General features: G+C 34.8%; 62 protein-coding genes (2 of these 62 cut by a window edge). 46 read left to right on the top strand and 16 right to left on the bottom strand.

Annotated features, from left to right (window positions below):
* The 10 genes from BMY21_RS10410 to BMY21_RS10365 all read right to left on the bottom strand — a co-directional run.
* Window positions 1-1,325: the 5' portion of an alpha/beta hydrolase family protein gene (locus BMY21_RS10410; protein ID WP_074643847.1), read on the bottom strand. 316 nt of this gene lie to the left of the window's left edge; the window shows 1,325 of its 1,641 coding nt (coding positions 1-1,325); the start codon lies at window positions 1,323-1,325; its stop codon lies off the left edge, out of view.
* Window positions 1,326-1,340: 15 nt separating this feature from the next.
* The gene (locus BMY21_RS10405; protein ID WP_074643845.1) at window positions 1,341-2,522 is read right to left on the bottom strand and encodes an FprA family A-type flavoprotein; all 1,182 of its coding nucleotides are present in this window, start codon (window positions 2,520-2,522) and stop codon (window positions 1,341-1,343) included.
* Between the two features lie 63 nt (window positions 2,523-2,585).
* Window positions 2,586-4,991, bottom strand: a complete 2,406-nt coding sequence (locus tag BMY21_RS10400) for an MMPL family transporter (protein ID WP_074643842.1) — start codon at window positions 4,989-4,991, stop codon at window positions 2,586-2,588.
* On the bottom strand, window positions 4,963-5,589 hold the full coding sequence (locus BMY21_RS10395; RefSeq protein ID WP_074643840.1) for a LolA family protein: 627 nt from the start codon (window positions 5,587-5,589) through the stop codon (window positions 4,963-4,965). Before BMY21_RS10395 ends, BMY21_RS10400 begins: the two co-directional genes overlap by 29 nt.
* 6 nt (window positions 5,590-5,595) lie before the next feature.
* Window positions 5,596-6,567 (bottom strand): lysophospholipid acyltransferase family protein, encoded by a 972-nt coding sequence (locus BMY21_RS10390; RefSeq protein ID WP_074643838.1) that lies wholly within the window; start codon window positions 6,565-6,567, stop codon window positions 5,596-5,598.
* Window positions 6,564-7,325: a glycosyltransferase family 2 protein gene (locus tag BMY21_RS10385; RefSeq protein ID WP_074643835.1), complete on the bottom strand. Its 762-nt coding sequence runs from the start codon at window positions 7,323-7,325 to the stop codon at window positions 6,564-6,566. The genes BMY21_RS10390 and BMY21_RS10385 overlap by 4 nt, the downstream gene beginning before the upstream one ends.
* Window positions 7,325-7,702 (bottom strand): ApeI family dehydratase, encoded by a 378-nt coding sequence (locus BMY21_RS10380; RefSeq protein WP_074643832.1) that lies wholly within the window; start codon window positions 7,700-7,702, stop codon window positions 7,325-7,327. The genes BMY21_RS10385 and BMY21_RS10380 overlap by 1 nt, the downstream gene beginning before the upstream one ends.
* A gap of 14 nt (window positions 7,703-7,716) precedes the next feature.
* Window positions 7,717-9,729 (bottom strand): AMP-binding protein, encoded by a 2,013-nt coding sequence (locus BMY21_RS10375; protein WP_074643829.1) that lies wholly within the window; start codon window positions 9,727-9,729, stop codon window positions 7,717-7,719.
* A gap of 15 nt (window positions 9,730-9,744) precedes the next feature.
* Window positions 9,745-9,996: an acyl carrier protein gene (locus BMY21_RS10370; RefSeq protein WP_074643826.1), complete on the bottom strand. Its 252-nt coding sequence runs from the start codon at window positions 9,994-9,996 to the stop codon at window positions 9,745-9,747.
* A gap of 15 nt (window positions 9,997-10,011) precedes the next feature.
* A complete protein-coding gene (locus BMY21_RS10365; protein ID WP_074643824.1) occupies window positions 10,012-10,269 on the bottom strand; it encodes a phosphopantetheine-binding protein in 258 nt (85 codons plus the stop codon).
* Between the two features lie 119 nt (window positions 10,270-10,388).
* On the opposite strand from BMY21_RS10365, the gene BMY21_RS10360 reads away from it, so the two are divergent.
* The 6 genes from BMY21_RS10360 (at window position 10,389) to rocF (ending at window position 16,528) form a co-directional block, all read left to right on the top strand.
* Complete coding sequence (locus tag BMY21_RS10360; protein WP_177177747.1) at window positions 10,389-11,051, top strand: beta-ketoacyl synthase chain length factor; 663 nt, start codon at window positions 10,389-10,391, stop codon at window positions 11,049-11,051.
* A 21-nt stretch (window positions 11,052-11,072) separates the two neighbouring features.
* On the top strand, window positions 11,073-11,921 hold the full coding sequence (locus BMY21_RS10355) for a lysophospholipid acyltransferase family protein (protein WP_074643819.1): 849 nt from the start codon (window positions 11,073-11,075) through the stop codon (window positions 11,919-11,921).
* A gap of 95 nt (window positions 11,922-12,016) precedes the next feature.
* The gene (locus BMY21_RS10350; protein ID WP_177177746.1) at window positions 12,017-12,517 is read left to right on the top strand and encodes an RNA polymerase sigma factor; all 501 of its coding nucleotides are present in this window, start codon (window positions 12,017-12,019) and stop codon (window positions 12,515-12,517) included.
* Window positions 12,501-13,286 carry a hypothetical protein gene (locus BMY21_RS10345; protein ID WP_074643816.1) on the top strand — a complete coding sequence of 262 codons (786 nt, stop codon included), beginning with the start codon at window positions 12,501-12,503 and terminating at the stop codon, window positions 13,284-13,286. The genes BMY21_RS10350 and BMY21_RS10345 overlap by 17 nt, the downstream gene beginning before the upstream one ends.
* Before the next feature lie 35 nt (window positions 13,287-13,321).
* On the top strand, window positions 13,322-15,550 hold the full coding sequence (locus BMY21_RS10340; RefSeq protein WP_074643813.1) for a caspase family protein: 2,229 nt from the start codon (window positions 13,322-13,324) through the stop codon (window positions 15,548-15,550).
* A 72-nt stretch (window positions 15,551-15,622) separates the two neighbouring features.
* Window positions 15,623-16,528, top strand: a complete 906-nt coding sequence (gene rocF, locus BMY21_RS10335; RefSeq protein WP_074643810.1) for an arginase — start codon at window positions 15,623-15,625, stop codon at window positions 16,526-16,528.
* A 21-nt stretch (window positions 16,529-16,549) separates the two neighbouring features.
* On the opposite strand, the gene BMY21_RS10330 is transcribed toward rocF, so the two are convergent.
* Entirely contained in the window at window positions 16,550-17,407 is an 858-nt protein-coding gene (locus BMY21_RS10330) for a YitT family protein (protein WP_074643808.1), read from the bottom strand.
* A gap of 104 nt (window positions 17,408-17,511) precedes the next feature.
* On the opposite strand from BMY21_RS10330, the gene htpG reads away from it, so the two are divergent.
* From htpG to BMY21_RS15850, 5 genes are all read left to right on the top strand, one after another.
* Entirely contained in the window at window positions 17,512-19,491 is a 1,980-nt protein-coding gene (gene htpG, locus BMY21_RS10325) for a molecular chaperone HtpG (protein ID WP_074643806.1), read from the top strand.
* A gap of 160 nt (window positions 19,492-19,651) precedes the next feature.
* Window positions 19,652-19,900: a hypothetical protein gene (locus BMY21_RS10320; RefSeq protein ID WP_074643803.1), complete on the top strand. Its 249-nt coding sequence runs from the start codon at window positions 19,652-19,654 to the stop codon at window positions 19,898-19,900.
* Window positions 19,897-20,217, top strand: coding sequence for a type II toxin-antitoxin system RelE/ParE family toxin (locus BMY21_RS10315; protein WP_074643801.1), 321 nt, complete (start codon window positions 19,897-19,899; stop codon window positions 20,215-20,217). The genes BMY21_RS10320 and BMY21_RS10315 overlap by 4 nt, the downstream gene beginning before the upstream one ends.
* Before the next feature lie 27 nt (window positions 20,218-20,244).
* Window positions 20,245-21,963 carry a hypothetical protein gene (locus BMY21_RS10310; RefSeq protein WP_074643798.1) on the top strand — a complete coding sequence of 573 codons (1,719 nt, stop codon included), beginning with the start codon at window positions 20,245-20,247 and terminating at the stop codon, window positions 21,961-21,963.
* A gap of 206 nt (window positions 21,964-22,169) precedes the next feature.
* Window positions 22,170-22,337: a hypothetical protein gene (locus tag BMY21_RS15850; RefSeq protein WP_177177745.1), complete on the top strand. Its 168-nt coding sequence runs from the start codon at window positions 22,170-22,172 to the stop codon at window positions 22,335-22,337.
* 99 nt (window positions 22,338-22,436) lie between these two features.
* Here BMY21_RS15850 and BMY21_RS10305 read toward each other — a convergent pair whose 3' ends face one another.
* Window positions 22,437-24,368 carry an AMP-dependent synthetase/ligase gene (locus tag BMY21_RS10305; protein WP_074643796.1) on the bottom strand — a complete coding sequence of 644 codons (1,932 nt, stop codon included), beginning with the start codon at window positions 24,366-24,368 and terminating at the stop codon, window positions 22,437-22,439.
* A gap of 86 nt (window positions 24,369-24,454) precedes the next feature.
* Window positions 24,455-26,563, bottom strand: a complete 2,109-nt coding sequence (locus tag BMY21_RS10300) for a methyl-accepting chemotaxis protein (RefSeq protein WP_074643794.1) — start codon at window positions 26,561-26,563, stop codon at window positions 24,455-24,457.
* 142 nt (window positions 26,564-26,705) lie between these two features.
* Here BMY21_RS10300 and BMY21_RS10295 point away from each other — a divergent pair, with 142 nt between their 5' ends.
* Window positions 26,706-27,470 (top strand): tRNA1(Val) (adenine(37)-N6)-methyltransferase, encoded by a 765-nt coding sequence (locus tag BMY21_RS10295; protein WP_074643791.1) that lies wholly within the window; start codon window positions 26,706-26,708, stop codon window positions 27,468-27,470.
* On the opposite strand, the gene BMY21_RS10290 is transcribed toward BMY21_RS10295, so the two are convergent.
* On the bottom strand, window positions 27,467-28,129 hold the full coding sequence (locus BMY21_RS10290; RefSeq protein WP_074643789.1) for a TetR/AcrR family transcriptional regulator: 663 nt from the start codon (window positions 28,127-28,129) through the stop codon (window positions 27,467-27,469). The two genes, BMY21_RS10295 and BMY21_RS10290, sit on opposite strands and share 4 nt — an antisense overlap.
* A 127-nt stretch (window positions 28,130-28,256) precedes the next feature.
* On the opposite strand from BMY21_RS10290, the gene BMY21_RS10285 reads away from it, so the two are divergent.
* The gene (locus BMY21_RS10285) at window positions 28,257-28,484 is read left to right on the top strand and encodes a hypothetical protein (RefSeq protein WP_074643786.1); all 228 of its coding nucleotides are present in this window, start codon (window positions 28,257-28,259) and stop codon (window positions 28,482-28,484) included.
* A 73-nt stretch (window positions 28,485-28,557) separates the two neighbouring features.
* Window positions 28,558-29,391 (top strand): DUF975 family protein, encoded by an 834-nt coding sequence (locus BMY21_RS10280; RefSeq protein WP_074643783.1) that lies wholly within the window; start codon window positions 28,558-28,560, stop codon window positions 29,389-29,391.
* Here BMY21_RS10280 and BMY21_RS10275 read toward each other — a convergent pair.
* Window positions 29,370-30,848: an AMMECR1 domain-containing protein gene (locus tag BMY21_RS10275; RefSeq protein WP_074643780.1), complete on the bottom strand. Its 1,479-nt coding sequence runs from the start codon at window positions 30,846-30,848 to the stop codon at window positions 29,370-29,372. The two genes, BMY21_RS10280 and BMY21_RS10275, sit on opposite strands and share 22 nt — an antisense overlap.
* A 52-nt stretch (window positions 30,849-30,900) precedes the next feature.
* On the opposite strand from BMY21_RS10275, the gene BMY21_RS10270 reads away from it, so the two are divergent.
* Both BMY21_RS10270 and amrB read left to right on the top strand, forming a co-directional pair.
* Entirely contained in the window at window positions 30,901-33,603 is a 2,703-nt protein-coding gene (locus tag BMY21_RS10270) for a DUF3160 domain-containing protein (protein ID WP_074643778.1), read from the top strand.
* The gene (gene amrB, locus BMY21_RS10265; RefSeq protein ID WP_074643776.1) at window positions 33,564-34,469 is read left to right on the top strand and encodes an AmmeMemoRadiSam system protein B; all 906 of its coding nucleotides are present in this window, start codon (window positions 33,564-33,566) and stop codon (window positions 34,467-34,469) included. Before BMY21_RS10270 ends, amrB begins: the two co-directional genes overlap by 40 nt.
* On the opposite strand, the gene aspS is transcribed toward amrB, so the two are convergent.
* Entirely contained in the window at window positions 34,466-36,304 is a 1,839-nt protein-coding gene (gene aspS, locus BMY21_RS10260) for an aspartate--tRNA ligase (protein WP_074643774.1), read from the bottom strand. The genes amrB and aspS overlap by 4 nt on opposite strands.
* A 232-nt stretch (window positions 36,305-36,536) precedes the next feature.
* On the opposite strand from aspS, the gene BMY21_RS10255 reads away from it, so the two are divergent.
* From BMY21_RS10255 to BMY21_RS10100, 30 genes are all read left to right on the top strand, one after another.
* A complete protein-coding gene (locus tag BMY21_RS10255) occupies window positions 36,537-37,472 on the top strand; it encodes a hypothetical protein (protein ID WP_074643771.1) in 936 nt (311 codons plus the stop codon).
* 461 nt (window positions 37,473-37,933) lie between these two features.
* Window positions 37,934-38,113, top strand: a complete 180-nt coding sequence (locus BMY21_RS10245; protein ID WP_074643766.1) for a nitroreductase family protein — start codon at window positions 37,934-37,936, stop codon at window positions 38,111-38,113.
* Window positions 38,110-38,328 (top strand): nitroreductase family protein, encoded by a 219-nt coding sequence (locus tag BMY21_RS10240; protein WP_083379828.1) that lies wholly within the window; start codon window positions 38,110-38,112, stop codon window positions 38,326-38,328. Before BMY21_RS10245 ends, BMY21_RS10240 begins: the two co-directional genes overlap by 4 nt.
* 155 nt (window positions 38,329-38,483) lie before the next feature.
* On the top strand, window positions 38,484-38,729 hold the full coding sequence (locus BMY21_RS10235) for a type II toxin-antitoxin system prevent-host-death family antitoxin (protein WP_074643763.1): 246 nt from the start codon (window positions 38,484-38,486) through the stop codon (window positions 38,727-38,729).
* Window positions 38,729-39,052: a type II toxin-antitoxin system RelE/ParE family toxin gene (locus tag BMY21_RS10230; RefSeq protein WP_074643761.1), complete on the top strand. Its 324-nt coding sequence runs from the start codon at window positions 38,729-38,731 to the stop codon at window positions 39,050-39,052. The genes BMY21_RS10235 and BMY21_RS10230 overlap by 1 nt, the downstream gene beginning before the upstream one ends.
* 68 nt (window positions 39,053-39,120) lie before the next feature.
* The gene (locus BMY21_RS10225; RefSeq protein WP_074643758.1) at window positions 39,121-39,942 is read left to right on the top strand and encodes an SH3 domain-containing protein; all 822 of its coding nucleotides are present in this window, start codon (window positions 39,121-39,123) and stop codon (window positions 39,940-39,942) included.
* Between the two features lie 107 nt (window positions 39,943-40,049).
* A complete protein-coding gene (locus tag BMY21_RS10220) occupies window positions 40,050-41,132 on the top strand; it encodes a YARHG domain-containing protein (RefSeq protein ID WP_074643756.1) in 1,083 nt (360 codons plus the stop codon).
* Window positions 41,133-41,303: 171 nt separating this feature from the next.
* The gene (locus BMY21_RS10215; RefSeq protein ID WP_074643754.1) at window positions 41,304-41,984 is read left to right on the top strand and encodes a hypothetical protein; all 681 of its coding nucleotides are present in this window, start codon (window positions 41,304-41,306) and stop codon (window positions 41,982-41,984) included.
* A 296-nt stretch (window positions 41,985-42,280) separates the two neighbouring features.
* Window positions 42,281-42,922, top strand: coding sequence for a hypothetical protein (locus BMY21_RS10210; RefSeq protein ID WP_074643752.1), 642 nt, complete (start codon window positions 42,281-42,283; stop codon window positions 42,920-42,922).
* Between the two features lie 139 nt (window positions 42,923-43,061).
* Window positions 43,062-43,643 carry a DMP19 family protein gene (locus BMY21_RS10205; RefSeq protein WP_177177743.1) on the top strand — a complete coding sequence of 194 codons (582 nt, stop codon included), beginning with the start codon at window positions 43,062-43,064 and terminating at the stop codon, window positions 43,641-43,643.
* A gap of 104 nt (window positions 43,644-43,747) precedes the next feature.
* Window positions 43,748-44,758, top strand: a complete 1,011-nt coding sequence (locus BMY21_RS10200; RefSeq protein ID WP_074643743.1) for a YARHG domain-containing protein — start codon at window positions 43,748-43,750, stop codon at window positions 44,756-44,758.
* A gap of 97 nt (window positions 44,759-44,855) precedes the next feature.
* Complete coding sequence (locus BMY21_RS10195) at window positions 44,856-45,542, top strand: DUF5071 domain-containing protein (protein ID WP_074643741.1); 687 nt, start codon at window positions 44,856-44,858, stop codon at window positions 45,540-45,542.
* A 310-nt stretch (window positions 45,543-45,852) separates the two neighbouring features.
* Window positions 45,853-46,893, top strand: a complete 1,041-nt coding sequence (locus BMY21_RS10190) for a hypothetical protein (RefSeq protein ID WP_074643738.1) — start codon at window positions 45,853-45,855, stop codon at window positions 46,891-46,893.
* Between the two features lie 105 nt (window positions 46,894-46,998).
* Window positions 46,999-47,688, top strand: a complete 690-nt coding sequence (locus BMY21_RS10185; RefSeq protein WP_074643736.1) for a tetratricopeptide repeat protein — start codon at window positions 46,999-47,001, stop codon at window positions 47,686-47,688.
* Between the two features lie 149 nt (window positions 47,689-47,837).
* Window positions 47,838-48,257 carry a GNAT family N-acetyltransferase gene (locus tag BMY21_RS10180; RefSeq protein WP_074643733.1) on the top strand — a complete coding sequence of 140 codons (420 nt, stop codon included), beginning with the start codon at window positions 47,838-47,840 and terminating at the stop codon, window positions 48,255-48,257.
* 103 nt (window positions 48,258-48,360) lie between these two features.
* Window positions 48,361-48,624, top strand: a complete 264-nt coding sequence (locus BMY21_RS10175; RefSeq protein ID WP_143064212.1) for a type II toxin-antitoxin system HicA family toxin — start codon at window positions 48,361-48,363, stop codon at window positions 48,622-48,624.
* Complete coding sequence (locus tag BMY21_RS10170; RefSeq protein WP_074643728.1) at window positions 48,611-48,952, top strand: type II toxin-antitoxin system HicB family antitoxin; 342 nt, start codon at window positions 48,611-48,613, stop codon at window positions 48,950-48,952. The genes BMY21_RS10175 and BMY21_RS10170 overlap by 14 nt, the downstream gene beginning before the upstream one ends.
* Before the next feature lie 108 nt (window positions 48,953-49,060).
* A complete protein-coding gene (locus tag BMY21_RS10165) occupies window positions 49,061-49,522 on the top strand; it encodes a hypothetical protein (RefSeq protein ID WP_143064211.1) in 462 nt (153 codons plus the stop codon).
* Window positions 49,523-49,823: 301 nt separating this feature from the next.
* Window positions 49,824-50,600 (top strand): hypothetical protein, encoded by a 777-nt coding sequence (locus tag BMY21_RS10160; protein WP_143064210.1) that lies wholly within the window; start codon window positions 49,824-49,826, stop codon window positions 50,598-50,600.
* Window positions 50,601-51,019: 419 nt separating this feature from the next.
* Window positions 51,020-51,307 (top strand): BrnT family toxin, encoded by a 288-nt coding sequence (locus tag BMY21_RS10150; RefSeq protein WP_074643719.1) that lies wholly within the window; start codon window positions 51,020-51,022, stop codon window positions 51,305-51,307.
* A 1-nt stretch (window position 51,308) separates the two neighbouring features.
* On the top strand, window positions 51,309-51,521 hold the full coding sequence (locus tag BMY21_RS10145; RefSeq protein ID WP_256210380.1) for a BrnA antitoxin family protein: 213 nt from the start codon (window positions 51,309-51,311) through the stop codon (window positions 51,519-51,521).
* Between the two features lie 119 nt (window positions 51,522-51,640).
* Window positions 51,641-52,132, top strand: a complete 492-nt coding sequence (locus tag BMY21_RS10140; protein ID WP_074643713.1) for an NUDIX hydrolase — start codon at window positions 51,641-51,643, stop codon at window positions 52,130-52,132.
* A 77-nt stretch (window positions 52,133-52,209) separates the two neighbouring features.
* The gene (locus BMY21_RS10135; RefSeq protein WP_074643711.1) at window positions 52,210-52,494 is read left to right on the top strand and encodes a type II toxin-antitoxin system Phd/YefM family antitoxin; all 285 of its coding nucleotides are present in this window, start codon (window positions 52,210-52,212) and stop codon (window positions 52,492-52,494) included.
* Entirely contained in the window at window positions 52,484-52,834 is a 351-nt protein-coding gene (locus BMY21_RS10130) for a type II toxin-antitoxin system RelE/ParE family toxin (RefSeq protein ID WP_074643708.1), read from the top strand. Before BMY21_RS10135 ends, BMY21_RS10130 begins: the two co-directional genes overlap by 11 nt.
* 97 nt (window positions 52,835-52,931) lie before the next feature.
* Entirely contained in the window at window positions 52,932-53,552 is a 621-nt protein-coding gene (locus BMY21_RS10125; RefSeq protein ID WP_074643705.1) for a hypothetical protein, read from the top strand.
* A gap of 302 nt (window positions 53,553-53,854) precedes the next feature.
* Window positions 53,855-54,877 carry a hypothetical protein gene (locus BMY21_RS10120; RefSeq protein ID WP_074643703.1) on the top strand — a complete coding sequence of 341 codons (1,023 nt, stop codon included), beginning with the start codon at window positions 53,855-53,857 and terminating at the stop codon, window positions 54,875-54,877.
* Window positions 54,878-54,996: 119 nt separating this feature from the next.
* Window positions 54,997-55,950, top strand: coding sequence for an NADase-type glycan-binding domain-containing protein (locus BMY21_RS10115; protein WP_074643700.1), 954 nt, complete (start codon window positions 54,997-54,999; stop codon window positions 55,948-55,950).
* Between the two features lie 186 nt (window positions 55,951-56,136).
* On the top strand, window positions 56,137-56,685 hold the full coding sequence (locus BMY21_RS10110; RefSeq protein ID WP_074643698.1) for a hypothetical protein: 549 nt from the start codon (window positions 56,137-56,139) through the stop codon (window positions 56,683-56,685).
* Between the two features lie 360 nt (window positions 56,686-57,045).
* A complete protein-coding gene (locus tag BMY21_RS10105; protein ID WP_074643695.1) occupies window positions 57,046-57,390 on the top strand; it encodes a hypothetical protein in 345 nt (114 codons plus the stop codon).
* A gap of 101 nt (window positions 57,391-57,491) precedes the next feature.
* Window positions 57,492-57,671: the 5' portion of a type II toxin-antitoxin system Phd/YefM family antitoxin gene (locus BMY21_RS10100; protein ID WP_074643693.1), read on the top strand. Its footprint extends 81 nt past the window's final position; only the first 180 of its 261 coding nucleotides appear in the window; its start codon is at window positions 57,492-57,494; its stop codon lies beyond the right edge, outside the window.

Here is a 57,671-nt window from a genome sequence, read left to right as displayed (position 1 = left end):
AACGGAAGTTCTGGAAGAGGAGTTACTTCACCACCGGCATAAAAAACCGGAACTGGAACTGTTGTATTTATTCCTTTTTCAACTTTGTTTCCGTAAACGTTACAGCCAACATCAAAAGTTGCATCCATTGGAGCTGCTGCAGCAAGTACTTCCGGATATTCCTGAATCATATCCCAGGTTTTGCAGCCACCCATTGAGAAGCCTGTTGCATAAATACGAGTTGTATCAATGCTGTATTTTTTCTTTAAGATTTCCAGCAGTTCAATCATTTCTGTCGCTGTACTGTTGAGATGATTTTCAATTGTAACCAGAAGGAAATTATGACGATGAGCAATCTTTGCCCAGCCTGCCATTGTAGAAAAGAAGAAACAGCTGTCCCCACCACCATGGAAGCCAAGCACAAGAGGAACGGGCTTTGCATCAGGGCTATCAAAAAGTCCCTTGTTGTAAAAAGCAAAGTATCCGATTTTATGATTTTTTGTTCCCTTGTCATCTCCACAGTTATCTGATGAAGTTTTTACTTCTGCAATTCCAGGTTCAATTACAAGTCCATCTTTTTCAAGATCCGGGTCAATCTGAAGCGGTCCATTCATTCGGCGGAACTGTTTAGCAAAACTGTAATAATCGGAAATAAATTCTTCTGGTGAAGGCTCACAAGCACGTTTGATAAAATGTTTACAGCGTGATTCGAACAGAGCATTTGCATCATCGCTGTTTCCATAAGAAATGACCGGAATATCATCTGCTCCAACTTCAGGAGCTACTGTAAGTCCATTTAAAATACAGGTTGCAGGAGCGAGGTCTGAGCGGCCCCAAAGTCCATCACCTTCAAAATGATGAAGACAGTTTTCTGCAATGTAATCGGCACCTTCTCCATAACCAATCAGAACTGCACGGAAAATTGCACCGCGAATATAATAACCGTCTATTGAATGACGGAAGAAATTATTAGCAATTACAACTCCATCTTTATGATACTGATGAATGCGTGAGTTCGAAATGATTTCAGAAAGAATATCTGGCTCAGCATTTTTCCAGTTGCAGATTTTTCCATCTGCAACTGGTGCAATAAATACGACACTTGAATCAAAAGCAGCGGCTAGCTTTTCAAGGCCTTTAGCACGCGCGAACGAAATTGCTTCGTTCTGCTGGAGAGGCTTATCCGCGAACACAAGAAGATATGGTGCTATAAAACCGTAATTCAAAATATCGCCCGGCAGTTCAGTTTTAGGAACATAAACCTGTGCTTCAAATTTTTCGTATGTGTTTTTCCAGAAGACTCCGTTTTCTGTTTTTGTTACTTCCGGCATTGTTTCCATTTTCATTTTTTTACACCACTTTTATTTCAACATTTCATCTGCAAGCTTTTCGAGCTCGGCTTCATTTTCTTCTGTCATTGTGATTTTGATTGTTACTTTATTTTCTGCAAAAGTAATATCCTTACTTCCTTCAAACATTGCAACAATTCCCTTTGCAGCAGAAGGTACCCATGAACCGTTTTCTATCAGTCCGATTTTTCTATTCTGATAATTACGCTCTGTAAGATGTTCAATAAATTCCCGCATCTTTGGGAATACGCCGCCACAATAAGTTGTTGTAGCAAGAATCATTTTTCCATAGCGGAAGGCATCTTCTACGCATTCATAAATATCTTCACGGGCAAGGTCATTCAAGGCAACCTTAGGACAGCCCTTTGCCTTAAGAATTTCTGCAATCTTCTCTGCAGCTTTTTTTGTACTTCCATAAACTGAGGTATAATTTACCACAATACCTTCGCTTTCTACACCATAGCTCGACCAGGTATTATAAGTATCAAGATAATATTTGATGTTGTCACTTAGAACAGGGCCATGAAGTGAACAGATTGTTTTAATCTCTAATCCTTCTGCCTTCTTCAAAACTGCCTGAACCTGTGGACCGAACTTTCCGACAATTCCAAAATAATAGCGGCGTGCTTCACAAGCCCAGCCTTCAGGATCATCGTAATCATTTGCACCAAACTTTCCAAAAGCATCTGCAGCAAACAAAACCTTTTCTTTTACATCATAAGTCATGATTACTTCAGGCCAGTGAACATTTGGAGCTGCAATAAACTTCAAAGTATGATCTCCAGCAGCTGCACCAAGTTCAAGTTCTGTACCCTCGCCTGCAACTATCTGACGATCTGCGAAATCGGTTCCAAACATGCTTTTCATCATGTTAAAAGACATCTTAGAACCAACTATTTTTGCTTCAGGATATTTATCTGTAAAGGCTTTTATATTTGCCGAATGGTCCATTTCCATGTGCTGAACAACAAGATAATCAGGCTTGCGTCCACCAGCGGCTTCAAGCACTCCGGCAATATTCGAGAGCCACTCTTCACCAAAGTGGGCATCAACCGAATCCATTACGGCAATCTTGTCATCTAAAATTACATAGGAATTGTAGGCCATTCCATTTGGAACTTCGAACTGGCCTTCAAACAAATCTATTTCATGGTCATCAACACCGACATATTTAATTGAATCACAAATTTTCATTTTTTGCCTCTTTTCTGTTTTTTATAAAGTATATCATAACAAACAGAAAAGGGCATTCAATTTTTATTCCTGTCGGCCGTAAAAGAACGAACTGATATAGGCTGTGGCAAGCCCTATAAAAATAGAAAGTCCGATTAGATGAACAGGCTTAAAAGAACTCAGGGCAAGAGCACCAAAAGATATGATAGTTGTGACAAAAGAAACCATTGTAGCAAAAGGTTCGAGAATAGAATTAGATTTCTTTTCGTTTTCCATCATATAAATGATATAGTCCAGTCCAAGTCCAAATACAAGAATTAAACCTGTTACTGAGAAAAATTCCATGTTGATATTAAATGCTGCAAAACAGGCTACCACCACAAGAATAATCAGGAATGGAACGGAAATAATCTTAAAGGCCTGTTTCCAGGAATAGAAGAAACGCAGCATTATAAACATAAGTATGTATGCTGCAATAAAGAACTTAAGAATCATTACCGTAAGGCTGTCCAGGTCAGCACTGATATCCTGTGACTTACTAATAAAATAAACATTATCATCTGCATCAGCCAGAGAACGATATGCAGCGTAATCAGTTACTTTAGTCGGTAATAGTACTGTAAAATATTTTCCATCGACATTTCCAAGCCAGGCAGAAGAAATTGCCGATTCAACAAATGCAGGAACATTTCCGTTTTCAAAAGATACATAACTATTCTTTGTTAATTCATAATCCGCTGCCAGAGACATATAAGCATCAAAGTTCTCAACCTCATCAAAGCCAAGTGCCTGAAGCTGTTCCGGTGCGGACTTCATGAGCTTCTTATAAGCCTCACGGGATTTTTTTTGTGTCTCTTTTGATGGAATAAAACTCGAGGTGCTTATATATCCAACGCTTCCATCTGTAAGTGTTTCAAATTCCTTTCGCAGCTTTTCTTCATTTTTCAGGGCTTCATCTTCTGTTTCTCCGCTGACAATATACCAGCCGCCTGGAGTATACTGAATTACCTGAGAGGCTGTTATCTCATTCTGTAAAAGACGGCCCTTCATATCATAAAGAGAAAGCAGATTGTTTTTGATTTTTACGTTTTTATGGAAAACTGCTATCGAAAGAATTGATAAAACAAAGAGTGAAATTATTACTGTTCGCCCTACCCATTTGCGCTCAAGGTTTGAAGCTAGTTTTGCAAAGCCGTTTGTAAAACGTACATTGCCTCGCTGTTCCGGAAGTTTGATATAAGGATATACTGCAACTGTTGTAAGGAACGAACTTATAAGACCAGCAAGACAGAAGAATGACATCTGCTTCAAAATCATAAATGGTGCAAACAGTAATATAGCAAAACAGATTCCTGTAGAAATTATTGCCATGAGTAAGCCGGAAAAAATATGATTTCGAATTTCTATACTGGATTTTAATTCCTTATTTGCTGACCAGTGTGTAAAGAAATGAAGGCTATAATCTATACACGAACCAATCAATGATGTTCCAAATACAAGGGTAATAACGTGCATTCTATGGAAAACTGCAAGTGTCGCAAGTACTGCAATTCCAAGGGAAACCAAAATTGAACCAACAGAAAAAATCAGTGGTCGCACAGAACGGAAAATAAAAATCAAAAGGATTATTACTACAAGCATTGAAACTGTAGCAATAATTGCAATCTCCCGACTTGCTGAATTAGAACTTTCATGACTGTGAAAAGGAGTTCCCGAATATACAAAACTTGTTCCACTTTCAGCAGTTCCTGCTTTTTCACAAACTCTATAGATTTCCGTAATCGCATTATCCTTAGAGGCAAGCTTAGAACCCCTGCGGCTCAGCACACCCCTAATCATAACATACCACCTGCCATCGAAGCTCGAAGCAAGCACACCATCCTTTACACTCATGGCAGTTCCGGAATTTTGAAGAGCATTCAGATAATTCTGTAAATTGTATTCAGTCAGTAAAAATGGATCAGAATCAAGATTATCCAGAGGCAGCATTGTAAAACCACCATAAGCCTTAGATAAAGCTTCGATGGCAAAATCCTGAGCTCCCTCATCACTTGCAAGAATTGAATCAGCTGTTTTCTCATCAATCAGAAAACTACGGAACTGATATAAAAAATCCGTAATCTCGCCCATTGCACTTACATCGTTATAAAGAGAAATACTTTCAAAATTTTTGCTGTCCTTTAGCTGTGAATAAACATTTTCTGCAACCTTCTTTGCTTCTAAAAAATCTTCATTTGCAACAAGCACAAAAACATTCTGTGAAGTTACAGACATCATTTTATCATCTGCTTTTTTTACAGAAGCCATAGAAATGTTTTTTGGAACAAGATTAAAGAGGTCTGAATCTATACCAATTCGACCACGAAATACGATAAGTGATACAAGAAAAAAAACAACGATGAGAGCGTGATAAAAAATCCAGCCACCCAAAAGTTTTTTTTGTGAAATATTCTGAAAATAATTATTCAATAACAAAGATCTGTTTTTCATCTTCAGAAAGCTCCTTTGGATATTTCTGATTTGTAAACTCATAACTGATTGTATTACCAGAAGCTTCTGACATCACAAGCGAATCCAGAACTGCAAATTCTGCATAAGTTCCAGACAATACAAGTGTTTTCATAACAGAAGCAATGCTAGAATCTTTTGGTTCAAGATTGATTGTCCATTTACTGCTTTGATCTATTTCAAAATCACAATTAAAATTCTTTTTAAGCTCAGTTACATTTCCAGATAAAACTGAAGTTAGAGTTCCAGAAATATTTTTGAAAATCTGATTATCTTTTCCACTTAAAACAGTTTTCTTTCCATTTGCTGCTGTTTGAACAACGGCTGTGTTTGTAAGTATCAGAGAAGAAAAAACTGGTTTTTCTGTACTCCATAAAATTCCATCAGGGCTGATAATAAATTTACCGGTAGACTTTAACTTACGACCGTTCGTTTGTATTGTTTTAATCTGTATAAAATCTCCGGTTGTATTCGGATGAGAAGCAAGGCTTTCACAAACTGAATCAAGAGAATGAACATTCTGAGCGAAAAGAACTGTGGTAATAAAAATCAAACTTAATAAACAAAGGGTTTTCTTCATAACACATTAACTCCAGAAGTTAAAAAAATTATACCACTGATAAGGATACAAAACACAGAACTTTTCCAGTTTTTCTACAAACTCACCACAGCATTTTTCAATAAAAGCTCCACGTTCTGAACGACTGCAATAAGCAAAATCAACTTTTGATTTTTCAATATAGATATTATATTTAGGATTAAAAATTGAAAGCTTTTCACGCATTCCAAACATAAAATACACAGGATGTTTTACAAGTGCTGGAATTAAGAAAACTCCGTATGGGAATTTTGCCTCACGTCCAAGGAAGCTTTTTGTAATTACCTTATCCCGATTATGAATACTTGTTCTGTCACCTGCAGCAACAATCAGAGCTCCTTTTTCAACCTGTTCCTGAATCAGAATCATAGACTCCGGCCCAAAAGTTGAGGCATCAATTACATTTGTAGAATACTCAGGATTTATTTCTTTAAGGGTCTGCGTAAAGTTCTCACTCATATGCATGTCCATGATGATGACAACCGGAACTTTTCTTCCACAGAGCTTTGTTACATAATCCTGCATACTTCTCATAAGCTCCATATTCCCGGAATGTGAAGCCATAAGAATTGCGCTTTCACCCTTTTTCAAATGCTCAACGAGATCTTTTATATCATCATCCTGCATAGAAATACGGTCAAAACTCACTTTACCAAGCCAGCCTTCCATTTTCTCTATAAGACAAAATGCAAAACTCAAAATCTGCCTGAACGCGCTGATTCTGTGAGGAACTTTTCCATTTGTAAATTTCCTGAGTTGTTTCTGATACGCGCGTGCAAATTTTCTTGCATGAGAAGCAAATATTAAATAGAAAAAAGCTATAGGATAGCAAATTGTATGTACAAGTGCAGATGGCAGACTCTTCAGAAGGAATAAAATAATTTTCAAAGGCTTATTTGTTTTTATGGCCTCTTTTTCTTCTGACCAGTGAGTCTTGTCATCAAAAGATGAATCTTTCATCCAAAAATCTTCCTCTTCAATAAAATAGGAATTCGTAAAACCATTCCAATACAAAGTCGTGCATAAGTAAATGAGATGTGAAGAGTATCTCTTACTGCACGGAAATTAGAAACTCCGCCTTCTGGATAATGGACTTTTACTGCTTCTGAAATAACAGGAACATTGAGCCATAATAAATGAACCAGAATATCGATATCATAGCCCATATGAGTATCAATGATTGAGTGACGACGTAAAACTTTACAGTATGGTGCAACAGGATAGATTCTAAAACCAATCAAAGCATCGCGTACCTGATCTGAAGTTGTAAATGAAACTATATGAATCCAGGCATTAGAAATCTTTCTTGCAACTACACGATGATGTGGTGCAGATTCATCATAAACCGGATAACCGCAGATAATTGCCTTTGGATTCTGTTTCGAAAGCTCAAGAAACTGAGGAATTCTTCCTGCATCATGCTGCCCGTCTGAATCAATCTGAAGAATGTGTGTGAGCCCCATTTCTTCTGCTTTACGCACACCACTCTTCATTGCTTCACCCTTACCCTTATTTTTTGGGTGCACAAGCAAAGTTATGAGAGAATAGCGTTCTGCAATATCATTTATAAAAGCCTTGTTCTTTTCATCATTTCCATCATCTACAACAATGATTGGAAAATTATACTGAATCAGATTTTTAACAACTGATTCAAGTACAGCACCATGATTATAAACAGGAATTACAAAACCAAATTTCTGTTCTGTTTGATCTGACATTATGCTGAAATCTCCGAGAGCGCAGCAAAAGATCCTGAAGAATAAACTTTTCCTTCAACATTTGCATCTGCCATATTGAAAGTTACTGTTCCTTTGTCCTTTTTATAAGTCAGTTCAAGGTGGATTTTTGTATCAGGTTTAATAGGCGCAGAAAATTTCATTCTTTTAATATTTGGAACATATCTCTGTGTGCCAAAATATTTTCTTGAAAAACGTGTGATTACTTCAAACTGTGCAACTGCAGGCAGAAGTTTGTACTGTGGAAAGTGTCCATCAAAAAAATCACTTGAAGCTGGAATTACAAATTCCAATACAACTGAATTTTCTTCTTTTGAAACTACAACTTCATCTTTAATATCATGATCGTTAAAATTCATACTTTACCTCTTACTTACTCAAACAATGCCATAACTTCCAGTTTGTGAATTTTTCCCTGAACATCTGACGGCAGCTTTTCTACAAAACGCCATTTTTTAGGAATTACTACGTTCTCAAAATATTTCATCAAAAAGTCATGGAACCAGCGGTTCATTTCAAACTTTTCGCTATGTGCAAATTTTTCGCGTCCCTGTGCATTCAGAACAACAGCAGCTGCGAGATACTGACGTACCTCGTTACTCAAAGCCACAACCTTTACTTCGCTAACAAAACCTGTTTCAAGAAGACGATTTTCAACTTCGGTCATAGAAATACGTTTCTCTTCGATTTTTACAATGGAATCTGCACGCCCCTTAAGAAGGAAACGGCCGTCATCATAAAGTTCAACAAGGTCTGCAGTAGCAACCCCTGCCGGATCTTTGATAAATGGCGATTTTACATTCAAGCAGCCGTCTTCTCCAACCCAAAGCTTAACACAGTCATAAGGTGTCCATACAAGACCGTCTCTGCTCTGCTGGCGGTATGCAATTCCGGATGTTTCTGTAGAACCATAACCTTCCATAGGACAGAAGCCAAAAAGTTTTTCTGTACTAACGGCAAGCTCTTCAGAAACTGCTCCACCACTTACAGAAATAAATACATCCTTCATATCAAGTTTATCTAAAACTTCTACAGTACGCTTAAGGAAGGCCGGTGTAGAAACCAGAACGTAAGAAGTATCTGTAAGCTTTTCAAATTCAGAAGGAAACTCTATGCGCTTGCGGCGGAAAGGAAGCCCAAGTGTAAAAGGAAGACAAATACACCAGTAAAATCCATACACGTGATGCTGACTTACAGTTGTAATCTGCTTACGCTTAAAGTATTCTTCGCCCCAAAGTGAAATTACAACACTATTGTCAGTTTCAATTTCTTTCATTGTATGACGAACAGCCTTAGGCTTTCCTGTACTTCCGGAAGTATAAAGATAGATTTCTGTTTCTTCATCATTAATTTCTGGAGTTGTACGAATATCTGTTTCAGAAGGCATTGTGGCTTTTTCAATCAAATCTGGAATGAAAAAGCTTGTATCATCAAGCGGAACATTCTGATCTGTAATAAAAGAAACTCCAGGCGTCTTCACTTCTGCCATAAAGCTTTCTGTAATATTCTGAGTTATATAAACTGTTTTTTTGCACTGCAGAATTGCAACGAATGTACAAAGGAAATACCAGTAATCTTCACAATGAAGAATATATTCTTTTGCTGAATGCGAATCAAAAAAAGCTCTCATTTTCGCAGTATCAGTTAGAAAATCTTTCCAGGTTTTATAATCCTTTTTTGACCATACATCATCATAACAAACAATGTAATCATCTTTTCTGGAATCTGCCTTAAATTTTGTGATAGGGAATAACTTCATCATTTTCTTATCCACCAGTTTTCTGATAATAAATTCTATTGTAAACAGCATTCCCATAAGAACATAGGAAATACCACCATTATATATTGCCCAAACCTTTCGAGCCGTTTCAGGTGAAAGACCGAATATCTTTTCTGAGAAGGTTGTAAGCGTTGCTGCCGTTCCATTCAAAACAAAGAAACAACACCAGACTATTGTAACCTTCTCGCAGTACTTATATACCTTATGTTCAAAAGAAGAGCCCTTTATGGATTTGTCTGACAAAGTTGCAAAACGAAAAATAATGTTTGGCGGCATAAAGAGTGTGCTTCCAAAAACAAAAAGCATTGTCGCACTAATTACAACGGAATAGATTTTAAGAAAAAACTCTTTTCCCGTTATAAAACAAAAAAGACCGGCAGAAAGAAAAAGCACTGAACTAAGAAAAGGTTTCCAGTCCAAAGATGTTTTTTCATTTGCATCGGTCTTTTTGCTCCCTGTAGCACTCAAGAAGAATGCAGCCGCCAGCGCAACAATGCACAAAGATAGAATCTTTGTATCCACCTTGAAGATTACCAGAAAAGTAAAAACAAGTATGGGATAAACGGCAGCTACAACATAAAAAAGTGCCTTAAGGAATTTTTTCATCAGTCTTCAACAACCTTATGCCATATATGGTACAAGAGCGTCTACAACATCCTGAACAGTCTTTACTGTCTTAAAAATAGATGGGTCAACATTTCCCTTATCTGCAGGCATGAATTCCTTCATCTTAACGATAAGGTCGATTGAGTCGATTGAATCCAGATCCAAATCATCTCCGAGAAGAGCATCAGGAGTTACATCTCCTTCATCAAGTTCAAATTCTGAAACAAGGATTCCCTTAAGTTTTTCAAAGATTTCGTCTTTAGACATAATAAAACCCCTAAATTATTTTTTTTGCGCTGAAATATATTCAGCCAGCGCATTTACTGAAGCAAAGTATTTTTTGTTATCATCACCATCTGATGAATATTTCAATCCAAATTTCTTTTTAAGCGCAACACCAAGTTCAAGTGCATCAATTGAATCAAGTCCCAAACCTTCTTCAAAAAGTGGTTCAGAATCAACAATATCATCAGGGGTTATATCTTCCAACTGAAGAGCAGAAATGATCGTTTCTTTGATTTCTGTTTTAAGTTCTTCCATAATCCATAACCTCTAAAATACAGCCAATTTTTTTGGATTATAGACTATCAGTTAAAAAAATACAAGATATCGCCAAAATGTGCTTTTTTACATTAAAATAATAGTATAAAATGGCCTTTATGCGAAATATTTATTTATCAGACATTACAATGTGGGCTCCTGGACTTGGCTCTGATCCTGAATTATGGAAAAACTGGGCAGAAAATAAAGAATCCATTGCTCTTTCAAACGAAAGCCCAAAACTTGAATATACAAATCCTCTGTTTCGAAGAAGACTTTCGCAGATTACTAAAATGACTGTTGAAGTTGTTCATGCGTTGCTGGAAAAAAGTCATATCAATAAAGACACTAAGCTTGAATTCATTTCTTTACGCGGTGAAATTGCAAGAACATTTTCTGTAACAAAAGGAATTATTGAAGACGGAATTATTCTGCCGGCTGGCTTTTCTCTTTCTGTATTCAATACTCCAATTTCTTCTGCTACCCTTGCCTTTGGTTTGAAAGGCGGATATTCTGTTTTGTATCCTTCTAAGAATGATTTTTCTGAATCCTTTAAGGCTGCAGTTGCTCCTGTACTTGCAGGAACAGAAAAGGAAGTTATTCTTGTTTACGCAGATGAATTTGTACCAGAGGCTTACGGAGATAAAAGACCTTCCGAAAATATACCGGTAGCATTTGCCTGTGTTATAAGTGTTGAAAAGAAGGATGAGTGTATTGTATTTGAAGACTTTTCAAATGTTGGAAAATCTCCAGTTGAATTTCTGAGGTTTCTTTTAAAGTAGTATTATGTTAGGATAAGATTTATGAGCAAGCAGAAAGTGAGCTATAAAAGCAAACAGCCAAAAATTAAGAATATATTTAAATATATTTATTTTTGTGTTTCAAAAATTGTTGCTATTCTCTGTTTCGGCCTTGGCGCTGTTATTTTAGCCATTTTTGTATTCCCATTTATAAGAATTTTCACTCTTCACAAAAAAGATTTTGGTATTATTGCCCGCGCATATGTTTCTCATACATTCAGGGTATTTCTTAGAAATCTTGATGTCTGTAAAACTTCTCACCTTAAGGTTGAAGACAGACAGGCCTTCCGTGATATTCACAGCAAAATCATTGTAGCAAATCATCCTTCACTTCTTGATTTTGTTTACATTATGTCGCTTGTACCTAATTCTACATGTATTGTTCGTGGAAGTCTTACTCATACTCCGCTACGTGGCGTTATTAAGCAGGCATATATTACCAACACAACTGATTTTGATGATGTACTTGTTGAATGTAAAAAGCTCACTGATAAGGGCTGCAATGTAATTATTTTCCCGGAAGGAACCAGAAGCCCTCGAATTGGTCAAAATAATTATAAAAAAGGTGCTGCCCGAATTGCACTTTACTGCGGTTGTGATGTTCAGCCTATGTTTATTGGCGGAAGCGATAAATACGGGCTTGGTAAACATGACCCGCTATGGTCTTACAATCACGTGGAAACTTATCTGTATGATATAAAGATGCTGCCGGTAATTCCTATCAGCAAGTTTAAAGATCTTTCTGAGCCGATTGCCGCAAAACATCTTACAGAAGAGATGGAGAAAGTTATACGCAGTGCAGGCGATGAATATGCAAAAACATACACTGGTCTTACACTGAATAATTATTAAGAAATTGCCGGGTCTGGCCCGGCAATCTTTTTTTAAATTATGTAACACTTTTTCACTTCTCGAGTGTTAAACTTAATGACAGGACAATTTGTACAATGAAAACTTTGTCAATGGATGACTTTGAAAATCTTTACCGCCAGTACGGCCCTATGGTTCTCAGACGCTGCCGCTTCATTCTTAAGAATGAGGAAAAGGCTCTTGATGCCATGCAGGATGTATTTGTTCGCCTTATTGAAAGAAAGGAGAAAATCAGCAATGTCTGCTCCAGCCTTCTTTACACTATGGCCACAAATATCTGTCTTAATAAAATAAGATCAGACAAACTGCGAAATGGTCCGGAATTTGATGTAATTGCAGAAATAGTTGAAGATAGTGCAAGCGCAGAAGGAACAGAAAAAATCGAAACTTCTATTCTTCTTGATTGTATCTTTTCTGAACGTGACAACAAGGACAGACAGATTGCAATTTTACATTATGTAGACGGCTATACTCTTGAAGAAACATCCCAGAAAATGAAAATGTCTGTTTCCGGAATCAGAAAACGTCTGGAAAAACTTAAAGAATATGCAGGAGGAAGATATGGCAATTCCAACTAGAATTTTAGAGGAAATCAAAAACTCTGAAGTTGATGCTAAAAGCTTCTACTCAACTTACGGAAAAGAAAATATCGAAGCCGCTATTAACGACCTCAAAAAATCTGATGAAGAGATACTAAATACCTATTCTGTACAGGCTATGAAGGCTGCAGTTGCCGGTAAACTCAATGAGGAAAAGAAAAATAATTCAACCGGTACAATTCTAAAATTCCCTGCTTATAAAATTGTAAGCTATGCCGCTGCTGCCGTACTGCTTGCTGCAATTCTTATTCCTGCCGGACTTAAGAATTCAAGAATCACTGCAGGTCAAACCCCAACAGAACGTGTAAAAGGAAATGCTGCAGCCCATTCAGTAACTGAGCCACAGATTAAACTTTACCGCCAGAAAGGACTTGAAATTCAGGCTTTGAATGATGGTGATTTTGCACGCTCCGGAGATGTAATTCAGATTACTTATAATGCTGGCTCTGATGAATATGGAGTTATCTTTAGTGTTGACGGCAACGGTAATATTACACGCCACTTCCCTGAAAATACCTGGCAGGCAGCTCATCTGGAACGCCGCGCCGATGAAACACCACTCGATTTTTCTTACGAGCTGGATAACGCACCGGACTTTGAATGCTTTATCATGGTAACTTCAAAGAAACAGTTCTCTCTTGATGGCATTGAAAATCAGATTAAAAACAAAACTGATATAGATTATCTTACAAAACTTTCTTATCTGCCTAAGAAAACAGAAGGCATAACCTTTACTCTGGAAAAGTAAAGCAGTTTCACGAATAGTTGAAAAGGAAGGAAAAGATGAAAAAACTTATTTTAATGACTATTGCGCTGCTTTCCCTTACTCAGGCCTTTGCAGCAGCAACAGAAGAAAATACAAGTGGAGTAGACAGATATGCTGTTTACATCGGTTCAAATAAGGGTGGAAAAGGCCGTGAGCAGCTTTTATATGCAGGAAGCGATGCTCAGAATTTCCAGAAAGCAATGGCTGAAATCGGTGGTGTAAGTGATGCAAACAGCTATATTCTTATTGACCCGACTAAAGAAGCTATTGATGATACATTAAACAAAATATCTCTTAAAATCACAAACAGTCAGAGTCATGCTAAACGTTCTGAATTTATCTTCTATTATTCAGGACATTCTGATGAAAACGCTCTTTTGCTTGGTGATATTCCTTATGATTATTCAGCATTAAAAGCTGCAATTACTGAGGTTCCAAGTGATATTCACGTTGTAATTCTTGATTCCTGCTACTCTGGAAACTTCATCCGTACAAAGGGTGGTCAGAAGCGTAAACCATTTTTGATTGATGATTCTTCTGTAGTAACCGGGCATGCTTATCTTTCATCAAGTTCTACTAATGAATATTCTCAGGAATCAGATGAAATTGAATCCTCTTACTTCACAAATGCAATGATTACAGGTCTTCGCGGTGCTGCAGATGCTTCTGGTGATAACAAGGTAACTTTGAATGAACTGTATTCTTATGCCTTCAACGATACTCTTTCAAAAACTGAATCAAGTAAGGCAGGACCTCAGCACCCAAATTACAACATTACTCTTGTAGGTTCAGGAGATTTGATTCTTTCTGATATCTCAAGTGGTGAAGCAATGCTTTCTCTTTCAAAGGACGCAAAGGGTAAGTTCATCATCCGTAATGCTGAAGGAAAACTGATTTCAGAAATCAATAAAGTTGCCGGTCAGCCAATTTTTATGGCTCTTCCAGCTGCTCAGTATTCTGCAATTATTATCGATGAATACTCAACAAAACAGGGCTACTTCATTCTTGAAAAAGATCAGATTTATGTGCTTGATCAGAATTCTCTTACAAGCATTAAGAGAAAATCTAATCGTGTCCGCGGAAATACATCAGACGACGCAGATGATGACATTCTTCCAATTGATGATCTTGATGAGCGAAAACCAGCCAGAAGAGGCTCAAGACGCCGTTATGATACTGAAGAAGAAATTTCTGTAATCTCTATAGAACCTTCTGAATCTTCTGAATCTTCTGAAGAAAAATCAGAAAGCAAAAAAGAAGATCAGTTTATTTCCTTCTTTGAAACCTTTAATTCCCGCAATATGACTTATTTCCATATGTCTGCAGTACCAGGAGTTTCAATTACAGGTGGAGAAAAAGAGTATTCCCTCTTCTCTATGGGTCTTGTTGGCGCTCTTGATACAAATGTCTGTGCCTTACAGTGGTCAAACATTATGAGTGTTACAACTCATAATATGATTGGTGGGCAGATGTCCGGTATTTTTAATACTGCAGGCCAGGTATATGGTGTTCAGGCAGCTGGACTTTTCAATACTTCAGGAAATGTAAACGGAGGCCAGTTCTCAGGTCTTTTCAATGTTGGTAAAAAGGTGAACGGTATTCAGACTGCGGGCCTTTTCAATGTTGCAAATGAGATAAATGGTGTACAGACTGCCGGATTATTCAACTATGCAAAAGAAGTTTCTGGTGTTCAGATTGGTTTAATCAACTATGCTGAAAAAAGCAACGGTATTGCAATCGGTTTAATCAATATCATTAAAGACGGTATGCATCATGTTGGTTTCAACTGGGATTCAAACGGTATGTTTGATGTATTCCTCCAGAGCGGAACAAAGAATCTGTTTATCACTTTCGGTGCTGCAATGGACAGACGGGATATATTCGAGAAGTATAATGAAAATCGTACTGTGATTCTTTACAGTGGTCTTGGTACAGAATTAAGATTTGGCTTCTCTAGTCTTGATTTTGAAGTTCTTTTCAAGAGCGTTTACAATCAGGATTATATGCCTACTACATATCAGGAATTCAAAGAGTTCAATTTTGCGTCTATCATGATTCCTTCGTTCAGATTTACATTAAATATTCTGAGCATGAATCATCTTGATCTTGGTCTGGGATTAAGTCTTGATATTCAGAACAAAGGAACTAACGACAGAGCCTTTGATTATACTTACCACCGCTGGGGTTCAGATAATGGTGAAACAAATCTTTACCCGGCTGTATTCCTCGGCTTTAAGATTAAATAAGGTTAGAATCAAAAACCTTCAAAAAGATTATCGGACTTGACCCGATAATCTTTTTTTTTTAGAATTCTTAGTATGAATGTACATATTTTGGAAATGCCACTGGACTTTGGTGCCAGCAGACACGGTTCAGACATGGGCCCTTCTGCAATCAGACTTGCAGGAATAAAAGAAAAACTTGAATCAATCGGACACACAACTTACGTTCACACAGATATTTTTAAAGCTACTGCACAGGAATATGAAAAGCCTGGAAATCCAAATGCAAAATACTTAAAACCAATTGTAAGAGCCTGCAACAAGCTTGCCTCTTCTGTTGAAATCATAACTTCCGAAGGAGATTTCCCGCTTGTTCTTGGTGGTGATCACTCTGTAGTTCTTGGTTCTCTTGCCGGACTTGCAGCTACTGCAAAAAAAACTGGACAGAAAATTGGTGTTCTTTATGTAGATGCCCATGGCGATTTTAATACAAATGAGACAACACCAACAGGAAATATTCACGGTGAATGTCTTGCGGCTTCTGCAGGCCTTGGACTTCCTGAACTCACAAATCTATATTTTGATGGTCAGAAGGTTGATCCAAAGAATATCTGTTTTGTTGGCTCACGCGATCTTGACCCGGGCGAGAAAAAGCTGATGAAGGAAGCCGGCGTTACAGTTTTCACAATGAGCGATATTGACCGACAGGGTTTTGATACTGTTGTAGAAAAGGTAAAAACCTTCTTCAAAAAGGTTGATATTATTCACGTAAGTTTTGACATGGATTGTCTGGACCCTATGTTTGCACCGGGAACTGGTATTCCGCTCCCAGGTGGACTTACCAACCGCGAAGCACTTCTTCTTATGGAAGAAATTGCTACAACCGGCAAAGTAAAATCAGCTGAAATCGTAGAAGTAAACCCTATTCTGGATGTACGAAATCAGACTGCAATACTGGCTGTAAACCTTGCAGCACGTTTGCTTGGCGAAACTCTTTATTAAATTTTCGGGGCGGCTGACCGTTTAGTCCTGCTTTTTCATAATGAAATTACCCTTGAGCATTTTTGTCTGCAGAATGTTGACGAATGCGCAAGGGTCTGTTTTTTTTATGGAACGAAGCAGTTTGTCTTCTTCATCTGAAGAAATTACAGTGTAAAGCATTTTACGCTCGGTTCCCTGATAGCAGCCGTTTCCTGTAAAAAGTGTTGCATCGTGGCCGGTTATTTCGCGAATCACTTGAATAATCTGGGCCGGATAATCTGTAATAATCAAAAGTGTAGATTTCTGGTATCTCTTGTAAAGGAAGTTCAGAATCTGAGTGCTTACAAACTGAAAGACAATAGAATACAGTGCACGGCTCCAGCCAAATAAGAGACCGAAAATTCCAAGAATAATCACATTAAAAACAAGGATATGATTCCAGATGCTGTGGCCTGTTTTTTCAGAAACATAAATCGAAATAAAATCTGTACCACCGCTGGTTGCGCCAGCTAAAAGACAAAGACTGATTGCAAAACCGTTTACAATTCCTCCAAAGATGGCGCAGAGCATAATATCATCAGTCATCTGAAAACCCGGGAACAAATCTGTAAAAAGACCGGATGCAATAATTGCCCAGATGGAAAGCAGTGTGAATCTTTTTCCAACGAAGCGGAAACAGATAAGAGCCGGCACAATATTAAGCCCCCAGTAAAAAACAGTAAAAGGAACATGAATCTTAAAGAATTTGGAAAAGACTTCCTGAAGTAAAAGTGAAATACCTGTGAAGCCGCCCGGGAGTAAGCCTGCGGTAGATACAAAGGTATTAAGGTTCAGTGCCATAACAGCGGCACCTGCAGTTACGAGTAAAAATCTCAGAAAAAGTCTAACATTGTCTCTCATATTTATAGTTTAAGCGATAAATGTGATTCGGTGAAGAAAAAAAATTTGCCTTTTTAAATAAAAATTTATTATTTTTAAAGATGATTCTAAAATCAGAGGTAATCATGGCAAAATATGAATTTCAGACAGAAGTAAATCAGCTTCTTAAACTTATCATTCATTCACTTTATTCAAATAAGGATATTTTCCTCCGGGAAATCGTTTCAAATGCATCAGATGCTCTTGATAAATTAAAGTATCTTACAGTTTCTGATGAAGCTTTTAAGGCAATTAAGTTTGAGCCAAGAATCGACATCACTTTTGATGAAAAGGACAGCACACTTACTGTTCAGGATTCTGGTATCGGTATGACAGACGAGGATCTTACAAACAACCTCGGTACAATTGCCCGCTCCGGTACAAAGGCATTTATGGAGCAGCTTACAGCTGAGGCAAGCAAGGACTCTGCTCTTATCGGTCAGTTTGGTGTAGGTTTCTACTCTGCATTCATGGCTGCAAATAAGATTGATGTTTATACACGCAAGGCAGCAGGCGACGGAAAAATCTGGCACTGGTCTTCTGACGGTACAAACTCTTATGAAATTGAAGAAGTAGCCGTAGATAGCGCTGCTGCTAAAAAATATGGTTTTGATAAACCTGAATTGAGCGGATCTGCAATCGAAATGCACTTGAACGACGACAGCAAGGAATTCGCTTCTCGCTGGAAGATTGAAGAGCTTATCAAAAAGTATTCAGATCATATTGCATTCCCTATCTTCCTTCACTACGAACAGAAAAAATATGATGATAAGGGAAAAGAAACTGGCAGCGAGAGCAAAATTGACCAGGTAAACAGCGCTTCTGCACTCTGGAAGAGAAGCAAGAGCGAGCTTAAGGACGAAGATTACAACGAGTTCTACAAGACATTCGGCCACGACGGACAGGATCCACTCCACTACGTTCACACACATGCAGAAGGAACTCAGGAATATACAACATTGTTCTTTGTTCCACAGACAGCTCCTTTTGATATGTACCAGGCTGATTACAAGAGCGGACTTAAGCTCTATGTAAAGCGTGTATTCATCACTGATGATGACCGAGAATTGTTGCCATCTTACCTCCGCTTTGTACGCGGTATTATAGACAGCGAAGACTTGCCATTGAATGTAAGCCGCGAAATCCTTCAGCAGAACCGCATCCTCGACAATATTAAATCTGCATCTGTAAAAAAATTGCTCAGCGAGTTCAAGAAAATGGGCGAAGCCGCAGACAAGGCAAAGAAAGTTGCAGAAGCAGACCGCACAGACGACGACAAGAAAGCAATTGAAAAGTGGAGCAAGTTCGTAAAGAACTTCAACCGTCCTATGAAGGAAGGTCTCTACAGCGACTACGCAAACCGCGACGAAATTGCAGAAATCGTTCGCTTTAAGTCTACAGACGCAAGCGGAACTGGTGATGACAACTACACAAGCTTTGCAGACTATGTTCAGCGCATGAAGACAGACCAGAAGTCAATCTTCTACATCAGCGGAAGCGACGAAAAGAACCTTCGTGCAAATCCACTCGTAAAAGCATACACAGATAAGGGCTTTGAAGTTCTTATTATGGATGATGATATTGATGACATCGTAATTCCAGGATTTGGCAAATATAAAAACGAGTTCGAACTTAAGGCTGTAAACCGCGCAGGTTCAGATGAAGATCTCGGCGGCGACAAAGAAGAAGCTAAGAAGAAGGAAGAAGCATTTAAGCCTGTAGTTGAAAAGATTAAGAAGGCTCTCGGTGACAAGGTTAAGGAAGTTAAGCTTTCTAAGACCTTGAGCGGAGAAAACCCATCTTGTATCGTAGTAGACGAAAACGACCCAAGCTATCAGATGATTCAGATGATGCGCGCTATGGGCCAGGCTGGTCCTGATTTGAAGCCTATCCTCGAGGTAAACGGCGACCACCCAATTCTCGCAAAGATTAAGGAAAGCGACGACGAAGCTCTGATTGCAGACGTTTCAGAAGTTCTCTTCACTCAGGCACTTATGATTGCCGGAATGGAAGTTAAGGAACCTGCGGAGTTCGTAAAGCATCTTAATAATTTGTTGTCAATGTAAAATAAACGATGGTTTCGGTCCCTGAGCGGAGTCGAAGGGCTCGAAAGTACCGTTGTCTAGACCTTGTTTCTGGATCTATATGAAGGCGAAATACATGAATCTGTATTTCGCTTTTTTTATTAGTTCAATTATGTTATAATACAGTTAATTGGAGGTATATATGCCACAGGAAGATTATTCAAAATTACTCAATACAATTCTAACTCTTTCTTTTGAACAGCGGCTAAACTTGCTTTCTGTTGTAGCAGAATCATTGCAGGACAAAGATCCTGTGCCTCCTGATATGTCTGTTTCTTCTATAAATGAGCTTAACCAGAAACTAGATGAAGGTCTTTCTGATATAAAAGCAGGAAGAGTAATTCCAGGTGAAGTTGTAAATCAACGGCTACATGAAAAATACGGAATATGAATAATTTCAAAGTTTCATACACAAAAAAGGCAGAAGCTGATTTAGATAGAATTTATGACTTTGTGGCAAATGAATATCATAATCTTAATGCGGCTGTAAGACTTCTTCAACAACTTACTAAAGCAGTTGATGATTTAAGTTTCATGGCAGACTCGTATCATCATTTTCAGGAAGAACCATATTTGAGTGAAGGCATCAGATATTTTTCTGAAGGAAAATATTCTGTCTTTTATAAAATTATTGATGATACTGCATATGTTATTCGAATTGTACCGGGAGCTATAGATTTATTAAAAGCACTCTCTGAAATAGTTTAATTATTTAAAAAAAGAGGTAAAAAAAGAATGAAGAAAAAAGTAATACCACTCATTCAACTAGGATTAATTGTATTATTGTTTGTTTTCTCTGGATGTACAGGTTTATTCAATGATTCAAAAAAATCATTAACTTTTAATTTATCCTGTACACCAAATGAAACTAATGATATGGATGTATACTTTGATTCTTTTTCTGATGATGGAAAAAGAAATGATAAACAAAGATTTGTAGGAACAATTGCTAATAATCAACTGCGTTTTTCAATTGATATGCCTGAATCTACCAGTTATGTGGATTTTTTAATTGTTAGAAGATCAAGTCAATCTGTATATTGTTATGGTACAATGAAAATAAACAATACGTTGAATACATATAATTATGCAGGATATTGGTTTTATAATTATAGTGATTCGCAAATTCATCCAGATGATATGAAATATCAAATGGTTGGAATCAACAAGGAATATTTTGTTGATGTTGATTTACCAGTGTCAGATTCTTTTTATTATAATTACAATGATCCGAATTCAGATATATTCTATGCATGTAAAATTAATACAAAACAAAATGGCTGTATTAAAGTATCTTATTCAAATAATGAAAATACACAGCTTATAGTGACAAAAGAGATTTCACGCCTTTATGGAAAACAAATCTCTACTTATGACCAAATTTCAAAACATGAATCTGGTTCTGTTGTTTATAACACAGATGGTGCCCCTCTTTATGTTTTTATCCGTCCAGAGCATTACTTTGATGAGAATGAAACATCACTAATTAATTTCCAAATTGAAGATATGGAAGAAAGACTTCCAAATGCTGCAAATATATTTTCAGTATGTTCATATGATGATAAAGGTTTTTATTTTCTTAAGGAACATGAAGATAGTTCAACAAATAATCCAAAAGCAACAAATTTTCTTTATTATTACGATTATTCAACAAGTAAACTGAATCAATTCAAAGAGTATCCGGAAGAAATTGTAAAAGCTGTTTTTAAGAATGAAAAGGTTTACGTTGCATGTGAACAGAATCTTTATCTATTAGATTTAATAACTAAAACAGATTCTTTGTTATATACAACTACAGACACAATTAATGATATTATATTAATAGATAATGATACAAAGCTTTTAATTGCAGAATGGAGCGGTAATTGGAAACTTTATGACACTGCAGATTTTTCAATTCCAATGCTAGAATCTTCTGCATGGACAGATTTTTATCCTATGTCAGTGAATTATCAAATGATTTATTTTCCAGAAACAAAGCGATTAGTCTGGAAGGAAAATAGTATATATTCAGGAATTTTTAATTTAGATTTTTCTTCATTTTCTAAAAATAATAATTCATTTAGAGGTACTAATGGAAATAATGGAAATATTTTCCGGTATGGAAATGAAGAAAAGATAATTACAGGTACTTTTTCAAGGATTTTTAATTGTGAAACAGGTGAGTGCTTGAAAACAATAAAAACTGAAGATGATTATGGTCATGTGTTTGACTATACCTTGTTTATGGATCAATATTTATTTACAGCAAAAGGAAATATTATCGAAAAGAGAGATTATAATGATCCAGATACAATCTTTGTGAAAAAACAAATAAAAGGTGAAACAATAAAAGATATAAATAGAGATTCGAATGGAAATATTATTGTAGTTACAAATGGAAGTAGACTTTCAAACGGTGAGTGCGAAATCTTTGTTCATAAATTCAATAATAATCTGGAAGAAATTTTCTGATTTGAAAAATTAAACAAAAGACCGGCGAGAATTTCGCAGGTCTTTTGTTTTTAACGGTTCTTCGATTATTGTCGCTCGATAAATCTCGCTCTGAGCCGTTCTTGCGATGAATCTAAACCGACCCTATCGGCTCGGTTTTAAACGATTCTTCAATTTTTGACTTACTTAATCTTAAACCCAATAAAGTATGATGGATACAGGATTGTGTGGTCGCCTTTGATGCCGTTTTTGTGGCTGGTAAGGAAAGCGACGACGAAGCTCTGATTGCAGACGTTTCAGAAGTTCTCTTCACTCAGGCATTGATGATTGCCGGTATGGAAGTTAAGGAACCTGCGGAGTTCGTAAAGCATCTTAATAATTTGTTGAGTAAATAAGCGTCATAAAGATTGTCGGGTCAAGCCCGACAATGACATTAAAACAAAAAAAAGACCTGCTCTCGCAGGTCTTTTTTTTATCGTTTAATCAATTTTAGGTTAGTCTTCTTTAAACATAGCCGCAATCTTATCTTTATACAAATCGTTGATGCGGAAGCGCATGATTTCCTGTTTTGCGGAAAGTTCTACGCCAACTTCGAATGGCTTTGTGATGAGGGAGAACTTTGAAATACGTTCGAACATCTTGAAGCCGTTCTTTGCACTGATAAGGTTTGCAATTTCTGTTTCATAAAGTTTCTGAATTGCTTCTGATTCAAGAAGATTCTCGTAAGTATCATACTGCAAACCATTGTAAGCAGCGTAGTTTTTAATTTCATCTTCATCAACAAGAATTAAAGCTGCAAGGTAGCGCTGGTCCTGACCAACAACTACAGCCTGCTTAATATAGCGTGATTCAGAAAGCTTTGTTTCAATAGGAAGTGGCTCAAGGTTTTCACCACCGCGAAGAACGATTGTATCCTTAATACGGCCCTTAATACAAAGTTCGTTATGAATTGTCATGATTGCAAGGTCACCTGTATCAAGCCAGCCGTCTTCATTGATTACCTTTGCAGTAAGGTCTGGGCGTTTGTAGTAACCTTTCATTACTGTTGGTCCCTTAATCTGAAGAACACCTTCTTTACAGCGGCCAAGAACAAAACCGTCCTGTGGGTCAACAATGCGTGCTTCAACACCACGGATTGGAGAACCGATAGTTCTGAAAATTGGATCAGCCATAGGGCGAACTGCAACGATTGGAGCAGTTTCTGTAAGTCCATAACCTTCTACAATCTGAACTCCGATTGCCCAGAAGAATTCATCAATAAACTTAGGGAATGCACCACCACCAGCAACACCGGCACGGAAGTTTGTACCAAGCATAGATTTGATTTTTCTGAATACAAGAAGATTTCCAAGACCGTACAGAGGCCACAAAAGAGTCCAAGGAATCAGACAAACAATCCACCAGAATACAGGATAGTAGCGTGTATAGCAGGCATTTTTGTTGAACATACGTCGAGACATTGCCTTCTGAATCTTTGCAACGCGAACAAAGAAGTTGAACATTGCAAGTACAATACCACCGGTTTTACGCATCTTCTTTGTAATTCCATCATAAACTGCTTCGAATACACGAGGAACAGCTGGAAGAAGATGTGGATTAAGTGTCTTAAAGTCTGCCAGAAGAATTGAACCAACCGGCTTAGAATAACAAAGACATGCACCCTGAATCAAGATTACGTATTCAACTTCGCGTTCAAAAACATGCCATACTGGAAGTACGCTTAATGCTCTGTCACCAGGGTTCAGGAAGATACGCTCTGGAATTTCATCAAGCTGAGCAAGGAAGTTGTGATGAGTAAGCATTACTCCCTTTGGTGTACCTGTAGTTCCAGAAGTAAAGATGATTGTAGCAAGTTCATCACCCTTACCCTTTTCAAGTTCTTCTTCTACTTTACCCTTATTTTCAATACGCCATTTCTGGCCAATCTTCATCAGATCTTCATAAAGAAGAATTGTTACTCCTGCAGCCTTTGCAGTTTCCTGATTATCTGCTTTTACATCACTTTCAATAGATATGATTGTTTTAAGTGCAGGAAGCTTATCTTTTAAAGAAAGAAGTTTTGTAACCTGTGAGTTATTTTCAACTACACAATACTTAGCTTCTGTAATAGAAAGGATTTTTTCAAGGTCGATTGGAGTTGCATCACAGCCTCGTGGAACATCAACAGCTCCAATATTCATAATACCGAGGTCTACATATAACCATTCTGCACGGTTATCAGAAATAAGACCAATTGGATCGCCACGCTGAATTCCAAGGCTGAGTAAAGCTGCACCAAAATCAAGACCAAGCTGGTATACTTCACGATAAAGCACAGGTTCAAACTGACCATTCTTTATGCGCTTCATCTGTGCATTTACTTCAGAAAACTGCTCAGCAGAATTCTTTATCATTTTTGGAACAGTGTAATTCTCATCAAAAATCATAATTTTTTACTCCAAAATGGATGACATTTTTGATGCTTTTTGTCATCCATTCTTGAAGTATATAGTGAGTTTAAAAAGAATTCAAGTTAAACTTTGAACAAATCAATCTCTGAACCAATCTTCTTAATATTGTCGGCAACAGTTCCGGTGATTACAGAAAGGGCTGCACCAGTTGCATTCATTCGCTCAACACCAATATGCATTTCATCAATACTTCCCTTCATTGAGTCAGTTGAAATCTGCAGTTTCTCAATTTCCTTGAGAATGTGTTTATTTCCTTCTGTCATTTCATCAGATGCAGAACGTACTTCAGAAGTTGAATTATTCATAGCATGCAAAGCATCTATAATCTGCTTAGAACCAATCTGCTGCTCTTCCATTGCGCCCTTAATCTGCTCAATAATCTGACTGGTTTCTGCAATACTGTTAGTAATTGCTGTAAAGGCTGTGTTTGTTTCGCTAGAAACGCTTACAACATCCTGGATAGTCTCAGAAATCTTCTGAAGCTCATTTCCAATTGTCTTAGACTGATCAGTTGAAGTTTCTGAAAGCTTACGGATTTCATCGGCAACGACAGCGAATCCTTTACCTGCTTCACCAGCATGTGCCGCTTCGATTGCCGCATTCATAGCAAGAAGGTTTGTCTGTTCTGCAATATTGGCAATAGCGATATTTGCTTCCTGAAGCATCTTAGACTGTTCCTCAATACGCATGATTTTTTCATTTGCATTATTCTGTGTAGTGAAACCAGCTGAAGAGTGCTCCTGTAATGTATGGAAGGATTCAATCATCTTTCCTACAGAATTATTAACAGCATTGATATTTCCAATCATCTGTTCTACAGAGGCAGAAGCCTCAGTTACACTTGCAGCCTGAGATTCAATCATACGCTCAAGAGAACTGATATTTGAACTGATCTGATTTACCGCGCCGGCAGTTTCCTGTACAGAATCAGCCTGACTAAGAATCTGTTTATTTACACTTTCGATATTTGCAATAATTTCTGTAATTGATGCAGAAGCATCCTGTGTTGTTTCCTGAAGTCCGCTATCAACACTAATAAGATTTGATTTAGATAACTGGAGATTTGTTACAATTCCCTGAAGTTTTTCAACGAAGGTATTAAAGCCCCGAACTACATCACCAATTTCATCATTTGAAGCTGCTGGAATACGCTGTGTAAGATCTGCATTTCCACTGGCAATTGTTTCAATAGATTTCTTTACAACAGTAAGAGGCTTAATAAGAAGTCTTACAAGAATAACAATTATGACAGCAGAAATTAAAAGTGTTATCATATTTACATATGTAAGAGAGCGATTCATTGAACTCAGTGTACCAAAGTAATAATCATATGAAGCTACACCAAACAGTGTCCAGGTTGTACCAGGGATTTTTTTGTATGAAGCAATAAGATGTACATGAATATTAGGATCTTCAAAGGCATCGATACCTTCTTTTCCCTGGAAGATATTTGCAAGAATAAGACCAAGTCCTTGTGTTTCATCAAGCTGCTGATCTCCATTTGCATTTTCATCAGTTCCTTCATTTGCATTTGCAACAGTTGTACTTGTAGCCCAGTTGATAACCGATGGATGCATTCCACCACCCATATCGATCTTTGAAATTGTATCAAGGATTGTATTTCCCTGGATAACCATTACGATTGCACCAATTGGTTTATGATTTTCGTTATATACCGGTACTCCATAATGCTGAAGAATACTATTAGTAACAGCACTTAATGCAGGATCCGAAACAAAATCTTTTCCAGAAAAAGATTCTTTGAAATAAGGACGGGCTGCAAAATTCATAAGACGGCCATCATCTGTAATTGCATTTCCCTGTGCATCATAAAAGGCCATATTCTGAATATTTGAGCCAATTGAAGCAGCAACTTTTTTCAACTGATTCTGTTTATCTGCCAGAGAAACTGTTTCATCCTTCATAATAGCAAGTTCTGCAATTGAATGAAGAGTCTGAAAGTGCTTATCGTTTATAGCCTGAATCTGGTGAACAACATCCCAGGAAAGAGAATCTATCTGACTATAAACACTTCTAGTCATTCCAACAGAAGCTTCTCTATATGCAACTTCTCCAAAGATAATGTTTGCGACAAAAAGAACTGCCAGAAACATTACCAACAACTTGACTGCTAAAGAAATACGAAGTTTACCAATTCTTGTTTTAGCCATTTATCCCTTCCATTAATAAACAATCAAATATAGAATTGTTTTTTTTTATAATTTTGTTTATGTTAATAAAAATAGTATATCACACTTTTTGTTAATTGCTAATTTTTTCTAATATATAGTAAATTTCTGTTATATTTGAACTATGGAACAGGTTGATACATTACGCAACGGCTTTAAGATTATTCAGGACACAGAACGCTTCCAGTTTGGAATAGATGCGGTTTTACTGGCTGATTTTGCTGTTTCAGGAGGTTTACGCTCTGCAAGTGGAGTACAGGCTGGTGAAAAAGTAATCGATCTGGGAACAGGAACCGGAATTATTCCACTTTTGATGGCTGGAAGCCAGGCTTTAAGCTCAAATAATCTGAAATCTTCAATAACATTTACCGGACTGGAAGTTCAGGATGCTTCTGCAGAAATGGCAAAGCGCAGTATAGCTCTGAATAAGCTTGAAAATCAGATAAATATAGTAAAAGGTAATTTATGTGAGGTTGATAAACTTTTTGATAAACACAGCTTCAATGTTGTAACCTGTAATCCGCCTTATATGGCTGACATTCACGGAAAAGGTAATAATCTGGATGCAAAAACAATAGCACGACATGAAGTTTTATGTACACTTGAAGATGTTGTAGCGGCTGCAGATTATCTTCTGGCTACACACGGGCGTTTTTTCATGATTCACAGGCCTTACCGACTTCCAGAAATTTTCGAATCACTTGCAACTCATAAGCTGGAAGCAAAAAGAATGCAGCTTATTTACCCTTTTGCTGACAAAGAACCGAATATGGTAATGATAGAAGCCCGTAAAAATGCAAAGAGACGGCTCATAATTGAACCGCCTCTTGTAGTACGTAATGATGATGGTGAATATACCGATGAAATTCATCGGATATACGGTGATTAAAGAGATTTCAATACAGCATCTACCAGTTTGAGAGTTCGGCTAAGAGCAGCCTCATCTGTTGGAAGTGCAAAAAGTCCACCAGCCTTACTGTCTGGATTCTGTCGTACAATCTCTTTTCTTGCTGCAATATAGTAATCTCTATGCTGAATAATGATTGCAGAGAGCTGTGCAGCAATATCTTTAAGTTCCTTATCTGTTTTCTTTGCAATTTTCTTTGCAGCAGCAAAAGCAGTAAGAATATCCTTTATTGCATCACAAATTCTGTTGTTTTCCCCTTCAACAATTTTGAATGCATCAAGATTAAAATACTGTTCGCTGTGAACGAAAACATAAATCTGGAACAAAGGTTCGTTTTCAAAAAGCTCTGTATAGCGTGTTATGAGCTTCTTAAATACTGCAGAAGGAGCTGTTTTTCCACCCTTAATTCCTTCAAGTGTCTTCTCCTGCGTAAAACCTACAGCTTCTATTTCTTTAGCACAATAAGAAAGTGTTGCAGTATACATAGCATCGCGGCTCTCAAAGTGGTTATAGAGAGAAGCCTTTTTAATCTCCAGAATATCTGCTACATCAGCCAGAGAACTGGCGCCGGCACTCTTATCAAAAGCGCTGGCCATAAAAGCCTGAATAATTTTTTCCTGTGAAATATTTTTCTTACTCATACTATAAATATCGGTAACTAACGTTAATTAGTTTAAGAAAAAATGAACGGTCGTTAGCCAAAAAAACGTTGCAAATTACCCAATCCGTTATAAAATAGAGATAAAGACAAATCAGGAGGTCATTTTAATGGCAAAAAAAGGTAAAGATTATTTTGGACTGCCATGGCTTATCAGCCTTATTCTGGCAATTATTCCGGTAACTTCATGGTTATTTGGAGCTGTAACCCGCTTCCAGGAAGGAAAACCTGTTGCAGGTATTATCCGCCTGCTGCTTCTCGGCTGGAACGTAATCTGGATTATCGATATTCTTTGTGTTCTTTTCACAAAAAAGATTCTTAGAATTCTGAATATGTAAAATAAATTCCCGTGTTTTTGCACGGGAATTTCAATTTTACAATTAAAAAATTGTTATTTAAAAAGGAAAATTTATGAATTTCAATGCTAAAAAAGTATTGGCTGCTGAACAGCTAAAGCCTTATTCTAAAACACCGCGTCTTGCGTTACTAATCAGTTTAATTGTTTCTTATACTCTGGCAATCATATTTACAGTATTTATTCCAATCCGGTTTTCCCCGTTTTCAAAAATTCTTCCTAAGATCTATAGTACAAACTTATTTACTAATTTCAAATTTTCCACCACATTTCAACCTTTTCAATTTCTTGATATTTTAATTACCGGTTTAATAACTCCTGTTTTCAGCATGGCATATTTTGCGTTAATTGTTCAGATTGCAAAACAAAAAAAGACTGACCAGTATTATAATTTTACACTTAAAGATTATTTTGCTAATTTCAAGCTTGCTGGAAAAGGTATTGGTAATTACTGGTGGACTATTCTATGGGTATCCATATGGGGACTCCTTTTCCTTATTCCACTTATTTGCATTGAAGGTTTTGTATTTTACATTCTTATAGAAAAAAAACTTATAGATCCAAAAATAGCAAGCAAAATTATCAATATATCTGGCTTAATTTGTTTTTATTCTGTTTATATTTTCAAATGGCTTGCCTATTGTCTGAATACCTACGCTATTGCAGATAACAATGACCTGAAGATTAGAGAAGCAATGAATGTAAGTAAGGCTATTACAAAAGGCTATCGTGCAGAACTTTTTAAATTTTATTTAAGTTTTATAGGCCAGTATCTTCTGATTATTCTAACCCTCGGTTTTGGGGCAATATGGCTTCAACCTCATATAAATATGTCAGTTTATAACTTCTATAAAGAATTGCTGGCAAATTATAATTCAAATGCTGAATAAGAAATCGTTCTAGCTTTATAAAATTTCAAACCTTCATCTTTCCAGCCATCAAAGCCAAGTCCAGCTTTATTTGAAAGACGAGATAGAAATGCCTCACAGCTGTAATTACGTTCCAACGCAATTGCAGCTTGAAGTAATGTTTTCTCACCTGTTGAATCTTCCAGTAAAAGGCTATGCAAACCTGGAGTAAAATCATAACAGGAGTTCATGCTTTCCCAATCAGAAAAGACAGAAATATTTGTAATGAGAGACTTTTCTTCCTCCTGACGAATATTCGTATATCTCGGATCAACAAGAGCCTCTTTTGTACAATACTGAACGGCTTCCTCCATATCTTCATAAATAATTCCCGTATATAACGAAAGGCAGCCTCTGTCTTCCTCAGAATTCCGAAAACGTACTGCAACACCATAGCTTTCTTTATCTGTCAGAATATTTTGATTCGGAGCGTAAAAATCTTTTCCCTCAAAAAACTGATGCATTGTTGATTTTGCAAGAGCAGCCATTTCATGCAGTTTCTCTTCATTAAAAGTCTGTTTCATGCTTTTTAATTTCTTATCGTTCCAGATATAAAGAATCTCTTTTGCTGTTTCATTTCCTGCATTTATCTTTTTTTCTATCAGAGATTTGGTTAAAAAAGCTGGAGCATTCTGCCATAAATATCCGCCAGAATAAAATGGTACTTCGGCATTTTTATAAACTTCAGGAAGTTCGGCCCATTTTTTGTGAGCTTCAAAATCATCTCTACTCTCTTCTTTTTCGCCAAAATCTCCACTTTCAAGATACCAGTCAGCACTTCTTTTATAACCTGTAATAAAACGATTTAACCATCTCCATGCATTTTCAGGATCTGGCTGATATGAAGCTGAAAGACACATAGTTAATAGTTCAGGTTTTTGTTTTTGAATCCAGTTGCACAGCTCATCAACAAAAAGCTCCGGAGGATTGCCAGGATCTTTTGTAAAAACATCAAAATCGAGGGTGATTACAAACGGACCAGCAAAATCTCCCGCTCCCCGTGCATCCCCAAACTTCAGATCATGTAAATCATACCAGTCTACAAGCTGAACCGCATTTCGCATTTTATCTGCAGTATCCGGATAGGTATTTTTAAGGCTTCGTTCCAGCCAGGCCATGCGGGCATTTCTGTTTGGAAGCAGAAGCTTTTTACCAGAAAGCCATATCACTTTTTTTACATAATCTTCTTCTACAAGCTTTCCAACCCAGTCTACACTGTTTATAACTTCATATTCGGGTCTTATGTCATGATGATAATCCAGAAGAATCAGATTGACCGCGCCGTGTTCTTCGGCATAACTTTTTACAAGATTATACGAAAGTACGTGCCTGTCGTGCAAATGAATCTGTGTCCTTTTGCGACAGGAAGCTAAACTGAGTGTAAACAAAAAAATCAGTGGAATCGGGATGAGAAGCGTAGCTGGAATGCTTTTTTTCATAAATGAATTATCGCATATAGACAGTGACTTTGAAAAGTATCATATTTAGAATATGAAAAAACTAGTTTATTCACTCTCTCTCCTTTTATTAAGTTGTTTTGTAATTTCCTGCAATAAAGAACAGGAAAAACAAGTTGAACAGACACCTGTTGAAACTCCCGCTCCAAAAGAAATCAAAAAGTCTGAGCCAGAAAAACCTAAGGCTCCCAAAAAGGCTGCCTTTGATTCGATTTATGACTTTAAAGGCAAAGAGCTTTCGACAAGTGCCTTTCATACAGATGCACATAAGGATTTTCTTGATGACCCGATGGAGTTCAAAGAAGTTCCGACACAGAATATTACCGAAGGTCAGACCGCGGTAGTTGCAAGCAAGGTCTGCAAATTCTATCCGGAGGAAGCCTTTAATATTGAAGGTAAAACTGCCTCGTTAAACGAAAACATCGAGGAACTTGGAGAAGCTGTGCCTTTCGGTACTATCATAAAAATCGGTGAAAAGCTTTTGAATAAAAATCCTGTAAATGATTATTCACAGCAGATGTTTAATTTTCAGGATAACTGGAACTGGTTCTACCCTGCAGAATGGGAAGGCAGAAAAGGTTATGTTTTTGGTTCAGACCTTTACGGTTTCAGAGATACCATCGAAAACAACAGAATCTCTGCAATGCTTTATCAGACAGGCGGAGTTTTTGATTCCTTCTACCCTATTTCGGGTTATACACCTCTTGAAAAAAATGTTCTTGAAAGTCTTGAAAATAACAGACTTGCAATGCAGAAGGTTCTACCTGCAAAATATGTTGGCAGCGATGATATGATAGACTGCTACAATAACTTAAAATACAACAAGTCTATCCCGATTTTTATTACAACTGATTTAGCAGCCCACAGCCAGCATCTGATTTTTGACCGCATGCTTCAATATACAGAAGAAGAATATTTCCTTCCACAAATGTTAGAGCTTACTAATGGTTTTATTGAAGCTCTTTCTGCCCGAACTGATGCACCCGAACAGATTCGCGAACAGGCCATTCAGTATTTTCAGGTGCCTAAGGCAATCATAGAAAGCTCACCCGAAAAAGTTAAAACTGATAACTGGTATAATCCTATTATATATCAGGAAAAGTCTAGTGACGAAATTCAGACAATGCTTTCTGTTTATCCGGAAGCTGTGCAAAATGATTATAGCCTCGTCATGAACGCAATGCCTGGCAAGGAAGCCATCTTTGGTGAGGATGAAGATTTTACTCAGTACAAGCCTCGCGGACATTACACAAAAAACAAACTGCTCGAAACTTACTTCCGCGCAACAATGTGGTACGGTCACCTTCACTTTACAATTACAAAGCCACGTGAAAATCAGCCGACCCCAGAAGAAATTTTGCAGAAAGAAGCTGTTATAACTTTGATTGTTGATACAATCCAGAAAGACGGCGACCTCTACATCAAATGGTCAAATCTCTTTAATCCTATTACTTCGCTTATTGGTATGTCTGATGATTTGAGCTTTGATGATATCTGCCCTCTGTGGAAAGACCAGAATATAACTGATTATTCTGAATGGGCTGCTAACCGCGATAACATAGTTGCATTTATGTCGCTTTGTAATGAGAAACTTCGCCCGCCTGCAATCAGCGGACAGTCGGTATTCCAGATGTATTCAGAAGTTGATGAAGAAAGCGGCCTGCCTTCTGTGCCTATGGGATGGCGTCTTTTTGGGCAGCGTTTTACTTATGATTCTCTGGTACACGAAAAAGTTTCTCCACCTCGCTTTATGCCACGCGACATTGTCCGCGGTCTTGATATTATGAAGGCCTTTGGTTCTAAGACCGCTGATGCTCTTCTTGAAAAAACTGATTACGCTACAATGCCGGGGCTTAAAGATATTCTCGATTCTTTTGAGACTTCTTTTGCTGAATATGACAGCGACTTCTGGAATAAGACTTATTACAATCAGGTTTTGTATCAGGTAAAAACTCAGGCCACCTTTGAACAGGGTGCCGGCTTCTACTTCACCGAATCGCCAGCCTGGAATATTAAGTCACAGATTGCGGCGCATGGTACCTGGGCAGAACTCCGCCACGATACAATTTTGTATGTAAAGCAGGTTGCAGCGGAACGCGCCGGCGACGGTGATTTTGAGCCTACCTATAGAACTGAGCCGCTTCCAAAACCTGTTCATTATATCGAGCCAAATCTTCCGTTCTGGGAAGGTTCTATTGCTTCTGTTGCAAACCTCATGACTATTTATGACCAGTATGATCTTCTTGATGACGAAACAAAATACGTACTCGAAAATCTCTCTGCTCTCTATAACCGTATCCTTATGATTGTCCGCCTTGAAGCAGAAAATCAGCCGGTCGCATACAATGACATTGAATGGATTCCAACTATTATTTCTTCTCTGAACCGCCTTATAATGATTCATACCAACGGCGGCTATTCTGAGGACAACGATCAGTTGAAAATGGCCTGCATTGCTGATGTTTACACAAATAATGAATTTAAGGTTTGTCTTGAAGTTGGAGTTGCTAATCCTGTAAGACTTTATGTTCCTCTGAACAACTCTCAGGGCGGAAAGCGAATTGCAATCGGTTACGGCTTCTCTTATGTTGAGTTTACTCATGATATGACTGACCGTATGACAGATGAACAATGGAAGGATATTGTTTATAAACAGAAAAAAGATATAACTGATTATATGCCTTTCTGGGAAAAAGAATGCTTTGTAAAAGAATCAGAAATTCCTGCATTCCGTTAGTATTGGTGTGGCTGGCGGCTAGTGTATTCTTTACAGTTCCGGTGCTCCTTACGGGCTGCCGGAAGCCTGCGGCCAGTGGTCAGCTGATTAAAACCTGGGAAGCAGCCGGGGAAGAAATTCCACCTGTAATTTATGAGCCGCCTCTCGAAGCCCTTCCGCCGGCAAAGGCTGAGCTCTGGGCTGGAACGGTAAGCCATCATCTTCTTGCTGAAAAGCAGATTAACAGCTGGTTTTCAGAAATTGCAAAGCGCCGAAGGGTCGAAACCTTTTTTATAATCTCTCCTTCTCACTATGGTCTTTCTGCACAGGAATGGTCACTGGATAACTGCCGCTGGGAAACTAAAAACGGCATTGTCTACACTGACGAAAAGAAAGAGCGTGAAATTGCAACGGCACTTGGGGTAACTTACGAACCGCAGGTTTTCCCGGACGAGCATGGCGTGAACACTCTTATTCCGTATATTTCCCGTTATTTTCCAAAGGCTAAGGTTTGTGTAATTGCAGTACATGGCGAGCCGCCTTTAAATCAGAAAAATGCGCAGTTTCTGGCTGATTCGCTGGCGCCTTACTTTTCAGAGGCCGGCCGCAAAAGAAACTTTCTTTTAATTTCAACTGATTTTGCCCACCACGGAGATCTGGAAGGAACTGAATTTAAAGATACAAGAAGCCGTGAGTTTTTTAGAAATCCGTCTGATTCAACCTGGATTTTCTGCGGCTGCGATAACCGCCCGGGTATCTATGTAATTTCCCGGTTTTTGACTCCGGACACAAAAAATGCCGTCCTTTACCATACTAATTCTTTCGAACTTTCCGGTCTGGACGGCAATGATATTACAAGCTATTTCTTCAGCTTGTTTTACAATTAGTCATCTTTCTCTACATCGTAGCAGGTAATGTGAAGGTCCTTAAGCTGCTGCTCATCAACAGGGCTTGGACAACTGTCCATAGGAGATGCTGCGAGGTTGTTCTTAGGGAACGCGATTACCTCGTGGATTGACTCTTCGTGGCACATAAGCATTACGAGGCGGTCGAGACCTGGTGCAATTCCTCCGTGTGGTGGAGCACCAAACTTGAAGGCCTGTACGAGGAAGCCGAAAGCCTTCTCTGCACGTTCACGGCTGTAACCAACGATTTCGAAAATGCGTTCCTGAAGTGCAGGATCATTAATACGCATAGAACCAGAAGCAAGTTCGTATCCGTTGAGTACGAGGTCATAAAGATCACCCTTTACTGCACCTGGATCGCTTTCGAGTGTATCCCAGTACTGCTTCTGTGGGAGTGTGAACATGTGGTGTTCTGTTTCCCAGTGATTTTCTTCTTCATTCCAAGCAAAGTATGGGAAGTCGATAATCCATGCAAAGTGGAATTCATCGTTTGGATTGTAAAGGTTCAGGTCCTTACCAAGCTGCTTACGAACTGCACCAAGTGCTGTACAAGCAAGCTGCCAGTTTTCGTCGCTTACGAACAAAATCAAATCGTTCTTTTCTGCACCGAGTTTTGCACAGATTTCTGCTTCTTTTCCGGCATAGAACTTAGAGATTCCGCCTTCGAAAGCACCTTCTGCATTTACTTTCATCCATGCAAGACCTTTTGCCTTGTATGTCTTAGCAACTTCTTCGAGTGCTTCGATATTTTTGCGGCTGTATTTATCAGCAACGTTCTTTACAACAAGAGCCTTAATTCCGCTTCTCTTGTGACGCTGAACATCACGGCCTGCGTTTGCAGCACCTGCCTTGAATGCGTTGAAATCAGCGAGGTCAGCCATGAAAGCTGCATCCTGCATCTTCATATCAAAACGAAGATCTGGCTTATCTGAACCATACCAGTCAAAAGCATCTTCCCACGCAATGCGGTCGAACTTTGCCGGCAGATCATAATTCAAAGTCTTTTTGAAGATGTACTGCATCATTCCTTCTGTTGTAGAAAGAACTTCTTCGCGGTTTGTGAATGACATCTCCATATCAATCTGAGTAAACTCAGGCTGACGGTCTCCACGAGCATCTTCATCGCGGTAGCAGCGTGCAATCTGGAAATACTTATCGAATCCAGAAACCATCAGAAGCTGCTTGTAAAGCTGTGGGCTCTGTGGGAGAGAATAGAATTTTCCAGGATGAACGCGTGACGGAACGAGGTAGTCGCGTGCTCCTTCTGGAGTTGATTTAATGAATGTAGGAGTTTCAATCTCAAGGAAGCCTTTACCTGTGAGGTACTCGCGTGTAGCAAAAGCAACCTGGCTTCTGAGGATGATATTGTGCTGCATTGGCTCGCGGCGGAGGTCAAGGTAGCGATACTTCAAACGAAGGTCTTCGTTTGCAACTACGAGAGTACCATCCTTCTGGCGAACCTCTTCGATAGAGAAAGGAAGCTCCTGAGAAGTTGTGAAAATCTGAATATCAGATGCTTCAACTTCAATTTCGCCTGTTGCCATATCAGCATTAATATCTTTATCTGAGCGGGCATTTACAACGCCTTCAACTGCGATACAATATTCACTCTTGAGGGAAGCGGCGATTTTCTTTACATCATCACTAGCACTATCGCCAACCATTACCTGTGTGATTCCATAGCGGTCACGCAGACGGATAAACAAAAGGCCGCCCAAGTCACGGGTACGGCTTACCCAACCGTTCAAAACAACTTTCTTACCAACATCACTCTTGCGAAGCTCGCCGCAAGTGACAGTACGCTTAGTATTTTCCATAGTAATTGCATTTTAGCGTTATGAAAGAAGTTTTACAATAATAAGGAGATTTTGATTTTTTAATTATTGTTATGTATTTTATTATCCCCTTTAAATTTCACCATTCATATTGTATAAAGAATAAAAGAAGATTGAAAAAACGTTAGATTGAAGGCACATTATTCCACTTATTGTTAATAAGATAAATCATCCAATGTTTTTTCGAAAAATTATAAAATCGTTGGAGGATTTTATGAAAAAAGTATTAATAAGTATTATTGGTTTACTATCAGTAATTATGTTTACTGCATGTAAAGACCCTTCTTTTGAAAGGCTCACGGAAGCTCAAAAGTATTATAATCAAAACTTTGGTGATAAAAAGTTTATTATGCCAGAGCTTGATGAAAATGGAGATCCCATAATCACAGATGCAATTTTGGATTCTTATTATAATAACCATTCTAACTGCATGATTTTCGATCAATTTTGGCCTGATGATGCTGAACATAGCACCATAGGCTTAAAAATAGAAGGATTTTATTATAACTTTCAATTAAGCGAAATTGAATTTTCTGATGGAAAACTAAAAATTTCATTAGTAAAAACTTCTGAAGTCTTCGAATCAGGAGATTACTGTTATGGTGGAACTGTATATCTTGATGGACCAGCTTATTTAGAAATTCTTTCAAATAATGAAGAATATATGCTTATAAAAGTGTCATGTTCATGGTATTACGAATGTAATAATCCAATAGAATCTAAACAATATGCTGGTTTATATGTTTATGCATATCCAAAGCAATATACTCCTGAAGATAATAACAATAATGATTCTGATGATAATAATGAAAACAATGATGGAGAAGATAATATTTCCATGTATAACGGAACATATTCCTTTACTAAGGCCCTCCCTCCTCAAATGAATGGTTCCATTACTTTGATTGGTGGAAACTGGACTTATTCTGGAGATAAAACTTCACCGGCAGCTTCATGTGGTACATATTCAGTTTCAAATAATAAATTAACCATGAAATGGAATGCATCAGGAGTAGTATTTTCAGAAACTTTTGTAATTACAAATGATGGCCCTAAATCCACATGGAAAAGTGAAAATACTGGTACATCAACATTTTTTACAATGTTATTTGGTGTACTTTCCTTAAATATGGAATTTACAAAATCATAGAAAAATCATAAAGTACAGTTTTCAATTAAAATTTGAGAACTGTACTTTCCTTATACAGCAAAATGACGGTAAAACACGCCTAGATGAAAATAAATAAGATATTATTTTTATGTTCACCCGGATTTCTTTTTATTCTCTTTTTTATTCTGGATATGATCTTTGGGTTTGAGCAACTTCCAATATTTAACACTTTCGAATCTATCAATGATGCTCTGCCCTTCGGCTATATGTTTCCATCCTTTTTTATTCCAGTTCTGATTTATGCAGTTTTGCTGGCCGTCATTTATTTGATTTTCTGCATTATCAGAAAACAAGAAAAACATCTGTACTTTATGTTTTTTATCCCCTTCGCAAGCATAATCTCAGGAATCATTGTTTCTATATTTCTTTTGTTTGTGGTTGGAATGTATTCCATTGTTTTTAATGGAGAATTCATGTAAGAAAAAACAGGAGAAATCAAAATGAATACCTTAGGCTGTATTATGACTCGCCGCAGTTATCGCGGAAAATATAAAAATCAGCCTGTACCAAGAGAAGACTTACAGAAGATTCTGGAAGCTGGCCTTGCCGCCCCTTCCGGCTGTAACAAGCAGACCACTAGTTTGATCTGTGTAGATGATGCCGAGATTCTCAAAAAATAAATGCGTATCGCGACAGATGTTTTTCCGTTCAGAATTATTCAGCCGCAATAGAAAATATGCTGCTTGCTATAGTAGACCTCGGCTATCAAAGCTGCTGGTACGAAGGACACATCACCGACATTGACCGCTTCTGCGATAAAATCGCAGAAATCCTGAATGTTCCAGATGATTTTGATGACATCGCCATAACAGTTCTTCAATGTTATGGCAAATAATCATTGTTTTGCTACAACTGGATGCAAAACAATGGAAATTGATTACGTAACCTGCCCGAAATATCAGTACAAGAATTAGATAAATATTCTTGACATCTGATAAAATCCTTAAGATAATTATTTCGTAAAATATCACGAACTTTATTGAGGTATATATGTTTGCAATTAAGCCGGTATCTGATTTAAGAAACTATAATGAAGTTCTGAAGGATGTTGCAGATGAATCTCCTGTTTTCCTTACAAAAAACGGAAGAGGAAGTTATGCTGTAATTACTATCAAAGATTATGAAAAATTAACTGCCACAAAAACTTTATTTGATGAACTTAAAAAAGGTGAAGATTCAGCAAAGGAAAAAGGCTGGCTTAGTACAAAAGATATTCGTGCAATGGTAGGTCTTTAATGTTTCAGGTTGATGTTTCACCACAAGCTGCAGAAGATTTACTCGAAATAAAAGCCTACATTGAAAAAGAATTGCAAAATCCCATAGCTGCTCATAACACCATCAAAACAATTGTTGAAACATACGAAGATTTAGCAAACGATCCTGATGTTGGAATTCCTGTAGAAAGATATGTTTCATTCCCAACAAATTATAAATTTGTACTTGCAAATAACTATTCGATTTTTTACAGAATTGAAAACAAGCTTGTAAAAATAATTAGAATTATGTATTCCAGACGAGATTTTGTAAGAGTCTTGTTTAGTAATAATGAAAACACATAACATGGTTTTCAAAACCGATAAAAACTTAGTTAAGTGGACGCCCGCACTGGGGCGCACATAGGAAAAAAATGAAAAAATTTTATTTAATATTATTTTTATTTCTTATGACAAATTTTTGTTTCTCACAAAATTTATTAGTTCTTGGTAAAGAATTGTATGTATTTGAAAATCTGCGATTACGATCAGAAGAATCAACAAAAAGCGAAATAATAACAACAATAGGAATAAACACTAAAATTAAAATTTTACAAATTGGTAAAGCAGAAATAATTGATAATATTAAAAGTAATTGGGTTAAAATTCAAATTCCTTGCACTGGAAAAGATAATAACGATAACTGGATTCCCAAATATACAGAAGGATGGTGTTATGGAGGATTCTTATCTGAATCTCTAAATTACAATGTCAAAAATGAAATGTTTTACTTTAATACAATAATGGATTTTCTTGAAAATCCATTTACAGACAGAAATAAATTCCCAGATATATTTTCAACCTTTGAAGAATTCCAAAAGTATTTTAATAATGTTACTTTTAAAACAGAAGATATTTATAATAATGATACAATTTATGCTCAAAGACTAATAATCAATTACGGAAATATTGTTGTACATTACTGGAGGAATATAGGGAATTTAGAAACTGTTCTATTAGAAATGACTGAAGTTCTTCCAACTACAGAAAATCTCTTAAAACATAATTTGCATCTTGGAATGAAAAAAGATGAAATAATTGCTATATTCGGAAATAAATATTGGACTAACAAGTTTAAAACAAATTATGAAATTTGTTACGACGGAGATGGATTAACAATAACCGAACAAGTAAACTTCTTATTCGATTATAATAATAATTTAATAAATATTGTAATTCACAGTTATATGGGGTAAATATTCAACGCTTAACATGCACTTCAAATCGGATGTCGGGTCAAGCCCGCCACCGTTTAAGTGCGTAGTTATGTGGACACCCGCACTGGGGCGCCTCTGGAGAAAAAATGAAAAGAAAGAGTTTTATATTTTTAATTTTACTTGCAATTGGTAGTTTTTGCTTTGCACAAGGACATTCAACACCTTGTAATTTGATTTACCCTGATGATTTTTGTAAAGATTCTTTTATTCTTCAAAAGAAAACTATAAATATTTCTCAAGGAAGCAAAGAGGATTTTAAAAGTGAAGTAATCCTTGATGTAGTAAATGTGAAAGAATCTACTGTAAGTACTTTTGTATATATAAGCTTTTATGGGCCAACATCATGGGATTTAGAAGAAGATTGTATTTCTGTCTATATTAATGATAAGCTTGTAAAAACTGTTAAAGATATTTATCAAGATGGTGATAAATATTTATTTGAGATGACAGTTCCTTCAGGATATTTTAAAATAAAATACGTTATAGAACATAGTGGCCGTGAAATTTCTGGACAACATTATTGTGAGATATCGAATTATTTTATAAAAAATTGGAATGTATCTGACAGTTATTCAGAAGAAATGTTTATTTCTCTTTATAATGATATTATTACATTTGATAGAACAAATGCAAAATTAATTGGGAAAGGGAAACGAGAGGGTAATTCATATTTCTTAAAATCAGGCAGCATTTATTATTCTACAGAAGGACGCGATTCTTATAATACAATATGGTGTATTAATTTTTTTAATGGTTGTGGCGGTGGTTCTGGTGCACCTACATTACCAAGTATTTATAACCGTGATAAAAAAGTTTCTTCTGCAACTGAATATATTTATCAGTTTATAACTGCAGCAAAAATAGTCTCTGAAGAATTAAAACATGATTGGCTTCATGAGCACTATGAAGATTTACTAGAATATATAAAAAAATCCAGTAAAGAAGAACTACGTTTGTTCCGTAATGCTTTTTACGCTAAAAATGGGTACATTTTTAATGATTCAACATTAAATGATTTTTTTAATACTTCAATTACTTATTGGCCTGACGATTCTGTAACTCAAAGTTCGATAAAAATGAGTAACGAAGAAAAAATACTAATTGAAATGATTCAAGCTGCAGAACGAGGCGAATCACCTGAAGCTGTTTTTGATAAATATAAACAATAATCACATAACACAGCTTCAAAGCCGATAAAAACTTTGTCACAAAAGTTGCTTTTCGTGGCTTTACGCCACCGCAACTCTTGCGCCAATTCTGCCGTTGGCAGAACCGTTTTTACGGTTTAAGCAGTTGTTATGGCGACAGGCCACTGGCCTGCTTTTTTTAGGAATATAAAAATGGGAACATTTAATCCAGAAATTCTTGGAAATGATACATCTTGTGATATATATGAAGAGTTTTACAGTGAATACAATAATGGCGAGAATCCTTATGTTTTAGTAAAAAGAATGTTACAAGAGTATTCTGATTCATTAACAGATGATGATGAAAAGAATAATATATTGTTTGGACTTTCCCTTGCTGCGTGGGAAACAAATGCATTATCAAAAGACTTATATGAAAAAATAAAAGGTATTGTTAATTCTGGTAATGATTTAGAAGTATGGGAAAAACTTGGTGCAGATAAAAATTTATTAAATGAACGAAAAGTAGTTTTAAACAATTTTCTGGAAAAAATATCAATTCCGATAGAAAAAAAAGTCAGAAGAAAACGACAAAAAACAAAGGTTATAGAAAAACCAATTTCTATTACTCAGCCAAAAGATAAAAGATGTACTTTTTCAATCAACGATATCTATGTAAACGATAAATATATTCATTCATCAGGTTTAATAATGTGGAAAGAAGGTGGCGGTAGTGTTTTACACTATAATCAACCAGATGCATTAATCAAAGTATCATGGCTCAATAAAAATAAAGTTCGTGTTGAGTATGAAAAAGAAATAGTGTTTAGTCAACAAATAACAGAAACAAGATTTTATTCTGATATAATAGAAATAATTTATTCTGAATTATAAAGAATATTTAAGAAAGCAAGTCGAGCTTGCTTTCTTAAATAAAATTGAACTTTAGGGGTTACGCGAAGGAGCGGTAGAACGCGGCTTTACGCCGCTTGAAAAATAAATAATAATAGAAGTGCTGCTTCAAAACTGTTCAGAATAATTCTTTAAAAAAAGGAATTAAGAAAGTTAATTCTGTATAAGAAATATAATTGCCATAACAAAGGTTCGTAGCCGACAGCGGGTCGAGCCCGCTGCGGTACAACCAATTGTTAGGACGACACGCCACTGGCGTGCATAGAAGAGAAAGAAAAATGCTAGAACTTGCAAAAGGAATACATTTCCCATCAAAATCAGAATTTTGTTGTACTCCTGAAATAAAAGAATCAGAATACATAAAAGCAAAAGAAATCTTTGATTCTGAATGTGAAAATATTACAAATGGATATAAAATTATAATTCAGAATCAAAAAGATACTGGATATAAGTATTACTTTGAAATAAATGTTGATGCGTCATTATTATGGAATCTCTTTTGGGATATAGGAGATACTCTATTCGATGAATTAAATAATATATATTGTATTTATGGATTTAAGGATTCTGAAGATTTTGAACTTGGTGATTATAAAGATAAAAAATATATAAAATCAGTATTGCAAAAATATGAATATTCAATTGTAAATGATGGCTTTTTATCTTTGGGAATTGCATTTGACAAAGGGATTGTTGAAGAAGTTCTTATAGATTCTTTTAAATTTCTGAGAGTTTTTACATCACAAAAAGAAAAGTTGCTTTCTGTTTTGGAAAAATACAATTTATCGGAAAAAACGGATATAAGGTTTATTGATGAATTTGCTGTTGTTTCAGAAACAGTTGCAAACCAAGAGAATAATTTATTACATCCAGAAGATATAATAAATGAATTAAATGAGGTTTTTAAAGAAAAGTCCTAACAAAGGTTCGTAGCCGACACAGGCTCAAGGCCTGTGCGGTTTAAGCAGTTGTTATGTGGACGCCCGCACTGGGGCGCTTTTGTGGAGAATGATGAAAAGAAAAATTCTTATAATTATATTTTTTCTAGGAGTTAATACTATGTTTTGGGGTAATGATTTAGGAAATTGGAAGGAATATGAATCCTTAAATAAAAAAACATTGTTCGGTAATGAAGAATATTGGAAAAAATATATTGGAATATCGGCTACCTTGGCAAAAGAAATACCACAAGCTTTCCTTTATGAAGTAGTTTGCTGTTATAGCTATTATGTAATAGGAAATTCTGAAAATGAAGAAATGCGACAAAAATTTCTTGAATTACCAGAAATACTAAGATATACAATGTTAATTGGTTTATATGAAGGTGAAATCAATAATGGAGGATTTGCGCAATTTTACGATAATATAGGTTATATCGTATTTGAATTACAAAAAGGTTTAAAATTTTTTGGTCTTAAAAAAAATAAAAAACTTATTGATAAATCAATATCATTAATAAAAAAAAGAATTGATATTTCGAATTATTATGAATTATGTTCAAAAGAAGAATTACCTTTAGATGAAATTGATGATGAACTAAGTAAATTAGATGATAGATTTTATGAATATCCTGAAGATTTTACAGAAATTATAAATTCTTATTTGGATAAAAATAGAGAACAATTAATTACGATAAAATAATCACATAACAAAGGTTCGTAGCCGACAGCGGGTCAAGCCCGCTGCGGTACAACCAGTTGTTATACGCACAGCTCACTGAGCTGGATAAAGAGAAGTATTAAATTATGAAAAAAATCAAAAGTTTTATCATATTATTTTGCCTATTCATTTTTAAAATGTATTCCAATGATACATTAATACAACATAAGTCAGGTGGTAATGAATGGATTTCCGGTAAATCTGATTCAATATCAATAGAACAAGAAAAAATAATAATCGATTTATTTGAAAATTCTTATCGAATAAATATTGATTACATTTTCAGAAATGATGGAAAAACAATTGAATACGAAGTTGGTTTCCCAGAAACAGATTTTGAAAATTATACAAAGTCTTCTGATGGTAAAATCCGAAATTTTAAAACATCAGTAAATAATAGAAAACAGGATATTATTATTTGTCCAGCAGATATACTTATCAATAATAGTCTCCATGAAAAAATTTACCAATTCTACTCAAAAAAGGTTTTATTTAAGGAAAATGAAAAAACAAAAATCAATATAAATTACGAAGTTGATTATAGTAAAAATACATTCGGTTCTGGATATCTACTTGTTGATTATCTTTTAGGAAGTGCAATTTGTTGGAAACAATTAGAAAAACTAATAGTTCAAATAAACTTTCATTTTGAACATTATTTTTTTGATGAAATCAATTTCGATAGAATCGTAGAAAATAATAAACCTGTAAACATAAAAGTCTTAAGTAATCCTGATTCAAGAAGTTTCATAATTGAATACAATGACTTAAACTTATCGATTGGCACAAAATTAAAAATGTATTTACAAAATGATAATTTTGATGTATTCGGATTACGGTGGGACTACAATTTTGAATATTATGTTTATCCAAGTTACTGTTTTGAATTACTTACAAATGAACAATTACGAAAGTCCAGAAATCTAATTTATGCATTTCATGGTTATTCATTTAAAAGTAAAGATTTAAGAGAGTTCTTTGGTAAATGGGATAATTGGTATAAACCAACAAATAATTTTTCAGAGACAATGTTTAATGAAAAAGAAAAAAAGAATCTTGAGTTGATTCAACAAGAAGAATCAAGAAGAAATAAATAATCGTATAACAAAGGTTCGTAGCCGACAGACAGTCAAGCTGCCTGCGGTACAACCGGTTGTTATGGCGACAGGCCACTGGCCTGCTTTTTAGAAAAGTATGAAAGAATTTTTTGATATTTATATTATTAAGAATTCTCGTAATAAAACTGAAATAGAGTCTTTTAACAGAAAATTTCTAATTAATTATATAGAATTAGCTAAAGAATATGAAATCCCCCAATATTCAGAAAATCCGTCTCTGGTATTACAAAACTCAGAAGAGTTATTATCTTACTGTGAATTAAATACAAAAATAAATTATGCAGTTTATTGGTCTAGCACGAAAAATAATCTAAAATCTGAAATATTTTATACATTAGATGGTTATACAATATTTGGTTTGTCTACTGAGAATGAAAATGAATGTAATTTTCTATTTGAAGAAATGAGCAAATTTCTTGGTTGTGATTTTGGTTACATTACAATTGAATCACCAGCACCTTTTTCACTGGATTCTTTTTCCAATGAGTATCTATCTTCATTAAAAAAGAAAGAGAAATATCAAAAATACATTCCCAATGATAAATTTGATACGAGGAGCATCGAAGGTATTTCCATTGATGAAATAGAAAATGACAGGGCTTTATGCTATGCTCTTTTATGTTGGTGCCAAGATCCAAATTGGCCTGTTGCACAAAAAATAATGGAACTGTTGAAAAAAGCGTCAAAGAAAATAAGTCCATGCGTTTCAACGATTTTAACATTTGATGATGATTGGAAGTATGGCTTGAGAAGTTTGCTTTAGTGGCATGAGAAAAAGGAATATTTCAGAAAGCAAGTCAAGCTTGCTTTCTGAAATGAAATTGAACTTTAGGGTTTACGCGAAGAAGCGGTAGAACGCGGCTTTACGCCGCTTAGAAAAAGTACAATAATAGAAGAGTTGCTTCAAAAACTATGCAGGATAATTCTTAAAAAAAAGGAATTAAGGAATCTGATTCTGCATAAGAAATATAATTACCATAACAAAGGTTCGTAGCCGACAGCGGGTCGAGCCCGCTGCGGTACAACCAATTGTTATAAGCACAGCCCACTGGGCTGGTTCGAAGAAGGATAAAATGAAAATAAAAAGTTTTTTTATATTCTGTTGTTTTAGTATGTTTCTGATTGGATGTAATTCAAAAGAAATAGATGAAATCAAAAAGAAAAATGAGTTATTGGAAAAAGAAAATAATGATTTGAATACTCAGATTAGTGATTTATCAAATTCTATAAGAGAGTTAAAAAAAACAAATTATGAATTAAATCATCAACATGAAGATTCTGAACAATATATGTTTTCAGATTTTGAATTGACTACACTAATCGACTCCATATTTAAGGATTTTCACTATGAATTTCCCGAAATAATCAATTTTGATAATATTAGAACATATACCTATGATACTTCAAAGTTTTCGAAAGAAGAAAAACAATTTTATAATGATTATGTCGGTTGTTATTTACCGGAAATCTTTCTAACAAAAGAATATATATCTTCTCATTTATCAGAATTCACAATAAACTTTATAGAAAATGATATCGTATTTTGGGGATATAGAAGATCAAAAAATGGTATCCATTATGATATTGAAAATAAAAAGTTTTATACATATACCACTTTTTCAAGCAAACAAATAGAAAATTTTTCAGAATACAAATCTTTTCAAACCAATGGAAGTGAAAAGTATATAAGATTAACCGATTTCAACCTTATTAAAGAAGTTATAGATGAAAAAAAACAGAAAATGAATAGAGAGCCTTTAAGCAACTTAGAAGAAAATAAGGTACGCGAACTTTTACTCCAATTTTATTCATTACTTCAACAAAATAAATTTAATAAAATATTAAATAACTATTTTAGCTCAGTAGATAAAAATTATATTTCACACTTTGAATGGGATGAATATGTAAATATGTTTTATATAAATTATGGATATCTATATGATCATGTTGATCCATTTGATATTTACATAAATACATTCTTTAATGACAATATTGATAATTATGATGAAGATATTATTTTTGTTGAATTAAAATATTCAGATCCAACTAAATATGTAAGTTTTGCAATAAAAGAAATTGATGGAAAATATAAAATAATAAAATATAATTTATAATATAAGCATATAACAAAGGTTCGTAGCCGACAGGCAGTCAAGCTGCCTGCGGTACAACCAGTTGTTATGTGGACGCCCGCACTAGGGCGCTGATATGAGGGAAAAATGAAACAAAAATTATTAAATTTTTTCTTAATCATCTTATCCCTTTTACTTATTGTAATAACAACCTCAAGAATTATTTTTATAAATCAGTTTACTACAGCATTTATATTAGATATTTTAAGAAATTATTTATTTGTTTTTATACTCTTTGGTTTTATTAAATATACATGGAAAAGTATATTTTTAAGTTTAGTTACTTCATCCATTATTTTATGCATCTCCACTATTGAAATTCTATTACGGATAAAACATGGAGAAACTTTTATCCAGTTAAAAGTTCTGTTAATTTTTCTTATTTGTATTTGTGTATTGATATATTATTTTTCCATAAAGTTTTTCAAAGAATTCTGTATAGAACAAAATGCTCAAGCACTTGTCGCAAAAAATAAAATTAAATCTGCAATTTTAGTTTATTCAGTACTAATCAGAAAGAATAGAAATAGAACAGACCTTATTTATTCTAGAGGAACTCTTTTTGATAAAATAAACAAATATAAAAAAGCGAAAAAAGATTTCCTTAAATCTATAGAATCTGAAAATCCTGATCCTAGAGGTTTTATTGCATTAGGAATTTATAAATATGAAAATCATGAAAACGATAAAGCTATTGAATTATTGAGAAAGGGAATACAATTGAATCCTGACTTATATGAATATCTTCCACAACCCATGAAAGATATTATAAAATAATAAAACACATAACAAAGGTTCGTAGCCGACAGCGGGTCGAGCCCGCTGCGGTACAACCAATTGTTAGGTTGACAGCGCACTGCGCCACTTATTGGTAATAAGGAAAATCTTCCAACAAAATTTAAATAAATAAAATCTTGGAGGATTTTATGACAAAAATAAAATATGTCGAAATATCGGATAAAGAGTTTTGGTACACCCTCGACAGACATCTTCCTGAAAAAGAATTTGAAAAAAAAGTAAATTCCAAGCAAGGATATGTATTGCTTGAAAATGATAAACCTGTTGGACTTCTTCGATATAATTTATTCTGGGACAATACCCCATTTTGTACAATGCTTTTCATTGATTGGAATAATCAGAAAAAGGGATATGGAAAGGAATTATTAGAATATTGGGAAAAAGATATGAAATCTCAAGGATATGATTTTGTCCTTACTTCAACCCAGGTAGATGAAACTGCACAACATTTTTACAGAAAGCTTGGATATAAAGATTGTGGAGGTCTTATAATTGATATCCCAAACTATGAACAACCAATGGAAATGTTTTTGATAAAAGCAATTTAGTCATAGCATAAATTTTTTCATCCTAATAATTTACAAGGCGGGTCAAGCCCGCCAGTTAAAAAAAGAATTTGCCTTTAGTACCATTTTCTAGTATCATATATTTATGAACTCAAAACAAAAAAAAGTTTATCAAAGAATTTTTAAAAATCCTGTCCAATCAGATATTGAATGGAAAGATATTGAAAAATTCTTAGAATCACTTGGAGCAAAAATTTCCGAAGGAAATGGGTCTCGAGTTCGTATTGAATTAAAAGGAGAAAGGGCTGTCTTCCACAGACCTCATCCAGAAAAAGTTACAGACAAAGGTGCTGTAAAATCAATGCGAAGATTTCTTGAAAATGCAGGAGTAAAAGATGATGACTTATAAAGGATTTGTTGGTGTAGTTGAATATGATGATGAAGCTCGCATCTTTTCGGGCGAAGTAATTAATACTCGTACTGTAATTACTTTTCAGGGAACATCAGTAGATGAAGTGGAAAATGAATTTCATGCTTCCGTTGATGATTATCTTGAATGGTGTAAAGAAGACGGAGTTGAACCAGAAAAGCCTTACTCAGGAAAATTCAATGTTCGCATTTCACCATTATTCCATAGTAAAATTGCTATCGCTGCAAAAAAATTAAATATGTCTTTAAATAGTTTTGTAGAAAAGTCACTTAATGATGAATTAAATTCTATGGAATTGGCATTTTAAAAACGCAACCTAACAAAGGTTCGTAGCCGACACGCGGTCAAGCCGCGTGCGGTACAACCAGTTGTTATGACGACAGGCGCACTGGCCTGCCCTTTTTTTGGAGAAAAAATGAAAAGAACTGTTTCGTTATTATTTATATGTGTATGTATTTTTAAATGTTACGCAATAAATTTTGAGATAGTTAATAAAAATTTTCCATATTGGGCTTTCCAACAGAATTATTGTTCTGAAGAAGAAACTGATCCAGAAAATCATAATAATATTGTACTTTCTACTCATTTAGTACAAGCATTTCCATTTCCTTTTACTCATCGAGTATTCGATTTTTTAGTTGATAAGAATATAACATGGAACAAAATGACAATTTATAGTTTTTCTTATCAATCAGAGGATGGCGAAGTTACTATTATAAAAAATAAAAAAATAAACAATGAGAGAATGTTTAATATAATTAAAGATTATCATTGGATTAAAGAAATGGAATATTTTGAAAACGTCATGGGAAAAATTGTATATAGTTTTGATGATGGTGAAATAATTACAGAATATACTGAATTAAGAGTTTGGTAATAGAAGAATATTTAAGAAAGCAAGTCGAGCTTGCTTTCTTAAATGAAATTGAACTTTAGGATTTACGCGAAGAAGCGATAGTACGCGGCTTTACGCCGCTTAGGAAAAGTATAATAATAGAAGCATATGCTTCATTTGGTTGTACAGAATTTTCATAAAGAAAAAAGGTTTTATGGAATCTAATTCTGTATAAGAAATATATTTGTCATAACAAAGGTTCGTAGCCGACAGCGGGTCAGGCCCGCTGCGGTACAACCAGTTGTTATGCTGACACCTCACTGAGGTGCTTGGATAAATAAAAATGAAAAAGAGTGTTTATTTATTATGTTTAATCTCATCAGTTTTGATTATGTCTTGTGCATCAAATAAAACTGATTTTTCGACAATAGCTAATAATAATGAACTAAATTCTATCGAACTGATAAACAAGAATTGTAATCCTTACAATGATAAGTATTTAGAATTTATTATAATCACTAATGAAATACAACAAAGTAAATATGAAGATAAGAATATATTCAAAGTAATTTTAGATCATGGAAATATAGATATTCAACTAACAGAAAAATATAAAAACTTAGGTTCTACAGAAGAAGAAGCCGATTTTATAAGAAAATCAATTTCAGAAATAACAATGTTATTAAAATATTTATCAGGTTTTTATTTTGGAAAAGCGCTTCCTCAAGAATTAACACTATATAAAAATTCAGATAAAGATTTAATATATTGTAATGAATATTACTATAATTCAGTTGATTGTATAAATTATTATATCACTAATAATAATTTATTATCAGGATTTCAAACATATATAAAAAAGGATTCTCAAAAAACTCAAGTTGATACAAAATATAACTATAAAACTTATAACAATAAAAACTACTTATTGAATTTTGAATCAAAAAATTTTTTTCATTCATTTGATTTTTCATTAGAAATAGATTATATAGAAAAAATGGATTTTCTTGTTCCAAATCAATTTACAGTCACTACAAAACAATTTGTAAATAATAATGGAAAAATTAATTTATTAACTACCAAATTTGAAATTTTAGCTGATAATCAGTTAATTCAGTAAATAGCATAACAAAGGTTCGTAGCCGACAGCGGGTCGAGCCCGCTGCGGTACAACCAGTTGTTATGTGGACGCCCGCACTGGGGCGCTTTTGGAGAAAGAATAAAAATGTTCCAAGATATAAGAAATCCTAATACATATTGTTTTGTATGTAGTCATATATTAAACAAGGAAAGACAAATTTCTTTTATACATCATGACAGTGACGGTGATTGGCAATTTTTGTGTGACAAGAAACATGAAATAAAAGATATAAAGGTTTTATCTATATCGGAAATTACAGATTTAGATAAAACATTGGAATTGTGTCCAAAATTGGATTATGGCCAATCTGCTGGAAAAAACAAAAAATGAATTAAAACGCGGTCAAGCCGCGTTTTTTATGCTTGACGATTCTGAAAAACTATAATTATAATATAATTATGGATGAATTAATCTTTGAATGGGATCCTGTAAAAGCTGAATTAAACTATACAAAACACAAAGTAACTTTCGAGGAAGCAAAAAGTGTTTTTTATGATGAAAACGCTATCTTAATTGCTGATCCGGATCATTCAAGTATGGACGAAGACAGGTTTGTAATGCTTGGCTTAAGTTCCGAGTTACATATGCTGGTTGTCTGCCATTGTTACAGAGAAAATGACAGAATTAGAATTATTTCGGCCCGAAGAGCGAATACACTTGAAGCCGCACAATATGGAGGAAAATAACATGAGAGACAATTACGATTTTTCAAAAGGAATCAAAAATCCTTATGCAGACAGACTCAAGAAACAAATAACAATTCGCCTTGACGATCAGGTAATTGAATATTTTAAGAATATGGCAGAAGAAACAGGTATGCCGTATCAGAATATAATCAATTATTATCTGTTGGATTGTGTAAAAGAAAAGAAACATCTGGAAGTTGCGTTTATTAAGTAAATCACATAACAAAGGTTCGTAGCCGACAGGCAGTCAAGCTGCCTGCGGTACAACCAGTTGTTAGGTTGATGGCGCACTGCGCCACTTATGTTTTTTAGAAAAAGTAGATGGAGGAAAAAGTGGAACTTTGGGATTTATATGATAGTCAGCGAAATCCACTAAATAAAACTCATGAACGAGGGCAGCCTTTTTCAGAAGGAGAGTTTTATGTTTGTGCTGAAATTTGGGTAAAGAACTCTGAGGGCAAATTTTTAATAACAAAAAGGCACCCCGATAAAAAAAGCGGTAATCTTTGGGAATTTTCCGGAGGTGGTACACTTGCCGGCGAAACTACAAAACAGTCTGCTGTTAGAGAGCTGGAAGAAGAAACCGGCATTAAGATTGATGAATCAGAATTAAAGCTTTTTGCAACTTATCAAAAGAAAAACTATTTTCTGGATTTATTTCTGGTATGTAAAGATGTTGACCTTAAAGATATCCGCCTGCAGCCGGGAGAAACTATAGATGCAAAATGGAGCAGTCCGGAAGAAATCCAGCAGATGATAGATAATGGTGAATTTGTCTATTCGGTTAGTCTTAGATTTGAATTGTATAAAGATATAGTCTGTTAGGTTTATCTGTACGGAAAGTTACTTTTTTCTTGTTAAATCAGTCTTAATATAGTATCATATAAAGACTGGAGGTTTTTATGATTACAAATGTTCAGGAATGTATTAAACCGATTTCCTATATAAAAACAAATGCCGCTGACATGATGAATTTTGTAAATGACAAAAAAGAACCGTTAATCATTACACAAAATGGTGAATCACGGGCAGTATTAATTGATGTTGAATCTTATCAGGAAATGAAAGATGCATTCAATCTGTTAAAAATCATTCAATTCTCTGAAATGGATGTACAGGCTGGAAGAACAAAACCTGCAAAAGAAGTTTTTTCTAATCTAAGAAGGAAGTACAATCTTGGAAGATGAAAAAATTGAAGAAATTATAATTTCAGAATTTGCCGAAGCAGATTTGGATGAAATTGCTGCTTATCATTATTCTCGAAGTCCAAATTACGTTGAAAGAATAATTTCTGAGTTTGAAGAAAATGTAATGTCCCTTCAGAAACATCCTAAAAGCGGAAGAACAGTTCCCGAATTGGAACGACAGGGAATAACAAAATATAGAGAATTGATTCAAGAATATTATAGAATTGTTTATGAAATCTCAGGTAATACGATAATTGTTCACACAATAATCGATGGCCGAAGAAATTTTGAAGAAATAATAATTTCAAAATTATCTCGATATTATGGTAACAAAACCTAACAAAGCTTCAAAGCCGACAAACCGGTCAAACCGGTTTGCGGTTTAAGCAATTGTTATGACGACAGGCTCACTGGCCTGCCCTTTTTAGAAAAAATATATGAAAAAACTTTTTATAATATTATTAATTGGGTTTTTGAATATTAATCTTTTCGCTCAGGAATTTCCGTTTCCACCGGAATTAAAATGGTGGATATCAGAAATTCAATCAATTGATAAAAATGCAAAAATCGAAAACTTTAAGTTTTCAGAAGAACGTTCCATTCTTAATCAGGATTCACCAATATCATATAAAAACCGTTTATATCCAGTATTAAAAAAATGGAATTACTTTGGAAACGAATTTGCATATTATGATATCTATGCTTCTCTTGAAAAGAATAAAAGTGGCAAATATTCAATTTATGGAGAACCTGACTCAGCTTTCGGAATATTTGATAAAAATGAAAATTTACTTTTCATAGATTTTTTCGGGAGTTCAAAAGGAATAGATTCATTTTGCTGGGTAAGAGACAACAGAATTATTGCGGTTGGTAGAGATATAATAAATTCATATGAAGATGGATTGTCTGATATTGATTTTATAATCTATGATTATTACTTAAAAAATGACGGGGAAATTATAGTTAAAGAATATACCTATAATATAAAATCAGTAAATATGGCTAAAATAAAATTAAGGTGGGTTGAACAAAGAACCGATTACTTTGAAATTAATTAACATGGTATATTTTTTAATCGAGTCAAGCTCGATTAAAAAATAAAATTAAACTTTAGGGCTTGGACGAAGAAGCGATAGTACGCGGCTTTACGCCGCTTAGGAAAAGTATAATAATAGAGGCATACGCTTCTAATGGTTGTACAGAATCTTCATAAAAAAAAAATGATTTAAGAAATCTGATTCTGTATAAGAAATATAATTTGTCATAACAAAGGTTCGTAGCCGACAGCGGGTCAAGCCCGCTGCGGTACAACCAGTTGTTATACGCACAGCCCACTGGGCTGGATAAAAAGGAAGGAAAAATGAAATTAAAAAATGTTTTAACAATCTTTTGTTTAAGTATTGTTTTTATAGGATGTAATTCAAAAGAAATTGATGAATTAATGAAAAAAAATGAATCAATAGAAAAAGAAAATAAAAAATTATTTAATTCTATACAAAAACTGGAAACAGAAAATCGTAAACTTAAGGAAAAAAAGGATGAAAAAAATCAATTTGGTTCACCAGAATTTGTATATGATTTTAAAATAAATACAATTATAGAATCAATTTTTAAGGATTTTCATTATGAATTTCCTGAAATAATAAATTTAGACAATGTAAAAAAATATACTTATGATGTTTCTAAATTTTCAGAAGAAGAAAAAAAGTTTTATGAAAATCATGTTGGTTGTTATTTAACAAAAAATGAACTAACAAAAGAGTATATATCATCAAATTTATCCTGTTTTAGAATAAATTTCATAGAAAATGATATTGTGTTTTGGGGATTTACTAAATCAACAAATGGAATTCATTATAATGCTGATGAAAAAAAATTTTATGATTATGAAACTTATTCAACTATGCCAATAGACAATATTTCAGAATATAACTCTTCTTATTTTGATCAAAATAAATATGTAAAACTTACGGATTATGATATTGTAGAAAATTGTTTAAAAGAAAAAAAACAGAAATTAAATAGAAAACCTTTGGATAAAATTGAAGAAAATAAAATTCGCGAAATTCTAATTGGTTTTTACTCCTTTCTTGGACAAAAAAGTTTTAATACTTTATTAGATACATATTTCATTACAGATATTAATAGAGAAAAATATTTGGAATCTTTTTTAATTGATTATAGTGATTTGAAATATCAAAATGCCCCCTTTGAAATTTACGTAAATACTTTTTTCAATGATGATATCGACAAATATGAAAAAGATACTATTTTAGTTGAACTAATGTATTCGCATCCAATTAATTATGTGAGTTTTGCCATAAAAGAAATTGAAGGAAAGTATAAGATTGTCAAATATATTGGAATTTATGATGAAGAATAACTTCATATATTTTAAGTAAACGTATAACATGCACTTCAAATCGGATGTCGGGTCAAGCCCGCCACCGTTTAAGTGCGTAGTTATACGGACACCCGCACTGGGGTGCTTAGGAGAAAAAAATGAAAAAAGTATTTGTTTCATCGCTGTTTGTATTTGTAATTTGTTATAGGTTAATAGCCCATGGGATCGATTGTAATTGTGGCTTAGAAACTTTTGATATAAATAAATATTTACCAAGTAAAATAACATCATCTTCAATTTTAATCGAAAAAAATAAGTCTGTTGATTTTTATTCTCCAAATAATCTTTGTGATGGTTCTTGGAAAAGTTGGGTTGAGGGAGAACCCGGAGATGGAATTGATACAGAAATTACCTATAGTTATGAATCCCCTATTGATATTGACGCATTGGTCATTCGTAATGGCTATGGAGAATTAAAACATTATTACAATAATAATAGGGTTGAACTCATTTCTATACATGATGGAAAAGGAAATGTTTATTATTGTAAACTTAGAGATACCTATAAACCACAATATTTCAATTATATACATTTTGAAAATTGCACAGAGTTAATAATTAAAATCCATTCCATCTATAAAGGAACAAAATATACAGATACCTGTATTTCAGAAATGACTTTTTTGCCATATTCATATAACTCATATAATTATATAGCTGACGATATTCCTTATGAAGTAGATGAGTATACAAATATGATAAATAATAAAATAAAGCCACCAAAAGATTGGGATAATCTTTCTATAATTCATTATTTAGAAAATGGAAAAGTAATTTTACTTTATTATGCTCTTCCACAAGGCAATAAACTTTCTGAACAACAAAATGATAAATGGTTAAAAGTTGGAATTTCATATTTTGAATTTTACAATAACAATTGGATAGAAAGCTCTGATTCTGTATTTGATATAATAAAAAGTGCAAATAGAGTGCATTTATATTTAACTCCATATTTTGATGAACTTTCTTTTAAAAGTGATTTTCATTTAGGCGATGGAACTCATAACTATATTCTAACAGGAAATGGTTTTGAACAGGTAATCCTCAAATAATTATTCTTCATCAAATTTGGAAGTATAATAATATAAGTATTGTATTTAAGAAATTGACAAAATTCTGATAAATACAATACTTTTTATATAATCGTATAACAAAGGTTCGTAGCCGACAGGCAGTCAAGCTGCCTGCGGTACAACCAGTTGTTACACGGACACCCCACTGGGGTGCTTTAAAAGAAAATGAATATAAAAATAAATAATAAGAAATATAAAAAACTCGACTATGCAAGGTTAAAGGAATTTGTTGATAACGCTATAAAACAATCTAAATATGATATTTGTATTGAAACTGATGAATCAAACTGGCTTCAAATATTTAAAGAAAATGGATATGTTTCTATAGCCAATAGAATTGGAAAGAAAGTTTTTCAATACTATAAATTAAATAACGAAGATAAAATACATGATATTATAAAACAATATTTTTTTAACGGAAAATTAATTCTTGAACAAAAACCTGATGAAACTATTAATGCAAAAGATAAATCAATTCTAAATATGTTAGGGTCTATCATTGTTGTAATTGCGATGATTCTTATGATATTTAGCAAAAAAAATCAATTATTTTTGTCTTTATGTTTATTACTTTTTTCTATTGGTTTAATGCTTGCAACTATAAAACCTTTAATTAATAATGAGTATGATAAGAGAAATGATGTTCGTTTTTTTATAGGAGTTTTTATGTTTTTTGCTTCGTTATTCATGTTTATTCGTTTGTTGAAATACTGAATAATGAATTAATAGATATTTTTTAATCGAGTCAAGCTCGATTAAAAAGAAAATTGAACTTTAGAGCGAAACAAGGAAGCGATGGTACGAGACTTTCGTCGCTTAGTAAAGTTAAAAAAAAATAGAAGCGTTGCTTCTGAAAAAATAAATCTTTTTTTTTATAAAGAGTATATAAGGAATAATATTTCGGGAAGAAATATTTTCGTGTAACAAAGGTTCGTAGCCGACAGCGGGTCGAGCCCGCTGCGGTACAACCAGTTGTTATGTGGACGCCCGCATTGGTGCGCTAGAAGAAAAAAAGAAACAACAAAAAGATTCCTTACGATTCTAATTACAAATTAATTTATTATGAGGAAAATAATGAACAATGAAATTGATTTTTATACTGTTTTACAAAGCGTAAAAAAATCATTTTTAGAAGAACTGCAAAAATATCCATCGAAATCTTATAAGAAAGAAATTTTAATTGATAACAACAAATGTTATAGAGCAATCTTTGAATTAGAAAATTGTATGGGGGAACTTATTGTTGATATCCCTGAATATGCTCCGTATAGATATGTTAATTTAAATGTCTTATCGACTTATGCAAATGAAATATCTACCATATTTTGCTGGTATGATTCTAAATCCGATTCTTTAGAAAGTATAACAAATAAAATCAAAGAAGGATTAGAAAAAGCTTTTCAATATAGTTTAACTTAAAATCACATAACAAAAGTTAGTAGTCAACATCGGATCAAACCCACCTTTTTATAGACAAACCAAGACAAGCCGTGGTAAAATAATCCCACAAGGAGAATTAAATGCCACGAATTGTTCCAATAAGGGATTTGAAGAATACAACAGCAATTTCAACTCTCTGCCATGAAGAGGAAGAACCAATTTTTGTAACAAAAAATGGTTATGGTGACATGGTGCTTATGAGTATGGAAACATATGAAAAAAGCCTTTTTCTAGCAAATGTATACGGAAAACTTGAAGAA

It is taken from the genome of Treponema bryantii, assembly GCF_900111035.1.
GTDB classification, from domain to species: domain Bacteria; phylum Spirochaetota; class Spirochaetia; order Treponematales; family Treponemataceae; genus Treponema_D; species Treponema_D bryantii_C.
The sequence above is the reverse complement of the archived record's forward strand: the minus strand, read 5'-3'. Positions and strand labels throughout refer to the sequence as shown.

Bases quoted from the DNA above. Each gene is read 5' to 3' on its own strand.
- BMY21_RS10120 (WP_074643703.1), top strand. From the start codon at position 53,855: ATGAAATTAAAAAATGTTTTAACAATCTTTTGTTTAAGTATTGTTTTT.
- BMY21_RS10370 (WP_074643826.1), bottom strand. From the start codon at position 9,996: ATGTCTAAAGACGAAATCTTTGAAAAACTTAAGGGAATCCTTGTTTCA.
- BMY21_RS10395 (WP_074643840.1), bottom strand. From the start codon at position 5,589: ATGAAGAAAACCCTTTGTTTATTAAGTTTGATTTTTATTACCACAGTT.
- BMY21_RS10205 (WP_177177743.1), top strand. From the start codon at position 43,062: ATGTTTTGGGGTAATGATTTAGGAAATTGGAAGGAATATGAATCCTTA.
- BMY21_RS10345 (WP_074643816.1), top strand. From the start codon at position 12,501: ATGGCAATTCCAACTAGAATTTTAGAGGAAATCAAAAACTCTGAAGTT.
- BMY21_RS10305 (WP_074643796.1), bottom strand. From the start codon at position 24,368: ATGATTTTTGATGAGAATTACACTGTTCCAAAAATGATAAAGAATTCT.
- BMY21_RS10185 (WP_074643736.1), top strand. From the start codon at position 46,999: ATGAAACAAAAATTATTAAATTTTTTCTTAATCATCTTATCCCTTTTA.
- BMY21_RS10170 (WP_074643728.1), top strand. From the start codon at position 48,611: ATGATGACTTATAAAGGATTTGTTGGTGTAGTTGAATATGATGATGAA.
- BMY21_RS10340 (WP_074643813.1), top strand. From the start codon at position 13,322: ATGAAAAAACTTATTTTAATGACTATTGCGCTGCTTTCCCTTACTCAG.
- BMY21_RS10300 (WP_074643794.1), bottom strand. From the start codon at position 26,563: ATGGCTAAAACAAGAATTGGTAAACTTCGTATTTCTTTAGCAGTCAAG.
- BMY21_RS10330 (WP_074643808.1), bottom strand. From the start codon at position 17,407: ATGAGAGACAATGTTAGACTTTTTCTGAGATTTTTACTCGTAACTGCA.
- BMY21_RS10290 (WP_074643789.1), bottom strand. From the start codon at position 28,129: ATGAGTAAGAAAAATATTTCACAGGAAAAAATTATTCAGGCTTTTATG.
- amrB (WP_074643776.1), top strand. From the start codon at position 33,564: ATGCTTTGTAAAAGAATCAGAAATTCCTGCATTCCGTTAGTATTGGTG.
- BMY21_RS10400 (WP_074643842.1), bottom strand. From the start codon at position 4,991: ATGAAAAACAGATCTTTGTTATTGAATAATTATTTTCAGAATATTTCA.
- BMY21_RS10115 (WP_074643700.1), top strand. From the start codon at position 54,997: ATGAAAAAAGTATTTGTTTCATCGCTGTTTGTATTTGTAATTTGTTAT.
- BMY21_RS10295 (WP_074643791.1), top strand. From the start codon at position 26,706: ATGGAACAGGTTGATACATTACGCAACGGCTTTAAGATTATTCAGGAC.
- BMY21_RS10110 (WP_074643698.1), top strand. From the start codon at position 56,137: ATGAATATAAAAATAAATAATAAGAAATATAAAAAACTCGACTATGCA.
- BMY21_RS10215 (WP_074643754.1), top strand. From the start codon at position 41,304: ATGGGAACATTTAATCCAGAAATTCTTGGAAATGATACATCTTGTGAT.
- BMY21_RS10255 (WP_074643771.1), top strand. From the start codon at position 36,537: ATGAAAAAAGTATTAATAAGTATTATTGGTTTACTATCAGTAATTATG.
- BMY21_RS10360 (WP_177177747.1), top strand. From the start codon at position 10,389: ATGCGAAATATTTATTTATCAGACATTACAATGTGGGCTCCTGGACTT.
- BMY21_RS10125 (WP_074643705.1), top strand. From the start codon at position 52,932: ATGAAAAAACTTTTTATAATATTATTAATTGGGTTTTTGAATATTAAT.
- BMY21_RS10180 (WP_074643733.1), top strand. From the start codon at position 47,838: ATGACAAAAATAAAATATGTCGAAATATCGGATAAAGAGTTTTGGTAC.
- BMY21_RS10385 (WP_074643835.1), bottom strand. From the start codon at position 7,325: ATGTCAGATCAAACAGAACAGAAATTTGGTTTTGTAATTCCTGTTTAT.
- BMY21_RS10150 (WP_074643719.1), top strand. From the start codon at position 51,020: ATGGATGAATTAATCTTTGAATGGGATCCTGTAAAAGCTGAATTAAAC.
- BMY21_RS10200 (WP_074643743.1), top strand. From the start codon at position 43,748: ATGAAAAAAATCAAAAGTTTTATCATATTATTTTGCCTATTCATTTTT.
- rocF (WP_074643810.1), top strand. From the start codon at position 15,623: ATGAATGTACATATTTTGGAAATGCCACTGGACTTTGGTGCCAGCAGA.
- BMY21_RS10145 (WP_256210380.1), top strand. From the start codon at position 51,309: ATGAGAGACAATTACGATTTTTCAAAAGGAATCAAAAATCCTTATGCA.
- BMY21_RS10175 (WP_143064212.1), top strand. From the start codon at position 48,361: ATGAACTCAAAACAAAAAAAAGTTTATCAAAGAATTTTTAAAAATCCT.
- BMY21_RS10355 (WP_074643819.1), top strand. From the start codon at position 11,073: ATGAGCAAGCAGAAAGTGAGCTATAAAAGCAAACAGCCAAAAATTAAG.
- BMY21_RS10390 (WP_074643838.1), bottom strand. From the start codon at position 6,567: ATGAAAGATTCATCTTTTGATGACAAGACTCACTGGTCAGAAGAAAAA.
- aspS (WP_074643774.1), bottom strand. From the start codon at position 36,304: ATGGAAAATACTAAGCGTACTGTCACTTGCGGCGAGCTTCGCAAGAGT.
- BMY21_RS10230 (WP_074643761.1), top strand. From the start codon at position 38,729: ATGTTTCAGGTTGATGTTTCACCACAAGCTGCAGAAGATTTACTCGAA.
- BMY21_RS10380 (WP_074643832.1), bottom strand. From the start codon at position 7,702: ATGAATTTTAACGATCATGATATTAAAGATGAAGTTGTAGTTTCAAAA.
- BMY21_RS10135 (WP_074643711.1), top strand. From the start codon at position 52,210: ATGATTACAAATGTTCAGGAATGTATTAAACCGATTTCCTATATAAAA.
- BMY21_RS10245 (WP_074643766.1), top strand. From the start codon at position 37,934: ATGAATACCTTAGGCTGTATTATGACTCGCCGCAGTTATCGCGGAAAA.
- BMY21_RS10195 (WP_074643741.1), top strand. From the start codon at position 44,856: ATGAAAGAATTTTTTGATATTTATATTATTAAGAATTCTCGTAATAAA.
- htpG (WP_074643806.1), top strand. From the start codon at position 17,512: ATGGCAAAATATGAATTTCAGACAGAAGTAAATCAGCTTCTTAAACTT.
- BMY21_RS10235 (WP_074643763.1), top strand. From the start codon at position 38,484: ATGTTTGCAATTAAGCCGGTATCTGATTTAAGAAACTATAATGAAGTT.
- BMY21_RS10275 (WP_074643780.1), bottom strand. From the start codon at position 30,848: ATGAAAAAAAGCATTCCAGCTACGCTTCTCATCCCGATTCCACTGATT.
- BMY21_RS10310 (WP_074643798.1), top strand. From the start codon at position 20,245: ATGAAGAAAAAAGTAATACCACTCATTCAACTAGGATTAATTGTATTA.
- BMY21_RS10220 (WP_074643756.1), top strand. From the start codon at position 40,050: ATGAAAAGAAAGAGTTTTATATTTTTAATTTTACTTGCAATTGGTAGT.
- BMY21_RS10320 (WP_074643803.1), top strand. From the start codon at position 19,652: ATGCCACAGGAAGATTATTCAAAATTACTCAATACAATTCTAACTCTT.
- BMY21_RS10190 (WP_074643738.1), top strand. From the start codon at position 45,853: ATGAAAATAAAAAGTTTTTTTATATTCTGTTGTTTTAGTATGTTTCTG.
- BMY21_RS10105 (WP_074643695.1), top strand. From the start codon at position 57,046: ATGAACAATGAAATTGATTTTTATACTGTTTTACAAAGCGTAAAAAAA.
- BMY21_RS10350 (WP_177177746.1), top strand. From the start codon at position 12,017: ATGAAAACTTTGTCAATGGATGACTTTGAAAATCTTTACCGCCAGTAC.
- BMY21_RS10285 (WP_074643786.1), top strand. From the start codon at position 28,257: ATGGCAAAAAAAGGTAAAGATTATTTTGGACTGCCATGGCTTATCAGC.
- BMY21_RS10280 (WP_074643783.1), top strand. From the start codon at position 28,558: ATGAATTTCAATGCTAAAAAAGTATTGGCTGCTGAACAGCTAAAGCCT.
- BMY21_RS10315 (WP_074643801.1), top strand. From the start codon at position 19,897: ATGAATAATTTCAAAGTTTCATACACAAAAAAGGCAGAAGCTGATTTA.
- BMY21_RS10365 (WP_074643824.1), bottom strand. From the start codon at position 10,269: ATGGAAGAACTTAAAACAGAAATCAAAGAAACGATCATTTCTGCTCTT.
- BMY21_RS10225 (WP_074643758.1), top strand. From the start codon at position 39,121: ATGAAAAAATTTTATTTAATATTATTTTTATTTCTTATGACAAATTTT.
- BMY21_RS10375 (WP_074643829.1), bottom strand. From the start codon at position 9,729: ATGAAAAAATTCCTTAAGGCACTTTTTTATGTTGTAGCTGCCGTTTAT.
- BMY21_RS10405 (WP_074643845.1), bottom strand. From the start codon at position 2,522: ATGAAAATTTGTGATTCAATTAAATATGTCGGTGTTGATGACCATGAA.
- BMY21_RS10270 (WP_074643778.1), top strand. From the start codon at position 30,901: ATGAAAAAACTAGTTTATTCACTCTCTCTCCTTTTATTAAGTTGTTTT.
- BMY21_RS10210 (WP_074643752.1), top strand. From the start codon at position 42,281: ATGCTAGAACTTGCAAAAGGAATACATTTCCCATCAAAATCAGAATTT.
- BMY21_RS10165 (WP_143064211.1), top strand. From the start codon at position 49,061: ATGAAAAGAACTGTTTCGTTATTATTTATATGTGTATGTATTTTTAAA.
- BMY21_RS10160 (WP_143064210.1), top strand. From the start codon at position 49,824: ATGAAAAAGAGTGTTTATTTATTATGTTTAATCTCATCAGTTTTGATT.